Raw genomic sequence first — 57,342 nt, forward strand, 5'->3', positions numbered from 1 at the left:
GATACCTATTGATTTTTTTGTGTCAGGCCTCGACTCTCACCCCACCCGCAGAGGCCGGGCATGACGGGGGGGGCGGAAGATGAACGTGACGAGCGGCGATGAAACGGGGGTTGTGCGGATCGGCATCGCGGCATCGGCGGCATTGCGAAGCGGCGCCGACTCGCCGCTCTTCGGCTTCCTGCGCGACTTCGCGCCATTTCTCGCCGCCCCCCGGGTGCGGCTGCACGCGGTTGGCGCCACCTGCGATGCCATCCTTGCCTCCGGCCTGCTCGGCGGCAACCCGCCGGTTCGTCTGCGCCCCGCGCGTGAGGGTGGGGTGATCACTCTCACGTCGATGGTGGTGCCGGATGCCGCCGGCCATGCGGCGCTCGATTTCGTGATCTACCTGATCGATCCGGTCGACCCGATCGGCGTTTTCCCCGAGATGCAGGCGCTGAAGCGGCAATGCGTCGTGCATGGGCGAGCGTTCCTGACCAATCGTGGCGCCGCCTCGGAATGGTGCGCTCTGGTCTGGAATCGTCTGGCCGGAATCGACCGCACCGGGCTTGCGGCGCAACTCGTCCGCTGGGTGCGGCCCGAAGCGGTCGCGGCGGAAACGATCGGGCTGATCGCCCACGACACCCAGAAGCCGGTGATGCTGGATTTCGCCCGGCGGCACCACGCGCTGCTGTCGCGCTTCAGCCGGCGCCTTGCCACCGGAACCACCGGCGGGCTGCTGAACGGCGAGGTGCCGGCGCGGCTTGCGGCCGAGGCGGCGGCATTCCGTTCGCGGCTGCCGCCGCCCGTGCCGGGCTGGACCACCGCCTTCCAGTCCGGCCCGCGCGGCGGCGATGCGCAGATCGCCGAGGAGGTGCTGGAAGGGCGTTGCCGGCGGTTGATCTTTTTCGAGGACCCGCATGTGGCGCGCGAGCATGAGGCGGATATCCAGCTGCTCGAGCGCGCAACCCGCTTCGCCCCGGAAGGCTGTCTCTGCATCAACGATGTGGCGAATGCGGAACTCTGGGCGGCTGGATTCGCGGCGCTGATCTCCGGCTGACCGGCCGCCCGGCCCGTTCGCGGGAGCGATCCTGGATAAATTCGCCCGAGCGATCCCGGACAAAAAGGTGCCGCTCTCTCACGGCAGTCACCGAGTTGCCGACGACATTTTTCGGCGGCGGGCGCGGTCCCCGTGCGTTTTGCACGGCCTGCGGCGTGCGGTTGTTGCCAGCCGGCGCACGCTTTTTTGCGCTCGTGCAGGATTGTATCTAGACGTTAAAAATTAACGAACCGTTACGACAAGGCACAGACTTCCACATAATTTTGTGAACATTGGCCACGTCATTCCGACGCACCGGCTCGACGCGGCGCCGCGCGGTTGATAAGCCGGTCCGCCCGGCGCGCGGCGCCCCCCAGGCGGGGCGGCCGCCGCGCGCCATTCTATTGACGAAGCACGTAGTCTTGCCCGAACGCGATACAGCCCGGGCCGGGCCATGCACCAGGAGGCAGCGAATCGGACCATGACCGTGGCAATCGAGATGGGTGTGGCGGCCGGCAACGCGCCTGCCGTGCTCGACCTTGAGGAACTGCTGGCCACGAGATTGCTGGTCCAGGGCAATTCCGGCTCCGGCAAGTCCCACCTGCTCCGCCGCCTGCTGGAACAGAGTGCCGCCTGGGTGCAGCAGGCGATCATCGACCCCGAGGGCGATTTCGTCACCCTCGCCGAGCGGTTCGGCCATCTGGTGATCGATGCCGAGGCGCATTCCGAGCCGGCGCTGCAACTCGCCGGCGAGCGCGCGCGCGCGCACCGTGTGTCCGCCGTGCTGAATCTCGAGGGTCTCGACGCCGAGAACCAGATGCGCCGCGCCGCCGCCTTTCTCGGCGGGCTGTTCGAGGTCCCGCGCGACCACTGGTATCCGATGCTGGTGGTGGTGGACGAGGCGCAGCTCTTCGCCCCCGCCGCCGCCGGCGAGGTGTCGGACGAGGCGCGCAAGCTCTCGCTGGGCGCCATGACCAACCTGATGTGCCGCGGCCGCAAGCGCGGCCTCGCCGGCATCATCGCCACCCAGCGCCTCGCCAAGCTCGCCAAGAACGTCGCCGCCGAGGCCTCCAACTTCCTGATGGGGCGGACCTTCCTCGATATCGACATGGCCCGCGCCGCCGACCTGCTCGGCATGGAGCGCCGCCAGGCCGAGGCGTTCCGCGATCTCGAACGCGGGCATTTCATCGCCCTCGGCCCCGCCTTGTCGCGCCGGCCGCTGGCGCTGCGGATCGGCTCCACCGAGACCGAGGCGCGCCACGCCACCCCGCGCCTCACCCCGTTGCCCCAGGCCACGATCGAGGATGCGCAGACCGTCATCCTCGCCCCGCCGCCGCCCGAGGCCGCGCGCCCGCCGCGCCGCGCCCCATCCCCGCCGCCGCCCGACCTGCTGAGCCAGTTGATGGCGGCCCGGCCGGCGATGGAAAGCCTCGCCGCCGAGTCGCCGCCGCCGCAGAGCCCGGCCGAACGGGCCGCGCATCAGGCCCGGCTCGAGCGCATCCTCGCCGATCTCCTGGCCGATCCCGAGGCGGGGTTCCGTCCGGTCGGCGTGCTGTATCAGGATTTCCTGGTCCGCTGCCGGATCGAGGCGCTGGGCGCCGCCGCCCCCGACCTCGCCGCCTTCCGGCGGATGCTGACCCGCGCGCGCGCCGGGATCAGCGCGGCGATGGCGGAGGATGCGGTCTGGCAGGATGTGCTGTCCCGCGCCGCCATCCTGCCCGAGGACATGCAGGGGATTTTCCTGATGATCGCCCGCGCCGCGCGCGACGGCCAGCCCTGTCCCGGCGACCCCGCGATCGCGCGGGCCTATGGCACCCGCTCGCTCGGCCGCGCCCGCCGGCTGCTCGCCTACATGGAAGAGCAGGGGCTGATCGTCTGCCAGCTCGACGGGGCAGGGCGGCGCATCGTCACCCTGGTCGAACTCGCCTGGGCGACGGCGCCGGGGCTGCCCGACGCCGAGACACCGCCCTCGGCCCTCAGCCCAGCGCCAGCATCGTAAGCCACTGCGCCACCAGCGCCGGTTTCGGCTGCCCCTCGATCTCCATCGTCACGTCATGCGTCAGCAGGATGCGGCCTTCGCCCTTCTCGGCGAGATCGGCCAGCGCGAACCGGCCACGGATGCGCGACCCGGCGCGCACCGGGGCCAGAAACCGCAGGCTGTTCATCCCGTAATTCACCGACATCGCCACCCCCGCGAGCCTCGGCAGCGTGTCGTAGGCCATGCGGCTGAGCAGCGAGAGGGTGAGGAACCCATGCGCGATGGTCCCGCCGAACGGGCTCTCCCGCGCCCGCTCGGGATCGACATGGATGAACTGGTCATCCTCCGTCACCTCGGCGAAGGCGTCGATCCGCGCCTGGCCGACCTCGATCCAGCCCGAACAGCCGACCTCGGTGCCGACCAGCGTGCGATAGTCGGCGAGGGTGAGCGCCGGGGCGCTCACAGAACCTCGAACAGGCCGGCCGCGCCCATGCCGCCGCCGACGCACATCGTCACCACCACATGGCGCGCGCCGCGGCGCTTGCCCTCGATCAGCGCGTGGCCGACCATGCGCGCGCCGGACATGCCATAGGGATGCCCGATCGAGATCGAGCCGCCATCGACATTGAGCAGCTCGTCCGGCAGGCCGAGACGGTCGCGGCAATAGAGCACCTGCACGGCGAAGGCCTCGTTCAGCTCCCACAGGCCGATATCGCCGACGCCGAGCCCGAAGCGCGAGAGCAGCTTGGGCACCGCGAAGACCGGGCCGATGCCCATCTCGTCCGGCTCGGTGCCGGCGACGGCCATGCCGACATAGCGGCCGAGCGGCTGCAGGCCGCGCTGTTCGGCGAGCTTCGCCTCCATCACCACGCAGGCCGAGGCGCCGTCCGAGAGCTGGCTGGCGTTGCCCGCGGTGATGCAGCCGCCCTCGCGCACCGGCTTGAGCCCGGCGAGGCCCTCGGCGGTCGTCTCCGGCCGGTTGCCCTCATCGGCGGCGAGGGTGACGGTCTGCTGGCTGGTGGCGCCGGTGGCGCGGTCCGTCACCGTCTTGGTCGCGGTGACGGGGATGATCTCGGCGTCGAACCGGCCGGCCTGCTGGGCGCTGGCGGTGCGAAGCTGCGATTGCAGGGCGTAGGCGTCCTGCGCCTCGCGCGAGACGTTGTAGCGCTTCGCCACCACCTCGGCGGTGTCGATCATCGGCATGTAGGTGTCGGCGTGCAGGGCCAGCAGCTCGGGGTCGCGATCGACCCGCATCGCCTCGGTCTGCACCGTCGAGATCGACTCGACGCCGCCGGCCAGCACCACGTCCATCCGGTCGACGATGACCTGCTTCGCCGCGGTGGCGATGGTCATCAGGCCGGAGGAGCATTGCCGGTCCATCGTCATGCCCGGCACGGTGACGGGCAGGCCGGCGCGGAGCGCCGCGGTGCGGCCGATCGTGTGCTGGCCGCCCTGGGGCAGCGCGCTGCCGATCAGGCAGTCGTCGATCTCGGCGGGGTCGATCCCGGCGCGGCGCACTGCCTCGCGCAGCGCGTGGGCGGCGAGGGTGGGGGCCGGCGTTGCGTTGAAGGCGCCGCGATAGGCGCGGCCGATCGGGGTTCTGGCGGTCGAGACGATCACGGCGTCACGCATGGCTGTTCGCTCCTCTGGCGGAAAATGGGGTGGAGGGCCTCAGGGTTCGGCCGTCTCCACCGGGTTGGCGGCGACGAGGCCGCCATCGACGGTGAGCACCTGGCCGACGACATAATCGCCGGCGCGGCTGGCAAGATAGATCGCGGCCCCCGCCATGTCCTCGGCGCGGCCGATGCGGCGGGCGGGGATCGCGGCGGCGACCGTCTCGCCCCGGTCGCGGGCGGCGCGGTTCATCTCGGAGGGAAACGCGCCGGGGGCGATGGCGCTGGCGACGATGTTGTCGCGGATCAGCCGCGCCGCCATCCGCCGCATCAGGTGATGGATCGCCGCTTTCGATGCCTGATAGCTGTAGGTCTCCCAGGCGTTGACGCGCAGCCCGTCGATCGAGCCGACGCAGATCACCTTGGCCGGGCGGTCGGGCCGCGCCGCCGCCTTCAGCGCGCCGTGCAGCGCCTGGGTCAGGAAGAACGGCGCCTTCACATTGACGTCGAACACCTTGTCCCAGCCATGCTCGGGGAAGCTCTCGAACGGCGCGCCCCAGGCAGCACCGGCGTTGTTCACCAGAATGTCGAGCGCCGGCTCGCGTTCGCCGATGGCGGCGGCCAGCGCGCGGGCACCCTCGACGGTGGAGATGTCGGCCGGCAGGGCGATGCAATCGGGCCCGAGTTCGGCCGCGGCCTCGCGACACTGCGCTTCCTTGCGCGCCGAGATGTAGACCCGCGCGCCCTGGGCGAGGAACCCCTCGGCGATCATCCGGCCGATGCCGCGCGAGCCGCCGGTGACGAGGGCGACGCGCCCCTGCAACGAAAACAGCGATGCCGGATCGATCATGCCGGTCCTCCCTTATGGTTCCGGGCCGCGAAGCGGCGCTTCTCTCTGTTCAGCTAAGCCAGGCGGGCCCGGCTGGCAAGCCGGTTTTGGATGAACGTACGGTTTTTCCGGGCGGATCGCCCCGGCAATCGCGGCGGCGAAATCCTCCCGCGCCAGCGCGAGCAGCGCCGTATCCGCCCCGGTGGCGGCGGCGCGGATCAGCTTGCCGACGAAGACGGCCTGCACCGCGAGCGGCCCGGCGGGGTGCGGCGGCGCCGCGCCGATCGCCGCCAGCCGCCGGCGCCAGGCCTGGTGCTGGTCGCGCAGCGTGGCCGCGAGTGCGGCGCGCAGCGCCACGCTCTCGCCGGGCGCCTGGGCGGCGCGCAGAAACACGGCGTAATGGCCGAGCGCCTCGCGCGCATGCTCCAGCACCTCGCGAAACCAGATCGCCGTGGTGAGATCGACCAGCCGCGCCTCGTCGATCGCGGCGGGGTCGATCGCGCCGAAGCCCGCGCGGTAGCGCGCCTTCGCCCGCTCGAACAGCGCGACCTGCGCGGTGGCGAGCAGCGCGCCGATCGCCGGGAAATAATAGGCCGGCCCGCTGCGGGCGAGCCCGGCGCGCTGGGCGATGGCGGCCCAGCTCACCGCCCCGGCCCCGGACTCGACGAGAATGTCGATCGTCGCCTGCACGATCCGCGCGCGGGTCTCGCGCTGGCGCGCGGTGGCGGCGCCAGCCTCGCCCTCCGCCGCGGGATCGGCCGGGCCGAACCGCGCGAAGTCGAGCCTTCCCTCGATGAGATCGCGCGCCGCCTCCGGCTCCAGCCCGAGCGGATGGAGCAGGAAGGTCAGGCCGATCGCCCGGTCGATCGCCGCGCGGGCCGCGCCGCGGTCGAGCCCGAAGCCGAGATTCGCGCCGATGGCGTGCCAGATCTCGTCGAGCCGCGCGTACCAGCCCTGCGCCAGCCTCCGCCCCTCCGCGCCCCGCCCGCCATGCAGGATCAGCTCGCACCAGGCCAGCGAGCGCGTCCGCTCGCGGCCGAGCGCGTTGAGCACGACGCGGATCACAAGATCGTCGATCCGCCCGAGCCCGGTCGCCTCGCCGGCGCTGACGCGGCGTTCGAGCCGGGCGAACGCGTCGAGATAGCCGCTCATCAGATGGCGGGAGGCGCTGGCGATGAGTTCTGTTTTCGAATCGAAATGATAAGTCGTCGCGGCAAGGCTCACGCCCGCCGCTGCCGCCACCGCCCGATGGGTCAGCCCGGAAACCCCGCCCTTGGCAAGAACGCCGACGGCACCTTCATGAATCCGCTGCCGCGTGCGCAGGCTGCGATCCTGCACCATGCGCCGAAGCCCCCCGCTAGAGCGCGAACAGCGCGGCCGGCGCGTCGAGGCTGCTGGTCTCCAGCGTCGCGCACAGCGCGAGGCGTGCAACCGCCAGCGGCAGCTCATGCGCCATGAAATAACGACATGTCAGTATCTTGCCCTCAAGGAACAGGCGCTCATCGGCCGAGGCGTCGCCCCCGCGCGCAGCGGTGGCCGCCAGCGCCTGCCACAGCCACAGCCAGCCGATCACGACATGCCCGAACGCATCGAGAAACACAGTGGCATTGGCCAGCCGCCGGGGAATGTCGGCGCAGCCGAGCAGTGCTGCGGCCGTGCGCTCAAGCTGGTCGAGCGCGCCGCCAAGCCGCGCGGCCTCCGCCGCGAGGGTGGGCTGAAGCCCCGCCCGCGCCGCTGTCTCGCGCATCTGCGCGGCGAAGCGGCGCAGCGCCTCCCCATTGTCCCCGCCGAGCTTGCGGCCCACCAGGTCGATGCCCTGAATGCCGAACGTGCCTTCGTGAATATGGTTCAGCCGGTTGTCGCGATAGAGCCGCTCCAGCGGATAGTCCCGCGTGTAGCCATAGCCGCCGAGAATCTGCATCGCCCATTTGTTGGCTTCGAGACAGTGTTCCGAGGGCCAGGATTTCACCACCGGCGTCAGCAGCCCGAGCAGCGTGCCGAGCCATTCGGCCTCCGCCGCATCGGTCGCGATCTCCTGCCGGTCGACCAGTTGCGCGGCATAGAGGCAGAGCGCCTGCGCGCCCTCCACCGCCGCCTTCTGCGCCAGCAGCATGCGGCGGATATCGGCATGCTCGATGATCGGCACCGCCGCCGCCGGGTCCTTCTGCCCTGCCTTGCGCCCCTGGATGCGGGTGCGGGCATACTCCGCCGAATGACGATAGCCGGCGAGGGCGGACATCGCCGCGGCATGGCCAACGCCGATGCGCGCCTCGTTCATCATCTGGAACATGTATCCGAGGCCGCGATGCGCCTCGCCGATCAGATACCCGATCGTCTCGCCGCTCTCGCCGAAATTCAGCAGGCAGTTGGTGGTGCCGCGCTGGCCCATCTTGTGGTTCAACCCGGCGAGGGCGATGTTGTTGCTCGCGCCGACGGCGCCGCTCTCATCGACCCGGCGCTTGGGCACGAGGAACAGCGAAATGCCGCGCGTCCCCGCCGGCGCGCCGGCGATCCGCGCCAGCACCATGTGCACGATATTCTCCGAAACCTCCTGATCCCCGCCCGAAATCCACATCTTGCTGCCGCGCAGCGAAAACGTCCCGTCCGCGCGCGGCGTCGCCGTGGTGGTGATGTCGGCGAGCGACGATCCGGCCTGCGGTTCGGAAAGACACATCGTGCCGAACCAGCGCCCCTCCAGCATCGGCGGCAGGAAGTTCTGGCGCAGCGCCGCGCTGCCGAAGGCGGCGAGCAGATTGGCTGCGCCGACGGTGAGAAACGCGTAATTGGCGACGGCGGTGTTCGCACAGGTGAAAATGCCGCTGGCCGCCGTGTGCAGCACCCGCGGCGCCTGCAACCCGCCATGCTCCAGCGCGAAGGGCAGGGCGAAGAACCCCGCGGCGGCGCAGGCGCGCAGCGCGCGCCCGGTCCCCTCCGGCATCTCCACCCGCCCATCGACGAAGCGCGGCTCCTGCGCGTCCACCTCTGCGGCGATCGGCAGGAACAGCTCCTCGGCGATCGCCTGCGCGGTGTCGAGCATCTGGGTGCAGGCGTCGCGGTCGAACGCGGCGAAGCGCTCGTGGCGCAGCAACTCGTCCATCCCGAGCAGGTCGAACAGAATGAAGTCGAGGTCGCGTCTGTCGACGATCATGGACATGGCGTCGTCTCCCTGGTGCGTCGCGACACTACCGGCCAGTGCCGCCCGTGTCGATCCGGAATTGAACATCCGTACAGTTTTCTCGTCCCCCCGCGCGCCCACCCCGCCGCCCCCTCCCGCGCGGCGTCTTGCCCCCGTCACATTTCATGGCCGGTTTGTCCTCCGCAGCCCTTGCCGCGGCCGCGAACTCGGTCTAATAGGGCCCTCACGCACGGTGGGGCCATAGCTCAGTTGGGAGAGCGCCTGAATGGCATTCAGGAGGTCGTCGGTTCGATTCCGATTGGCTCCACCAGCGTTTTCCAGGACATGATCGACGTTTCGCGGATGCCTTGGCGGCATGGCCGATCGCGCGGTTGCGTGCGGCCCTGATCGGCCGGCATCCGTGCAAGTCGCACCGGGGCCCCGGCTGACCCGATCGGGTCAGCTGCTCAGTTCGCTTGGCACGGGAGCGAGGAAGGGTGGGCTGCGGCGGCTGAGGCGCACCGCCAGCCGGTCCACATGGCGCTCGAACAGGACCGCGACCGGCAGGGTGACCGCGAGGCCGGCGATGAGCGCGGCCAGGCAGCCCGGCACTGCGCCGGACCGTGGCGCGATCAGGTTGAACACGCTGCACCCGATGGTCGCCATGACCGGGAAATGCACCAGGTAAAGGCTGAACGAGATGCGGCCGAGGAAGGGTGGGCTGCGGCGTTCCAGCAGGTGCCGGGCGCGCGGCAGGTGCAGCACGCCGAGGAAGATCAGGATCGCGCCGACCTGGTTGGAGAAGTGAAACGGATCCGGCGGGTGCTGGTGGCGCAGCAGGCTGTGCAGCAGCAGGATCGGCGCCGGCGGGATCAGGCGGCAGAGCAGGATGCCGGTGGCCAGGGAGAGGATCGCGAGGCCCTGCCGCAAACGCCCGGGTGAAGGTCGGCTCAGGCCGGCAAGCGCGTAGCCGAGGGCGAAGAGGAACCACTGGCTCGCCCCGAGCCAGAGGGCGAGGGCGGCGATGATTTAGGGCAGCAGCGCGCGCCGGCGCCGCTCGACATAGCTGAGGCCGAGGCAGAGCACCGATCCGGACAGTTCGACATTGAGTGTCCAGGTCGGCGGATCGAAGGCGTGCAGGAGATCCGGCATGGGGATGAGATGGCGGAGGAACGGAAAGCCGTTCGCCCCGGCATAGCCGGTGAGGACGCTGTTCAGGACGGCGTCGCGAAGAACCGGGCCGGCGGCGGGCGGGGTCGCGAGCAGGATGCCCAGCCAGTGCGTCGAGCCCGAGAGGGCGGCGGCATGGAGATGCGCCTGGTCGTCCAGCGACAGCAATGCGCCGGCGAACAGCACGGCCGCGGAAGCGGGCAGGCCGAGGCGCACGAGGCGGCGCCAGAGACCGGAGGCGAAACCGTCGATCCGGGCGAAGGCGCGCCGCAGCACGTAACCGCTGAGCAGGAAGAAGATGTAAACGGCACTGTAGCCGTTGATCAGGAACACGGTGGGAGAGCGGGCGATGGCGGCCTGCCAGCCATGGGAGGCGAGGAGGTCGGCAGGGCCGATGCCGGCCATCGCGAGGACCGGCAGAAACGCGCTCACATAGTGCAGAAAGACGACCTGGAGGGCGGCAAGGCCGCGCAGACCGTCAAGAAAAGCTACCCGTTCGGATTTCAGTGTCCGCTCCATCGAATTTATCAATGAATCGGAGATTCCATTATTGAATTTTGTTGTCAATTTGAAAATAAATGCGTTGGCGAGAGTGCATAAATACCTCAAAACGTATTTATGACTTTAGAATAAAGGTATTTTTTTAAATTATTCTGTAATATTAGAACGGTGCACCGTTTGACCGCGTTGATGCCGGCAGGTGGCGGGAGTCGGATCTGCTCTTGATATCCGATCCGGTGCGGCAGGATGGAGCGCGATCGCCGGCCGCCGGCATGATCCGTCCCGCACGGCATCCCGTCGCGGCATTGAAACGATAATCAAACGGCATTGGATTCATCGAGGTGCTGCCGGCATTTTTCAGGAGCCGCACGCGGCGCCGCGAGAACGGCGGTTGCGGGAGACGGCGGGGACGATCCGCTTCGCGGATCCGACAAGGAGGACACCATGAAGACATTCATTCTGCTCGGCGCCCTTGCCCTGGCCGGGACGGGCACTGCATTCGCGCAACAGGGCAACGCGGGCACGCGCCTGACGCCGCAGCAGGCGACGACGATGAAGGCGGACCTGACCCAGGCGCAGGCGCTGGTCGCCAAGATCAACCGGAGCTACCACACCGACTTCGCCATCGCGCCGAAGATGGAGCATGAGGCGATGATGCACATGGCGCGCGCCGAGATGGAAATGGCGAAGGCGATCATGGACCTGCAGATCAACTTCAACCCGAGCCCGCTCGGCGGTTTTTCGGGCGGCAACTGATCGGAAGGCGCTTCGGCGGCAAGGCATGAAAATGGCCGGAGCGCGATGCGCTCCGGCCGTGTCGCAGGCGCAAAGGGGCTTATTTCTTCGGCAGCGCGAAGATCGCCACCGCGTCGCCATACGGATAGCTGAGCTGGAAGTTGCCGCCGGCGGCAACCGCGACGTATTCGCGGCCGTTCACCGAATAGGCGACCGGCGGGGCGTTCACGCCGGCGCCGAGGTTGAACCGCCACAGGCGCTTGCCGGTCTTCGCGTCCATCGCGTCGAACCAGCCATTGCCCTCGCCGGTGAACACCAGGTTGCCGGCCGTGGCCAGCACGCCGCCCATCATCGGCTGCGGCAGCGTGTCGTTCCAGCGGATCTTGCCGGTATCGACGTCGATCGCCGTCAGCGTGCCGTCCTGGATGCCGTGATCGACATTCTTGAACGTGCTGCCAAGGCGGATCTGGCCGGGGATGGCCGGGCTGCTCTTCTCGTTGGTGAAGGTCATGAGCTGGTTCATGCCCATCACGTAAACGTCGCGGGTGAGCGGCGAGAACGCCGGCGGCGACCACTCGGCGCCACCATTCGCACCCGGCAGCATCTGCACGCCCTTCGGCGTCGGCTGCGCGAACATGTTCTCCTGCTTGTCGAAGGGCTGCGACTTGCGGATCAGCTTGCCGGTCTCGCGGTTCACGATGTAATACCACGCGGTCTTGCCCGCCTCGCCAACGGCGGGAACCATCTTGCCGTGGTCCCGCACGTCGAACAGCATCGCGTTGCTGACGGCGTCATAGTCCCACACGTCGTGCTTCACTTCCTGGTAATACCAGACGAGCTTGCCGGTGTGGATGTTGAGCGCGACGATCGAGTCGGTATAGCGGTTGTCGCCCTTGCGTGCCGAGCCGTTGAGGTCGGGGTTCGGGTTGCCCGTCGCGAAGATCAGCAGGCCCCGCTTCGGATCGACGGTCGGCGTCGTCCACACGGTGCCGCCGCCGGTCTTCCACGAATCGCCTTCCCAGCCGGCCTTGCTGTCGGTGGTGTGGAAGCGCCAGATCTGCTTGCCGGTCGTCGCGTCATAGGCGGCGACGAACCCGCGGATCGGCCACTCGCCGCCGGCGCTGCCGATGATGACCATGTTCTTGTAGACGGTCGGCGCCATCGTCTCCGAATAGCCATAGCGCGGATCGGCAACCTTGGTCGACCATTCCTGCTCGCCGGTCTTGGCGTTCACCGCGACGAGATGATCGTCCAGCGTCAGCATGTAGACCTTGCCGTTCGAGGCGGCCGCGCCACGGTTCACCGGGCCGCAGCAGATCTGGATCTGGCCGTCGGTGTAGGTGTAGGTCCACAGCGTCTGGCCATTGGTCGCGTTCATCGCGATCAGCGCCTGCTTGGAGTTCACCATCGGCGTCGTCAGATACATCACGCCGTTGACCACCAGCGGCGTGGTCTCGAAGCTCGCGCTGTAGCCGGTCTGCGCGATGGCGACCGGAGCGAGATCCTTCACATTGGCCGACGTGATCTGCTTGAGCGGCGAGAAGCGCGAGTTGTCGAAATCGCGGCCATTGACCAGCCAGTTCGCATCCGCCTTCGGCGCCGCTTCCAGCATCGTGGTCGACACGTTGACGTCCGAGGTGATGGTCTTGCCGACCTTCGCGGTGAGCCCGCCGGTCTCCGACCCTTCGGCCTTCACCGCGCCGGCCTGCGCCGACTGCGCCAGCGCGAGGCCGAGCAGTGCTGCCGCCGGCAGCGCGGCAAGCCGCAGCCGGCGCGCGAGGCGGGATTGATTGTCCGTTGTTGTCATTTTGTGAGTTTCCCCTGTGGTTTTAGCCAGTCCCGGCCGCGCGCGCGGCCGGCGTTCCGTCCGGCGTCAGGACTTGCCGGGATAAGGCAGCATCTTGACGCAGGAGGCGGTCTTGGCGTCGAGCGCCGTGGCGCCGGACGAATAGCCGTTATGCTGCAGGACATACGCGAAGATCGCGTCATATTCCGCCGGCTTGAGGCTGCCCGGCGCCTGGTAGGGCATCTGCGACTTGATGAAAGCCAGCAGCTGCGCGCCGGTGATCTTGGTGAATTCGAGATACGACTTGAACTTCGCCCCGCCGATCGCCGGGCCCGACCCGCCCTCCATGTTGGTCATGTGGCAGGCGGCGCAGTTCGCATCGTAAAGGGTCTTGCCGGTCGCCGCCTGGGCGGCGGTGAAATCGCCGCTCGCGCAGCCCGCCGAGGCGATCCCCGGCAGCGCCAGCATCGCGGCGGCGGCGAGGCCAAGCATGGCCCTGTGTGCGTTGGTCATGAATGTTCCCCATGTTCAGTAGGCCCGCAACCGGGCGTTGTTCTCATATTCGTTAGGCGGCACCTAAATGAACCCCGCGGTCCTGTAAAGCGGCGACGATCGCGGCGGCGGCGAAATGTTCCGCTTCGCCACGCCGCCCCCGGCCGCGTCTGGCGGCAGGCGCGGGAATCGTCGTAGCCTGCCGCCAGTTCGGCGCACCGGAGTGGAGAATCGCATGGCAACGCATCCGTCCTGTCTCATCCTCGGCGCCTCGCGCGGCCTTGGCCTCGCGATGGCGGAGGAATATCTCGCCCGCGGCTGGCAGGTGACCGCGACGGTGCGCGGCGCCGCCCGCACCGGCCTGCACGAGCTTGCCGCGCGGGAAGGCGGCCGCCTCGCCATCGAACAGCTCGACATCAACGATCCCGCCCAGCTCGCCGCCCTGCGCGCCCGGCTGGAAGGGCGGGTGTTCGACCAGCTCTTCGTCAATGCCGGAATCGCCAACGACCCGGCGGCGCCGATCGGCGCGGTCAGCACCGAAACCTTCGTCGACCTGATGCTGACCAACGCGCTCAGCCCGATGCGCGCGGTCGAGACGCTGGCCGACCTCGTGGCACCGGATGGCGGAATCGGGCTGATGTCCTCCGGCCTCGGTAGTGTGGCCAACAACACGACCGGCATGTTCGAGGCCTACCGCGCCAGCAAGGCGGCGCTGAACACGCTGATGCGCAGCTACGCCGTCCGCCACAAGGGCTCGGCCCGCTCCCTCGCCCTCGTCGCCCCCGGCTGGGTGCGGACCGACATGGGCGGCCCGCAGGCGACGCTCTCCATCGGCGAGAGCATCCCCCGCGTGGTCGATCAGCTGATCGCCCGGCGCGGCACGCCCGGCCTCGCCTTCTTCGACTATACCGGCGCCGAACTGCCCTGGTGAGGCGCTCGCTGGCCGCAAGGGAGGAGACGGACATGAACTTATCGGGCAACGCCTCGCGCCTCACCCAGTCGGCGCGCGACCGCACCCGCTGGGTCAGCGGCGCCGGGCGCTATGTCGCGGACCTCCAGCCGGACGGCGCGCTGGCCGCCGCCTTTCTGCGCGCGCCCCACGCCCATGCGGCGATCGCCTCGCTCGATGCCGCGGCGGCGCGGGCCATGCCGGGCGTCGTCGCGGTGCTGACCGGCGAGGATTGCGCCGCCGCCGGCTTCGGCAATTTCCGCGCCCTGATGCGCTACGGCGCCGAGGGCGCGCGCCCGCTCGTCGCCCCGTTCCGCCCGGTGCTGGCGCAGGGGCGGGTGCGCTATGCCGGCGAGCCGGTCGCCTGCGTGGTCGCCGAAACCCTCGCCGCGGCGATGGACGCGGCGGAGGCGATCGCGGTGGAGTACGAGATGCTGCCGCCGGTGGTCGGGCTCGACGCCGCGCCGGACGCGCCGCCGATCCATCCCGAGGCGCCGGGCAATCTCGCCTTCCTGCACGAGGCGGGCGATGCCGCGTCGGTCGCCGCCGCCTTCGCCACGGCGGCGCATGTCGCCGCGGTGCGGTTCGACCTGCCGCGCCTCGCCCCCTCCACGATGGAGCCCGGCGGCATCGTCGCACGGTATGACGCGGCTTCGGGCGTCTATCACCTCGTCACCCCGCACCAGGGCATCAACGAGATCCGGCTCGATCTCGAGGCCGTGCTCGGCGTGCCGGCGTCGCGCATCATGATCGAACTGCCCGATGTCGGCGGCGGGTTCGGCCTGCGCAGCCCGGCCTATCCCGAGCACGCCGCCCTCCTGCTCGCCGCCCGCGCCACCGGCCGGACCGTGCGCTACGTGCCGACGCGCGGCGAAGCCTTCCTCAACGACAATCACGGCCGCGGCACCAGGCTCGCCGGCCGCCTCGCGCTCGATGCCGATCTCCGCTTCACCGCGATCGAGATCGACTACCAGACCGATCTCGGCGCCTATGTCACCACCGTCGGCGCCTTCGTCAACGTCCATAACGCGCTGCAATCGGGCACCGGCACCTACGCGATCCCGGCGGCGCATGCCCGTTTCGCGCAATATTTCACCAATGCCGGCCCGCTCGGCCCCTATCGCGGCGCCGGGCGGCCGGATATCGCGCTGCTGGTCGAGCGCCTGGTGGACGAGGCCGCCGCCGCAACCGGCGCCGACCCGCTCGATCTGCGGGCGCGCAACGCGATTCCTGCCGCCGCCTTTCCCTGGCGCACCGCCTTTGGCGCCAGCTATGACAGCGCCGACTATGCCGCCCTGATCGCCGCCGCCCGGGCGGAATCGGGATGGGACGACATCGCCGCCCGCCGCGCCGAAGCCACCGCGCGCGGCGCGCTCCGCGGCCGCGGCGCCGCGCTCTTCACCGAAATCGCCGGCGGCGGGGCGGCGGCGCAGGACGAGGCGCTGGTCACCCTCTCGCTCGAAGGCGGCCACGCCGTCGCCCGCATCGAAACCGTCACCGGCGGCAGCGGCCAGAGCCAGGCGGAAACCTACGCCTTCATCCTCGCCCGCGAAACCGGGCTCGACCCCGCTCATATCGAACTCGTTGCGAGCCCGCCCGGCAGCACGCTCGCCGGCGCCGGCTCGATCGGCTCGCGCTCGACGGTGAGCGCCGGCAGCGCGGTGGCCGATGCGGGCGTCAGGCTGCGCGAGCGGCTGCTCGCCCTGGCCGGGCTGCGCGCCAATGAAGCACCCGAGGATCTCGCCATCGCCGGCGGCGCCATCCTCCGGCGCGACCGCACCCCGGTCATGACCCTCGCCGAGGCGGTGGCGGCCGCGGGCGGCGAAATCGCCGTCACCGGGGTCAAACCCGTCGCCGCGACCTTCCCCTCCGGCTGCCACATCGCCGAGGTGGAGATCGACCGCGAGACCGGTCTGGTCCGGCTGGTGCGCTATGTCGCCGCCGATGATTCCGGCGTGCTGGTCAATCCCGTCGTCGCCGAGGGGCAGATCCATGGCGGCATCGTCCAGGGTGTGGGCGGCGTGCTGGGCGAGGGGATGCGCTACGACGAAGCCGGCCAGCCGCTCACCGGCAGCTTCATGGACTACACGATGCCGCGCGCGGCCGACGTCCCCGGCTTCGTCACGATCGACCTGCCGACGCCCTCGCCGAACAATCCGCTCGGCGCCAAGGGCCTGGGCGAGGCGGGGACGACCGGCGCGCTGCCGGCGGTCGCCAATGCGGTGGCGGACGCCCTGCGGTCGATCGGTGCGACGCTGCCGCCACTTCCCTGCACCCCGCTGCGCGTGTGGGAGGCGATCCGCGCGGCGGATTCCTGATCCCGCTCAGATCGCCGCCGCGTGCCGCCCGGCCTGGCCGAGCCAGGCATCGAAGGCGGCGGCGGCATGGCGCAGGAACGGCCGCCCGGCCTCGGTGATGGCGATGCGGCTGCCCTCGCGGTGCAGAAACCCGTCGGCCTCCAGCGGGGCGAGGGACTCGCATTCGGCGCCGAACCGGCCGGAATCGCCGCCGAACGCGGCGAGATCGACCGCGAGATCGCACATCAGCCGCTCGATGATCGCCCCGCGCAGCCGGTCCTCGTCATCCAGCGCCAGCCCCTTGGCGGTGGCGAGCCCGCCGGCTTCGATCGCCGCGAGATAAGGCTGGGTGCCGACCGCGTTCTGCGCGTAGCCCTGCGGCAGACGCGAGATCGCCGAGGCGCCAAGGCCGATCAGCAGGTCCGAGGGGTCGACCGTATAACCCTGGAAATTGCGCCGCAGCGCCCCGGTGCCGGCGGCGCGTGCCATCGCGTCCTCGGGCCTCGCGAAATGGTCGAGCCCGATCCGCCGGTAGCCGGCGGCGACCAGCAGTTCGGCGGCGCGCTGTTGCTGGGCGAAGCGCGCCGCGACATCCGGCAGGGCACGCTCGGCGATCACCTGCTGGCGCTTGCGCGTCCACGGCACATGGGCATAGCCGTAGAGCGCAATCCGATCGGGTCCGAGGGCGAGCACCTCGCCGATCGTCGCTTCCAGCGAATCGATGGTCTGGAACGGCAGGCCATAGACGAGGTCGAAATTCACCGAGGCGATGCCCGCCGCCCGCGCCGCCTCGGCGGCTTCCCTGGTCTGCGCCACGCTCTGGTGCCGCCCGATCGCCGCCTGCACCTCGGGCGCGAAATCCTGCACCCCGAGGCTGACGCGGGTGACGGCGAGATCGCGCAGCAGCCCCGTGGCGTCCCGCGGCAAAGTGCGCGGGTCGATCTCGATGGCGATTTCGGTCGCATCCTCCAGCACGAAATGCCGGGCGAGCGCCGCATGCACCCGGCGCAGCAGCGGTGCGGGCAGGGCGGTCGGTGTGCCGCCGCCCCAATGGATCTGCCCGGCCGGCAGACGATGCCCGATCGCGGCGGCGACGCGGCCGATCTCGGTCTCCAGCGCCGCCGCGTAGCGCTCCAGCGCGCCGACGCTGTGCACCGCGCTCGTGGTGCAGCCGCAGAACCAGCACATGCTGCGGCAGAACGGCACGTGCAGATAGAGCGAGGCGCGGGCATCGGGCGGAATGGCGGCGAGCCAGCCGGCATAATCCTTCGCCCCGGTCGCGGCGGAGAAATGCGGCGCGGTCGGATAGCTGGTGTAGCGGGGCAGCGGGCGGTCGTAGCGCGCGAGAAGGGCCTGTTCCATGCGCCCTGTCTGGCCCGCCCGCGCCGCCGCGTCCTTGATCGAAATCAAGCGGCGCGGCGGCGGCGGCTTCAGGCGGCGGCGAACCGCCGCTCCATCTCCCGGCGTGCGGCGATCGCCGTTTGCAGCGCCGATCCGGCGGCGGCGAAATCGACATCGTCCCACCCCACCACCTCGCCCTCGGCGATGCCGCGCCGCAGCCGCGCGTGATGCGCGAGCCCGATCGGCAGCGCGCCGGCGGCAAGACTCGCCCGCGCCGGCAGCAGCTTGCCCCACACCGTGTAGCCGCCCTCGCCATCGAGCACCTCGCCCGCCGCCAGATCCCGCTTGGCGATGGCGGCGACATCGCCGGCAAAGCCGCGCGGCCGCCCGGTCGGCTCGTTGCGCAGCGCGACCGACAGCACCGAGACGTTCAGCTCCAGCCCGATCAGGTGATAGGGCTTGTACATCGCGGCATAGCGGCCGGAGGCATCGGTCTTCAGCCCGTACTGCGCGAAGCACGCGGCGGCGTAGTCGTTCGGCGCCTCGAACACGGCATAGACGCCCCAGCGCAGGTCGCGGAACACCGGCCGCCCGTCGCGCTCCAGCGAGGAGACCACCTCGACCATGCCTGATCGCTCCAGCACCCCGCCGGCCGCGCGCGGGCGCAGCAGATGCGGCAAGTCGTCCACCCCGCAGGCGGGGAAATGCAGGCCGGACGAGGGCACGGCCAGCCCCGTCGCATTCGCGATCGCCGCCATCTCGATCGCGGATTTGGTGCCATCGAGAAAGGAGTTGAACATTTGCGGGTTCATCCCGCCCTCGCGCGCCTGCTCCGCCGTCAGCCCGTAATGCTGCCACACCGTGTCCGGGGTCACGCCATGATAGAGCGGCAGGTATTTCGTCCCCTTGCCGGCGGCGACCACGGAAAACCCGCAGGCCAGCGCCCAGTCCACCATCTCGGCGACGAGGGCGGGCTGGTCGCCATAGGCCAGCGAATAGGTCACCCCCGCCGCATCTGCCTCGGCGGCGAGCAGCGGGCCGGCCAGCGCATCGGCCTCGACATTGACCATCACCACCGGCTTGCCGGCGGCGAAGGCGGCGCGCGCATGGGCGATGCCGGCGGGCGGGTTGCCCGTCGCCTCGATCACCACGTCGATATCCGCGCGCCGCAATTCCGCGCCGGCATCGTCGGTGAAGCGCGTCGCGGCGACAAGCGCGTCGTCCCAGCCAACGGCGCGGCAGGCGGCGCGCGCGCCGTCCGGCCTGAGATCGGCGATGGCGGCGACCTCGATGCCCCTGGTGTGCGGCACCTGCGAGAGGAACATCGAGCCGAATTTCCCGGCGCCGATCAGCAGCACGCGGACCGGCCGCCCGGCATCGGCCCGGGCGGCAAGGAGGTGGGAGAGATTCATCGCCTCATTCCGCCGCCGCGCGGGGCGTGTGCGCCGCAAGCCGCGCCAGCGCATCGTCCGCCACCGGCACGATCGGCGCGAAATCCCGGTGCGCGATGAACTCCGGCCGCGTCGGCGTGCGGATGTGGTTGGAAACCGCGTTGAGCGTCAGATACACGATGCGGCGCGGATAGGGCGTGATGTTCCCGGCCGAGCCATGCACGAGATTGCCGTGGAACATCAGCACGCCGCCCGGCTTGCCGGTGGGCGCGACGATCCCGCCCTCGGCGACGAGCCGGCTCACCGTCGCCTCGTCCAGCGTCCAGAGCGGGTAGGACGTGGTCTCGACATCGTGGCGCGCCTCCAGGTCGCCCGCATTGTGGCTGCGCGGCACCAGCAGCAGCGGGCCGTTGATCGGCATCACCTCGTCGAGAAACACCGAAATGTTCATCGCCCGCGGCTCCGGCATGCCGTCATCGCGCTTCCAGGTGCCGTAATCCTGGTGCCACTGCCACACCTCGCCGGTAAAGGCCGCCTTCGCGTTGATCTTGTACTGGTGCATGTAGACCTGCTCGCCGAAGATCTGCTCGACCGGCCGGATCAGCCGCGGATGCGCGCCTAGCGTGCCGAACGCCTCGTTATAGGTATGCGCGGCGAAGGCGGTGCGCGGCGCGCCGGTCTTCTCGCGCCAGACTTCGGGCCGGTGCTCGCGATAGATCGCCTCGGACTCGCGCTTGAGCAGCGCCACCTCCGCGGGGCTGAACAGCTCGGGCAGGAACAGCCAGCCCTCGCGGTGGAAATCCTCGATCTGCTGTGCGGTGAGTTGCATGTCGTTTCCTCCTGTTCTGTCGTTTGTCGGTTGTGGCTCAGCCCGTCCGCGCGCGTTCGGCGAGGCGGCGCGCGGTGATCGCGCCGGCATCGCTCGCATGCTCGCGCGCCGCCGCCTCGGCCCCCGCCTCGTCGCCCGCGCGCACGCGGGCGAGGATTTCGGCGTGCTCGCGCCAGGCCCGGGCGCGGTAGTCTTCGGTCTCCAGCACCGCCGCCATGGCGCGGGCGAGGGCGGGAAAATGCGGGCCGGTCATCGTCTCGAAGACCGGGTTGCCCGAGGCGCGGTAGAGCGCGCGGTGAAAGGCGAGGTCGAGCCGCAGCAGGGCGGGAACGCCGCCGGCCGCGCCGGCGGCGGCGATGATGGCGTCGAGCGCGGCCAGGGCGCCGGCATCCCGCCGGGCGGCGGCGCGGCGCGCGGCAAGCCCGTCGAGGGCGGCGCGCACGTCATGGATCTGGACGATCCGTTCGGGGTCGACCGGCGCGATCTCGAAGCCCTTGCGCCCGCTCTCGCGCAGCAGGCCCTGGCGGTGCAGCAGATGCAGCGCGTGGCTCACCGGCTGGCGCGACACGCCGAGCCGCGCGGCCAGCTCGCCCTGGCGGATGCGCATGCCCGGCAGCAGGTCGCCATCGGCGATCGCCTCCACCACCCGTTCATAAACCTGGTCGATCAGCGTCTCCGCGGTCTCGATCCGCTCCATCCCCGTTCCCGCCGCATTCGGAATTCCAAAAATCCTGCGCCATGTCCGCCGCCGCGTCAAATGCCGTCTCCCGCGCGCCGTCCGCCGATCCGGTGCGGCGGCCGGCGACAAGGTTTGGTGACAAGGATTTATGGATTCCGCCGCAGTTCAGTCACAGAAATGACACGCCCCGCCGCTTCAATGCTGCCGCAACCGAAAGGAGAGCGCAGATGGAACGAACCACGATCGGGCTTCTCGGCGCGCTGGGCGGTCTCGCCGCCGCCGCGCCCGCGACGGCCCTGGCCGAGCCCGCGCCGCTGCCGCCGGCCGCGAGCTATGCCGAGCTGCTCGCCCCGGTGGACGCGCCCGCCGCCATCCTCCGCGCGCATGACGCGCTGCTCGCCCGCGCCCCGGCCGAGGCGCCGGCAAGGCTCGACCTGGTCGACCACCACCATCACCACCACCACGCCTATCGCCGCTATCGCTACTACCAGCACCACCACCACCATCATCACCACCATCACGGCTATTACGGGTATTATGGCTATTACGGCTGGTATCCGCGGCCGGACTGGCGTTGAACCGCCGCCGGGTGAGGGGAGGGCGATGACGACGAAGGTAAGGCTGCGCTATTTCGAGCCGGGGCTGGCGCCGCGGCGCACCCGGCTCGACGTGCCGGGCTGGGGCGGCGCGCCCGAGAAGCGGGGCGACGGCGCGCACGAGCAGCCCTGGCACTGCGCCCCCTTCGTCGAGGGCGCGCAATACGGGATCGAGGTGTTCTACCCCTATGAGAACGAACTCCGCGTCACCCGCCGGGATGGCCATGTGGCGCTGGAGAGCGACTGGGGCGCCGATCCGGGCACCGGCGTCAACTGGCCGCCCTTCCGCCCCTTCGGCCCCGGCTACTACACCTGTCAGCTCCTGCTCGACATCGCGGTTGACGAGCCGATGGCCGTCCGCGCCGAGCCCCACCCCCGCTACTTCACCGACGAGACCGGCGACGTGCCGCTGGCCGTCCCCGCGCTGCTGCGCACCGCCTGGTGGCCGATGATCTCCTTCGTCGTCTTCAAGGCGCCGCCTGCGGGCGTCACCCATGTCTTCCGCCGGGGCGAGCCCTTCATCCAGCTCGTCGTGGTGCCGGCCGATCCCGCGCTCGAACTCGCGCCGATGCCCCCCGAGGAAGCCGCCGCGCGCGAGCTGCGCGCCCGCCGCATCCACGCCAGCCGCGACACGCTCGGCCAGTCCTCCCGCTGGACCTCGGCCACCGGCACGATCTTCGACGGCACCTATCGCAACCTGCTGCGCGCCGCTCGCGGCAAGCCGGTCTGACCCCTCGATTCACACCGCCACATATTGCAATTAACTAAAATTTAATCATATCACGCGATAGTGTATCGCTTTACGCAAATGAAATCGCGCCCCAGAGATTGTCCTTGTTCGATCAGTCGTCGATCATCCTCACGGTGGAAGTCCTGCAAACCCTGCTGGATTCGCTGCCCAATCCGGTCTTCCTGATCGACCGCGATCACCGCCTCGTCCTGGTCAATCAGGCGATGGCGGATTTCGTCGGCTATCCGCGCGAGTCGCTCGTCGGCCGCAATGGCGAGGGGCGGGTGCCGCGCGCGCTGCTCGAAGGCTACTGGCGGGTGGACGACCGCGTCTTCGCCACCGGCGAAAGCGACGAGACCGAGGAAATCGTCACCGGCGCCGGCGGCCGGCAGCGCATCGTGATCACCCGCAAGCGCCTGATCCAGCTCGACACGCTGGCCGGTCCCACGCCGTTCATCATCGCCGCCCTGTCGGACGTGACCCGCTTTCGCGAGGCCGAGGCCCGCGCCCGCCACCTCGCCGCGCACGACAATCTCACCGGCCTGCCCAATCGCGGCCAGTTCACCCAGCGCCTCGCCGAGGCGCTCGCCGCGGCCCCGCGCAGCGGCGAACTGGTCGCCGTCCTGCTCGTCGATCTCGACGGATTCAAGCCGATCAACGACCAGTTCGGCCACATCGTCGGCGACAGCGTGCTGCGCATCATCGGCCGTCGGCTCAGCGGGGTGATCCGCGCCGGCGACACCGTGGCCCGCCTCGGCGGCGACGAGTTCTGCGTGATCCAGCGCGGCATCTCGCACGAGGATCACGCGCTCGCTCTGGCCGGCCGCATCGTCACGACGATCGGCCAGCCGCTGGCCACACGGCCCGCGCCGCTCACCGTCACCGCCTCGGTCGGTCTCGCGCTCTGCCCGTCCGACGGCGACGATCCCGAAACCCTGCTCGAACGCGCCGACCGCGCGCTCTACGCCGCCAAGCATGGCGGGCGCGGCGGGTTCCGCCGCTACCATGCCGGCCTGCAACGGCCACTGGCGCCGCCGGACATGGTGGCCCTGCTGCGCGACCTGCCGGCCGATCCGCCGCCCGCCCCGGCGGAGGCGCCGTGATGACCGCGCAGGACGCCGCGCAGCAGCCGACGCTCTGCCAGGTGCTCGCCGGCGCCCGCGGGTTCGCCGCCTGGGAGATCGATCCGCTCGCCGGGCGGGTCCGCCCGCTCGCCGGCGGCGCGCCCGGTCCGGACTCCAACCAGCCGGCCGCCGAGTCGCTCGCCGCCTTTCTCGCCGGCATCGATACGGACGACCGCGCCCGCGTTGCCGCTGCGCTCGACGCCGCGGCTGCGCCCGGCAGTATGGGGCTCGACATCGCCTTCCGCCGCGCCGGGGCCGCGCCCGGCGCCTTCTGGCAGCTCGCCCGCTTCCACGTCGTCGGGCGCGATGAGGCCGGGCGGCCCCTGCGTCTCGCCGGCATCATCGCGGATATCGGCGCCCTGCCGGATCTTGCCGCCGGCGCCCTCGGCAGCACCGAGAACGACCGTCTCGCCGCCCTCGCCGCCGAGCTTGCCCGCCGCACCGAGGAACTCGCCAGTGCCCATCGCCTCGCCCGGGTCGGCGCCTGGCGCTGGGATCTCGCCCGCCATCGCGTCTGGCTTTCAACCGAAACCCTCTGGCTGCTCGGCATCGAGGGCGCGGCCGCGGAGATGGATTACGACCAGCTTCGCCGCATCATCCACCCCGACGACTATCATTACGCCATGGCCTGTTTCCGCGAAGCGGTTCAAACCGCGACGCCGGTCACGCTGGAATACCGCACCGTCCTGCCCGATGGCGCCATCCACGCCGTGCTTACCCATGCCGAGCCGGTGATCGGGGCCGATGGCCGCGTCGCTCAGCTGCGCGGCACCACCCAGGATGTCACCCCGTTCCGGCGGGTCGAGGCGGCGCTGCGCGAAAGCGAGGACCATTACCGCCACATGGTGGAGCTGCACCCGCAAATCCCCTGGACGGCGGGGCCGGATGGCGGGATTCTCGAAGTCGGCCCGCAATGGCTCGCCATCACCGGCATGACCCGCGAGGAGACCATGCCCTTCGGCTGGACCTCCGCCGTCCACCCGGACGATCTCCCGCCCACCCTTGCCGCCTGGCAGCACAGCCTTGCCAGCGGCGATCCGGTCGATGTCGAGTTCCGCATCCGCGCCGCCGATGGCGCCTATGCCTGGGTGCGCGCCCGCGCCGCCGCCCGCCGCGATGAGGCCGGGCAGATCCTGCGCTGGTACGGCACGCTCGAAGACATTACCGACCGCTGGATGGCGGAAAACGCGCGCAAGGCGTCCGAGGCGCTGGCCCTGCGCGTGCTTGAGGCCAGCGGCGACGCGGTGATCGTCTTCGATGCCGCCGGCGCCGTCACCTTCGCCAATGCGCGCCTCGCCCCCCTGCTCGGGCTCGACGCGCCGCCGGAGGGCCTCGACGCCGACGGTCTCTTCGCCTCCGCCCATTGCCGCGAGCTTTGCGCCGCGCTGAAGCGGGCGATGGAAACCGGCGCCGGCGCCCATTTCGAGCTGTTCTGGCCGCCGACCGATCGCTGGCTGGAAGCCACCATCGTCGCCGAAGCCAGCGACATCTCGCTCTTCCTGCGCGACGTCTCGGAAAAGCGCCTCGCCCAGCAGCAGCTCCGCTACGCCGCCAGCGTCGACTACATGACCGGCGCCGCCAACCGCGCCTCCCTGTTCTCCCGCCTGGCCGAGCAGTTGCAGTGCCAGCAGCCCGGAAACCTCACCGCGCTGCTCTGCCTCGATCTCGACTATTTCAAGGAAATCAACGACCAGCACGGCCACCCGACCGGCGATGCCGTGCTGCGCCAGCTCGTCAGCCGGCTGCGCCTCTGCCTGCGCTCGCGCGATCTGCTGGCCCGTTGCGGCGGCGATGAATTCGTCATCATGCAGACCGGCGTCTCCGCCCCGCCCGACGCCCTGGCGCTGGCCGACCGCATTCTCGCCGCGCTGCGCCAGCCTTTCGAGGTCGATGGCATCTCGCTGCCCGCCGGCGCCTCGATCGGCGTCGCCGTCGCACTCCCCGGCCAGGCCGACGCCGACTCCCTCTACCGCCAGGCCGATCGCGCGCTCTACGTCGCCAAATCCCGCGCCCGCGGCACCTACCGCCTGTTCCACCCCGACATGCTGCAAGCCGACGAGGCCAGCCGCCGCCTGCGCGCCGAGTTGTCGGGCGCGCTCGGCCGCGGCGAATTCGCGCTCGATTTCCAGCCCATCGTCCATCTCGCAACCCGCCGCACCGTCGGCGTCGAGGCGCTGCTCCGCTGGCACCATCCCGCCCGCGGCCTCATTCCGCCCGCCGAGTTCATCCCGCTCGCCGAGGAAAGCGGGCAGATCGCCGCCCTCGGCGCCTGGGTGCTGCGCCGCGCCTGCGCCGCCGCCCGCGCCTGGCCGGACGACGTCAAGATTTCCGTCAATGTCTCACCCCGCCAGTTCGAGATCGGCGACATCCGCGCTACCGTCACCGAAGCCCTCGCCGCCGGCGGCCTGCCCGCGAGCCGTCTCAAGCTCGAAATCACCGAATCCGTGCTGCTCTCGCAGAACGCCGCCAGCGCCCGCCTCCTGCAAGACCTGCGCGAACTTGGCGCGATGCTGGTGCTCGACGATTTCGGCACCGGCTTTTCCTCGCTCTCCTATCTCGACACGTTCAAGGTCGATGTCGTCAAGATCGACAAATCCTTCCTCTCCCGCATCCGCGCGCCTGGCGACCGCCAGCCCATCTTCGAGGCGATCATGGGCATGACCGCGGCACTCAACCTGCCCGTCACCGCCGAAGGCGTGGAAACCGCCGTCCAGCTCGACTACGTGACCAGCCTCGGCTGCGACTGGGCGCAGGGCTATTTCTTCTCCCCCCCGGTTTCCGAGGCCGAATTGCGGCGCCAGCTCCGCACCCCGGCCGCCGCCGCCCGCAACGGCTGACGCACTCCACATCTGGGTCCGCCCACTCCGCTACGTCCTTGAGGCACATGGAGCATCACCCGATCGGATGGAGTCATCTGATCGGAAAGTGCTCTATCCTCGGCGGAATCCGCAAATATTTTATCCTGAAAATGATAATATAAAATATTTAAAATATTCGATATTTATAGAAAAACTATTCCTATTGGTTGCGTCTTGTTCTGACAAAATTTACAATCACAGCATTGAACATAATATATACAATTAATTGCACATTAAAACATGCCAAACGCAAAATACCGGGCTATGCACAAAGCGTATGATTCGAGGTTTGGTGATGTTCAGAAGAAAGCTGAGGCACTGCACGCGGCTTTTCATTGTCCTGGCTGCGATGACGGCAGGAGCGCGGGCAAACGGGTATGGAACGGATTCGCCTTATCAACTCCCGACGCCAGCCGATCTTGCCAATCTCGGTGCCGTGGAAAGCATAATTCTCCAAAAACAGGCAGGAATGTATCATTCTCCTGTATATAATTCCTACAGTACAACAAATATCGCGAAGCAGACGAACTGCAACGTTGCGCCGACAACGTACGGAAATTCGGGAACGACCGCAGCGACGGCCGGTTCGCCAAGCACGATCGGTGCGACGCCAAGCGCAACCGGCAATTCAAGTTCAACGCAGTCTTCGCTGTCGGCATCGACCGCAGGCACGCCCCTGACCACGACGGGGCAGACAAACAGCGGCGCGGTCGGAACCGTCCTGAATGGTTCGACAAGCACGTCGATCGCCGGAACCTATTCCCAGGCGCTTAACAGTAACCAGACCAATGGGGGGACGCAGAGCGCGTCAGTAAGCAACAGTACTGCATGTTCTGTTGGTTCCGGATCGCTGAACTAGCCATGACCCAGACAACTGAAAATCGTCTTCTTCCCCTGCCACGCAACCTGGTGGCGCTGGCGACATCCCCGCGCTGCTTGATTCGGCGTGTTTCACGAGCGCGCATGCTGCGCGGCACCGCGGTGCTGCTCTTGAGCAGTCAGGCGCTGGTAGGCTGCGCGTCCATCGGCATGCAGCGGGTTGAGCCCGGAGAGGCGCCTATCGTGCTGGGTCCCAAGGTCAGATACAATCTGACGCCGGTCGATCCGGCCTTCGCCTGCCTCGCCGACGAGATCGTCCGCGACGACAAGCCGCGCCTGACCTTCGCGGTCGGCGACATCAAGGACTACACGGGCCGCTACAACATCAACGAGGGCAACGCCATCACGCAGGGCGGCGCGCTGATGGTCGAGACGGCTCTGGGGCATCTCGGCAACGCGATAACGCAGGTTGAGCGCGTCGATCCTCATATCACCCAGATGGAGCTGGGTTACACCGACCAGCGAGAGCTGGGCGATGGCCGTCCGCACCAGTTGAAGCCGGGCGCAGGCCCGGTGCCGTGGATGCCCTATTATGGCGGCACGATCCTGCGTTCACAATATTACATCATCGGCGGCATTACCGAGCTGAATTACAATATTCAAAGTGGTGGCGTGCAGGTCATGCAGAATCTGTCCGGCCCCTCGGCAACCACCTTCACCGAAAACATCGCGATCGACCTCGAGCTTGTGGATACCCAGACGACACAGATTGTCAAAACCGTCAGTCTCGAAAAGCAGATCGTCGGCTATCAGGTGAGCGCCGGCATTTTCCGGTTCTTCGGCAGCGACCTGTGGGATGTGAACATCGGGGCCAAGAACGAGGAGCCGCTGGAGCTTGGCGTGCGCACCACGCTGGAACAGGGGACGCTGGATCTGGTGGCGGCAGCCGAGCATCTGAGTCCTCTGCCCTGTATGAAAAAGGTCCGGGATCGCATCTCCGAAAAGACGGCCGATCAGCTGCGCAAGACGCCAAACCACGTAAAGATCATCCAGCCGCCAATGCCTCCCGGCGCTGAGCAGCCGCTTGCCAGGCCGCTTGCCAGGCCGCTTGCGGGCGCCAGCGGGGGCGCCATGATCAAGCTGGCCTTCGATTTCGGTTCATCGGAGATCCCGCCAGGAGATGGCGGTCTCCTCACAAAGATCGCGCAGATGGCAGCAAAAGCCCCGATAACGGTCGAGCTGCTGGCGCCCGCCCTCGAGGATTGGTCTCCCATGAACCGTTACGGGTTCGTCCAGGCCCGCATAGCCGCGCTGAAGTCGGGTCTTGCAACCCATGGCATGGCGGCGCCGGTGGTCACCACCCAGTGGGCCCCGTCCGATACCGACAGCAAAATCTATCATGAGGGCTCAAGTTATCAGAAGGTGGCAATCGTTACGATTAATAAATAATATAAATAAAAGAAAATACAAATGACGACATCGTAAAGATACCAAAATCTTACGAATCAGATAGACCATAAATGCATCCAAAACAGGATGGTTAATTTTCAAAATGGGAGAGAGCTTTGAAAGACGCAAAGCTACGAACTAATCTGCTGGGATCTACAGCGGCAAGTTTGCTATTCTTCGGCGCCATGTATGGCGGCCAGGGATTTGCGCAGACTGCGAAAACAACTGTCGGCGCAACGGTCACGACGTCCGGCGTGGCGGCCGGCCCCGGCGCGGCGACTGGGTATACATCTAACTATTTCAATGCCCAGAATACCCCGTCCAGCACGGCAACCGCCAATCTGGCGATCTCGGCCACCGCGTCCAACCAGACCTCTGGCGCGACGTTCACCGGCACCGGTGGTACCGGCACTGTTGCCAATTCGTCAACGACAACCGCGAACACCATCGCTGCGCAGGCCACGGGCAACACCCTGACCAACACGGTCGATCTGGCGACGATCGGCGGCACGACGGCGGGAACAACCGGCAACGGCCTTGCGGTCCTGGCCCAGGAAGCCAATAACGCAACGACGAATGGCGCAAATACCTACGTCGTTGCCGTCAACGCGATCACCACCGCCAACACGCTCCGGAACGTCACGACGGACGCCGTCAGCGGTTCCAGCCTCGCCCAGAGCGCCAACGCCATTTCGTCGTCGGCGACCGGAAATGCGAGCAACACCACCATCAGCGGTGCTGTTCCGGTAACCTACGTGGGTCAGGGTGCGCCGGGCAGTGCCGTTCTCTCGTCTCAGGCGACAACGGGCAACGCCCTCGACGCCTCCGCCAATATTGCCCTGAGCAACGCGCAGGCCAATAATTCCATCGCCGGAACAAGCGCTGCTTCCACCACGAACAACACGGTCAATCTCGCGGTAAATTCCTCGACCGGGACAACCGCGCAGACGCAGTCGCTGACTGCGGCGCAGACGGGCAACACCGTGTCGGCCTCCTACACCGGCAATACCGCGACCAGCACGCTTTCGGTTGCCTCCGGCTCGGCGCCCAGCCTCGATGGCAGCGCGCTGGTCAGCAACCTGCAAAGCAACACCCAGACGACCGCGCCGACAGGTGCGACGACGAGCTCTGTGACTGGAAACAGCATCACCGCGTCCGTCGCGTCGGGTGCTTCGACCAACAACCCGATCACGCTCTCGAACGGCAGCCTGACCCAGTCGGGCAACGCGATCAGCGGCTCCTCCACGGGCAATACCGCGACCAATCTCGCCGAACTCGCCGGCACGATGAACCTCGCCGGTGCGACCACGACGCAGGCGAACACGTCGGCTTCGGGCACGCCCACGAATACCCTCCAGGCTGATTTCGGGATCGCCAGCCAGCAATCCCAGGTCAATTCCATCGCCGCTCAGTCGTCGGTCTCCGGTAACAGCATCACCTCCCTCGCGCAGAACGTGAGCGGCTCGACGGTGAGCGGAACCGGCAACACCATCAACGCGTCGGCCACCAACAATAGCGTGTCGAACGCCGTCACCATCCCGACTTCGGGCGCCAATGCCGCCACGCTCGATGGGCTGATCGGCATCAACAGCCTGCAGACCGCGACCGGCTCGGCCGTCACCGCCAACAACTCCGGCAACACCGTCTCGCTGACCGCCGGAACCGATGGAACCACGACCCCCCTCGCCACCGCCACGGTCAGCAACTCCACCCTGGCTTTGACGGGTAACGGCACCAGCGCGTCGGCGGTTGGCAACAACGCGGTGAGCGCAACCGGCGGCGCCGGCAACGCGCTGACGGTGAGCGGCACCAACGTGAACGCATACCCGAATGCGGGTACCGCGTCGCTGGCGGGCCTGACCTATGATGGAACCACACTGACGGCCGCCGCCGGCCTGTCCGTTGGCAACAACCAGAGTTCCAGCACCTCGCCGGTCGCCGCCACCAACAGCGGCAACGCGATCAAACTGACAGCCAATGGAACCACTCTTACCGGTGATACCCTGAGCCTGTCCGGCGCGGCCGGAACCTACGCGGCCCAGGCTATCGCGCAGAGCAACAACGCGTCGAATGCGCTCAGCGTCAATGCTGACCAGTTGGCCGGCTCCGCGGGTCTCGCCAGCGTGCAGACCGACGCAAGCGGCGCCTCCGCCACGCTGCTGAACCCGAATATCGAGATCGCGGCGAATACGACGGGCAACAACCCGATCTCGAACTCCTCGATCACCCTCGGCGGCGCCAACGGCAACATCCTGCGGTCTCTGGCGTATGGCAATGCGAATGCCAACACGCTGAACTCGACCTCGACCGGCCTTAACGTCTACACGGCGACGGCCCCAGCCACCGCTGTGTCTCTGGCGTCGACCAGCAATAGCGCGGATGCGGCGCTGGCATTGTTCAACAGCCAGTCCGAAACCGCGAGTGTGACCGCGGGGGCGACAACCACGAATCCGCTTCTGGTGTCTCTCGGTGCGGGTAATGTGAGCGGCTCGACCGTCAGCAACACCAATAACCAGTTTGTTGCGGCGGGCTACGGCAACCAGACCAGCAACGCTGCCAACGTCTCGATCACCGACCTTGCGCAGCCGACTGCCGGAGCAACGCCGCCGCCAGCCTTCCTGCCCGTGGCGGCGGTTGCCAACACCTCGACGTTGAGCGGTCAAGTTGCCAGCACGGTGACCGGCGCCTCGACGAATACGGGTCTGTTCGATCTGACGACGGCAACCGGAACGGGTACCGTCAGCGGCTCGACGCTGAGCCTCAGCGGCAATAATGCGCTGGCCCAGGCCAACGGCAACCTCGCTTCCGCCAACAACCTGACCGTCACCGGCACCAGCCTGATCGATGCAAGCGGGACGGCCATTACCGCGCCTGTGTCCTATAATGGAACCACGGCGTCGGTGAACGCGGGCTTCAGCGTGGCCAACACCCAGTCCGCCTCCAATACTGTCTCGGCAACCCAGACCAATACTGGCGCGCTTCTCAGCCTCGGCGGCACCGGTGCGGTCTCGAATTCGACCCTGCAGGCGCAGAACAACAACTTTAACGCGTCGGCGACCACCAACAGCGCGTCGAATAACCTCGTGATCGGCACCTCCACCACGCCGGTTGCGGTGCTGACAAGCTCCGCCGGCGGGCTCAATGTCCAGACGGTGACGAGCGCTGGCGGCACTTCGGCGTCTGTCGGTAATGCCGGCTCCCCGGCCGTGACGTCAACCACCGGCGTCAACGGTAATTACACCGGGTCTTCGATTGCAAGCACCAATAACACGATTACACTGACTTCGGGCCAGACCCTTACGTTCAGCACGACAGGGACGGGCCTCACGCCGGCTCAGTTGGCCTCTGTCATTTCGGCTACGGGTGGTGGCACTGTCTCGGTTAGTGGGACCAATGTGGTGTTGACGCCGGGAACGTCGTCGTCGACATTTACATTCCCGACGGGAACGACCTTTACGATCAATACGGGGGCGAAGACTGTCGCAACCGCAGGAACAATTACCGTTCCTGCCCTGAACACCACGCCGTTCGGTCAGGTTGCCACGTCTGGTAATCTGACCAACAGCACCTTGTCGGTGACGGGTAACAACTATGGCGCGGTCGCGCAGGGCAACGTTGGCACCACCAACGTCTCGGTGACGGCGGATACTGTCAACGGCGGCGCCCTTGCGGGAACCCAGAGCAGCGCAACCGTTGCGTCGACCACCTCGCAAACGGCCACGGCCGATCTGTCGGCGGTCAACGCGCAAACCAACGCCTCGATCACCAGCGCCACGGCCTATGGTGGAGCCGAGATCACCAGCTCGGCAACCTCGCCGGCGATTTCGGGATCGACCCTCAGCGTGTCGAATAACTCGCTGAACGCGACGGCCCAGGCCAACGTCGCGACGACTGCCCTCACGGTCAACGGCACGATTTCGCAGAACAATACGACAGCGGGGACCTACGCGACGTCCGGCGCCCTGGTGTCGAGCCAGAATGCGACCAATAACGTGACGGCTACCGCGGGTACCGTGGCCACCTCGGCCACGACCACATCGACGGTCGGCCAGACCGTGACCTCCCCGGGCGCGATCGGCTCCAGCTCCAGCCTGGCGCTGAACGGCAACACCACAACGGCCACGGCGAATGCCAACAGCGCGACCAACACGCTGACGGCAAACGCGACGACGCTGGACAACCCCACAACCAGCGCGGCGTCGATCACGACGAATCTGCAAACGGTCAATGCGGCATACGCATTGAACAACACGCAGTCCTCGTCCGGTGCCACCACCGGCGTGACCGCCCAGGCCAACAGCTCGGTCAGCAACAGCGATACGGCTGGCAGCACCGGCCTGCAGAGCAGCTCGGTTGTTCTCAACGGTAACACGACGACGGCGAACGCCATCGCCAACACCGCGGCGAACACGCTCAACGTCGCGGGCTCGACCGTGAACGCGCCGGCAGCATTGCTGAATAACCAGAACAACGCCGACTCGGTTTCCGCGGCAGGCACCTCGAACGTTCAGTTCAGCCTGACCGGCGGCACCGCGACCACTCCGGCGGCCTCCGGCTCGACGATTGCACTGACGAACAATGCTCTGAATGTGCAGGCGGCGGGCAACTCCAGCGTGAACGCACTCAACGCCCTGCCGACCGCGAGCTTCGGCACCCAGGCGGCCGGTGCTTCGGCTGGCGGAACGACGGCCACCACGGCGCAGTTCGTGGCTCTGAACGCCCAGACCAACAGCGGGTCGGTCAGCGCGACGAGTTCTGAATTCGGTGCAACCGCGCCCACCAGCCAGTTCAGCGTGGCTCTGAACGGTGCAACCGGCGGTACGGCACAGGTTCAGAACACCAGCGTGAGCGTCATGGGCAATGCCGTCAACGTGAACGCCTTCGGCAACTCGGCCCAGAACACGGTGACCCTTGCTGGCCTGAATAGTGGCAACGCAACCAGCGCGTTGCAGAACACCCAGGCCAACACTGGCAACGTGACCGCCACTGCCGGCTACAACGCCTTCGGCGTCACGACCGGTGCTCCTGGCGCAACTGGCAGCACTGTCAATGTCGCGAATAACAGCATTGTTGCTCGGGCGACCGGCAACAGCGCCATCAACACGGTTGTTGCTCACTAACTGGAGCAAGAACACCTTGGAGGGGAAGCATTCGCTTCCCCTCTTTTTTGCTTAACCGCTTGGACATGGAGTTCATTGATGGGTTGTCGTACGTCTCGTCTCGTCAAGGTCGCAACTGTCGCTCTCGCGTGCGGCTGGTTCGCTTCGCACGCAGCCCGGGCAGCCGATGCCAGGGGTAATTTTGCCGTCAATGGCATTGGCGCGACATCCTGCGCGGATACGGTCAACGCCATCAACCATGGCCAGGTCGCCGTGCGTGCGGAGTTGTCGAGCTGGCTGATGGGATATATCAGCGCCCTCAATCGTGTTGATCCCAATACGTTCGATATCGTGCCTGTTCAGTCCGCGAACGCGATGACAAACCTCGTTGTCAACATCTGCGCCAAGAACGGCAAGGCGATGGTCGCCGGAGTTGCGAACTCGATTATCGACACGCTGAAACTCGGCGCGATACACACCTCGTCGCCGCTGGTGACGGCGTCGTTCGGCGGCAAGTCCGTCGCGATCCGCGAGACGACCCTGAAGCGTCTTCAGACCTACCTGAAGAAGCATAAATATCTTTCAGGCCCGGTGGACGGCCAATTCGGCCCCAGCACTCAAGCCGCGATCAAGGCGTTTCAGGTCAAGCAAAAGCTGGTTGTCAACTCTCTTCCCGACGCCGAAACGGTGATCCAGGCCGTCGTCGTTCCCGCGATGAAAAAATAAAGTGGATAGAACATCATTCAACCGGATAGGGATGCTCTATTTCTCAACATGGTAGAGCATCATCCGCCGGGATAAGGATGCTCTATTTTTCAATATGATAGAGCATCATCCGACCGGATAACGATGCTCTATTTCACAGTGCCATGGATCATCCCGGAACCCGGCCCCGCTCAGCGCCCCTGTCTGCGCGGGCAAGGTTCCGAAACACGAACCGCCGGCGCGGTCCCCCGCGCCGGCGGTTCAATCCATTCCGCGCGGTGCCGATCAGTGCTCGCCGAGTGCCGCGACGCCGGGGAGGGTCTTGCCCTCCATCCATTCGAGAAAGGCGCCGCCGGCCGAGGAGACATAGGTCAGCCGGTCGGTCACGCCGGCCAGGCGCAGCGCCGCCACCGTGTCGCCACCGCCGGCGACCGAGATCAGCCCGCCCGCCGTCGCCTCCGCCACCGCGGCGGCGAGTCGCATGGTCGAGGCGTCGAAAGGCGGGGTCTCGAAGGCGCCGAGCGGGCCGTTCCAGATCAGCGTCTTCAGCTCCCTCACCGCGGCGATGATCGCCGCGGCGGTGGCGGGGCCGACATCGAGCGCCATCGCGTTCGCCGGCACCGCGTTCGCCGGCACGGTTTCGGTGGGCGGGTTCGGCGCGAAGGTTTCGCTGACCACGAAATCCGACGGCAGCAGGATGCGGCAGCCATGCGCCGCCGCCGATTCGACGATGGCGCGGGCGGTGTCGTGCAGCGCGGGCTCCTGCAACGATGTGCCGAGTTCGGCGCCCTGGGCGGCGAGGAAGGTGTTCGCCATCGCCCCGCCGATCACCAGCAGGTCGACTTTGGTGATCAGGTTGGTCAGCAGGTCGAGCTTGGTGGAGACTTTCGAGCCGCCGACGATGGCGCCGACCGGCCGCTTCGGGTGGCTGAGCGCCGCTTCCAGGGCGGCGAGTTCCGCCTGCATCAGCCGCCCGGCATAGGCCGGCAGGAGATGGGCGAGACCCTCGGTGGTGGCATGGGCGCGGTGCGCGGCGGAAAAGGCGTCGTTGACGAAGATGTCGCCATTGGCGGCGATCGCCTTCGCCAGCGCGGGGTCGTTGCTCTCCTCGCCGGGATGGAAGCGGGTGTTTTCCAGCACGATGATGTCGCCCTCCGCCAGCGCGCCGACGGCGGCTTCGGCCGTGGGGCCGACGCAGTCACCGGCGAAGGCGGTGGGCCGACGCAGCACCGCGCCGAGCGCCTCGGCAACCGGACGGAGCGACATCTCGGGCACGACCTTGCCCTTCGGCCGGTCGAAATGCGACAGCACGATCACCTTCGCACCCTTGCCGGCGAGTTCGACGATGGTGGGCGAGAGGCGCTCGATGCGGGTGAGGTCGGTGATCCGCCCGTCGCGCAGCGGCACGTTGAGGTCGGCGCGCACGAGCACGCGCTTTCCCCTGACATCGACCCCGTCGAGCGGGCGCCAGTCCGCCATCAGAGCGACCCGAACAGGGCGGCGGTGTCGCTCATCCGGTTCGAGAAGCCCCATTCATTGTCGTACCAGCCCATGACGCGGGTGAGCGCGTTGTCGATCACCGCGGTCTGCGGCGCATCGAAGCTACATGAATAGGCGACATGGTTGAAATCGGCGCTGACCAGGGCCTCGGTCGAATAGTCGAGAATGCCCTTGAGCTTGCCCTCGGAAGCCGCCTTCATCGCCGCGTTGATCTCGTCCTTGCTGGCCTGCGTCTTCAGGTTCACGTCGAGCGAGACGAGCGAGACATTCGGGGTCGGCACGCGGATCGCGGTGCCGTCGAGCTTGCCCTTCAGCTCGGGCAGGACGAGGCCGACGGCGCGGGCCGCGCCCGTGGTGGTCGGGATCATCGAGAGCGCGGCGGCGCGGGCGCGGTGACGGTCCTTGTGCAGGGTGTCCACCGTTTTCTGGTCGCCGGTATAGGAGTGGATCGTCACCATGTAGCCACGCTCGATCCCGAAGGTCTCGTGCAGCACCATCGCCATCGGCGCGAGGCAGTTGGTGGTGCAGGAGGCGTTGGAGATGATCGTCATGTCCTTGGTCAGCGTGTGGTGGTTCACGCCGTAGACGATGGTGGCGTCCACCCCGTCCGCCGGGGCGGAGACCAGGACCTTGCGGGCGCCGGCCTCGATCAGCTTCGCCGCGGCGTCGCGCTTGGTGAACAGGCCGGTGCATTCCATCGCCACGTCGACACCCTGCATCGGCACCTTCGCCGGGTCGCGCTCGGCGGAAACCCGGATCGGCGCATAGGTGCGGCCGGCATTGGTGATGACGATGCTGTCGCCCTTCACCTCGACGGTGCCGGGGAAGCGGCCATGCACCGAGTCGTAGCGCAGCAGGTGGGCGTTGTCCTCGACGCTTCCGAGGTCGTTGATCAGGACGCATTCGACGTCGGAACGTCCGCTCTCGATCATCGCGCGCAGCACGAGGCGCCCGATGCGGCCGAATCCGTTGATCGCGACTTTGATGGTCATATGATGAAGTCTCCCTCGAAAACGTTCAGGTAAGCTCTGGGCTGTGACAGGGGGGAATTACAGCTTCGCTTTCACTGCCGCAACGACCGCCTCGGCGGTGATGCCGAAATGCTGGAACAGTTTCTGGTAGGGCGCGCTGGCGCCGAAGCCGTGCATGCCGATGAAGGCGCCATCCGCCCCGAGCAGACGCTCCCAGCCGAAGCCGACCGCGGCCTCCACGCCGATGCGCGGGCCTTCGCCCAGCACCTCGGTGCGGTAGCCGGGGTCCTGGCGTTCGAGCAGTTCGAAGCTCGGCACCGAGGCGACGGCGACGGCGATTCCCTCGGCCGCCAGCATCTCGCGCGCCTTCAGCGCGAGGGCGACTTCCGAGCCGGTGGCGAGGATGGTGGCGCGCCGCTGCCCCTCGGCCGGAGCGACGACATAGCCGCCGCGGGCGGAGAGGTTTTCAGCGCCATGATCGCGCGGCAGGGTCGGCATCGCCTGGCGGCTGAGCACGAGCAGCACCGGCCCGTCCTTGTGCCGCAGCGCGATGTCCCAGCATTCGGCGGTCTCCATCGCGTCGCCGGGGCGCAGCACCAGCACGTTCGGCATGGCGCGGAACGAGGCGAGATGCTCGACCGGCTGGTGGGTCGGCCCGTCCTCGCCAAGGCCGATCGAATCGTGGGTGAGCACGAAGATCGAGCGCACGCGCATCAGCGCGGCAAGGCGGATGGCCGGGCGGCAATAATCGGAAAAGATGAAGAACGTGCCGCCATAGGGGATCAGCCCGCCATGTAGGGCAATGCCGTTCAGCGTGGTCGCCATGCCATGCTCGCGCACGCCGAAATGCAGATAGCGCCCGGCATGGTCCTTCGCCGTGAACACGCCCATCGACGTGACGAAGGTGTTGTTCGAGGGGGTGAGGTCGGCCGAGCCGCCGACCAGTTCCGGCACCACCGGCACCACCGCGTCGAGCGCCATCTGGCTGGCCTGGCGGGTGGCGATATTCGGCTTCCCGGCGGCGATCGTCTCGCGCAGGGCTTCCATCGCGGTCGTGTATTCGGCCGGCAGGTCGCCGGCGAGGGCGGCGTCGAAGGCGGCGCGCCGGTCGCTGGCGGCGTGGCGCTTCGCCCAGGCGCCGCGCGCGCCGGCGCCGCGCGCCCCGGCCGCGCGCCAGGGGGCGAGGATCTCGTCCGGCACGGTGAAGGGCGGCGCGGTCCAGCCGAGCAGCGCCTTGGCGGCGGCCGCCTCGTCGGCGCCGAGGGGCGAGCCGTGGGTGGCCGGGGTGCCGGCCTTTTTCGGCGCGCCGAAGCCGATGATGGTGCGGCAGGCGATCAGCGTCGGCTTGCGGCTGCGCAGGGCGAAGCGGATGGCGGCCTCGATCTGCTCGGGGTCGTGCCCGTCGATCCGGCGGGTGGCCCAGCCATAGCCGGCGAAGCGCTTCAGCACGTCGTCGGTCATCGCGATGTCGGTGCCGCCGTCGATCGAGATCTCGTTGTCGTCGTAAAAGACGGTGAGCTTGTCGAGGCCGAGATGGCCGGCGATGGCGCAGGCCTCGTGGGACACGCCCTCCATCATGTCGCCATCCGAGGCGATGACCCAGGTGCGATGATCGACCAGCCCCTTGCCGAAGCGGGCGGCGAGCATGCGCTCGGCGAGGGCGAAGCCGGTCGCCGTCGAGATGCCCTGGCCGAGCGGGCCGGTGGTCATTTCGATGGCGGGATGCTCGATCCGCTCGGGATGCCCGGCGGCGCGCGCGCCGAGCTGGCGGAACTGGCGCAGATCCTCGATCGACATGCCCTCGTAGCCGGTGAGGTGCAGCAGCGCGTAGAGCAGCATCGAGCCGTGGCCGGCCGAGAGAATGAAGCGGTCGCGGTCCGGCCAGTGCGGGTCGGCCGCATCGAACTTCATGAACTTCGTCCACAGCACCGTGGCGACATCGGCCATGCCCATCGGCATGCCGGGATGGCCGGACTTCGCGGCCTCGACGCCGTCGATCGCCAGCGCGCGCACGGCGTTGGCAAGCTGTCGGGTCTCGGTCATCGGCCGGGCGAGGACCGCCTTCTGGCGCTCCAGCGCAATCTCGTTGCCGGCGGTGTCGCTACTGGCCATGTCATCCCTCCTGTTCGGGTCCCGGTCTTAAGACCCGCGCCCGGCATCGGCAAGTCAGCTTTGATTCATGCCCGTTAAGCATAATTAAGCCCGATGGGACGCGCGCCATGACCCCGCAGGTTTGCAGCCGGGGCGCGATGTTCAACCGCCGCGCCGGCGGCCGGGCTCACGATGGCGCGAGAGCGCCGCGCCGGAGTGTGCCGGAAGGCAAATGATATCGCGGCGCCGGCTGGTCTTGCGGCATCCGCGCCTATATGGGGGCGGGAACACCTGTGGATGCGGAGACAGAGATGGACGACGAGCTCGCCCGGACCGGATTTTTCCACCGCCTGCTCTATGTCGCGAAGCCGTTTTTCCGTTCGGAAGAACGGGCGATGGCGTGGGGGCTGCTGATCCTCAACGTCGTCATGGTGCTGGTGATCGTGGCGATGAACTATGCCCTGACGGTCTGGAACGGATCGTTCTTCGATGCGATGCAGCGCTACGACGTGGCCAAGATCTGGCGCCTGTTCTGGATCTTTCTCGGGCTGGCCGCGATGGTCGTGGTGATCAACACCGCGAGCCAGTATCTCGTGCAGATCTTCCAGATCCGCTGGCGGCGCTGGTTGACCGGGCACATGGTCGATGGCTGGATGGCCCGCCAGGCGCATTACCGGATGCAGCTCGACGACCGCGATGTCGACAACCCCGACCAGCGCATTTCCGACGATATCGACTTCTTCACCGGCCAGACCGTGAACCTGCCGCTCAACGCCCTGCAGTCCGTCGTCACGATCGTCTCGTTCTCGGTGATGCTCTGGATGCTCAGCCGCAATCTCCGGCTGTTCGGCGTCTATGTCCCCGGCCTGCTGCTCTGGATGAACCTGATCTATGCGATCGGCGGCACATGGCTGATCCTGATCATCGGCAAGCCGCTGTTCTGGCTCAACAATATCCAGCAGCGCATGCAGGGCAATTTCCGCTTCGAGCTGGTCCGCGTGCGGGATAATTCCGAGGCCATCGCAACCGCGCAGAGCGGCGAGGCGGAGGCGAAGCGGCTCAAGCGGAACTTCGCGCCGGTGGTCGAGATTTTCTATCGCCGGGTCTACCGCACCGTGTTCGTCAACACGTTCAACTTTTCCTTCAACACGCTCGGCGGGCTGCTCGCCTTCGGCCTGGTCATCCCCTCCTACCTCGCCAAGCGGATCCTGATCGGCACGGTCTCGCAGACCAACAACGCCTTCGGCCAGACCCAGCAGGCCTTCGCCTTCATTCTCAACAATTTCAGCTCGATCGGCCAGGGCTACCTGTCGATCACCGAGTGGCGCGCGGTGGTCGACCGCCTCTACGCGCTGGAGGTGAGCCTGCGGCATCATCACGCCGCCGCCGCCGCGCCGCGCATCGTCCATGCGCGCGGCGACGATGCGGAACTCTCGGTCGAGCGCCTGTCGCTCACCCTGCCGGATGGGCGCAAGCTGCTCGATGCGCTCGATCTCCGGGTCGCGCCCGGCGAGCGGCTTCTGGTCAGCGGGCCGACGGGTTCGGGGAAAAGCACGCTGGTCCGCGCCATCGCCGGTATCTGGCCGTTCGGCGAGGGGCGAGTGACGACGCCCGCCGGGCGGATGCTGTTCGTGCCGCAGCGGCCATATCTTGCGAATGGCAGGCTGATCGAAAGCATCGGCTTTCCGTATACCGACACCCTGGCCCCGGCGGACGTGGCGGCGGCGCTGCGCCGCGTGGGGCTCGGCCATCTTGTCGACCGGCTGGAGTCCGAGCAGCCCTGGGACCGCGAGCTCTCGCTCGGCGAACAGCAGCGCATCGGCTTCGCCCGCTGCGTCTTGCTTCGCCCGGATGTGGTCATCCTCGACGAGGCGACCTCCTCGCTGGACGAGGCCTACGAGGCGTCGATGTATCGCATTCTGCTCGAAGACCTGCCGGCGGCGACCATCATCAGCGTCGGTCACCGCTCTACCATCATCCGCTATCACGCGCGGCGGCTGCTGCTGACCGGCGATGGCGGCTGGCGCATCGAGACGCTGGCGGTCGCAGACCCTGTCAAATAGGCGTTCCGCCGGTTCAGCCGAAGACGAACCAGAGCCGGAACAACAGGTTTTCGAGGGCGGTCTGCCGCGACAGGCCGGGGCAGCGCACGGCGCTGAGGCGTGGCGCCAACCCGCCCTCGAGCCCGGCGGAGATGCGGGCGAGATCGTCGCGCGCCGTCGCGGCGAGCAGGTCGCCATGCGCCTCGAGCTGGCGGACATGGCGCCGCATCATGGACATGAAGATATCCGGGCCGCGCTTGATCGCGCCGACGGCGCGCGCCACGGTCGTCCGCGGCGATCCGATCAGGTTGCCCTCGTGCTGCCGGTACAGCACGACGGGCCTGGGATCGACGGTGATGGAACCGCCGCACGCGCTGACGACGATATAGCTCCACCAGTCATGCACCGTGCCGGCCGGGCCGGGGATACGCCGGATCAGGTCGGCGGCGGCTCGGTTCATCGCCGCGGTGTTGCCATGCACGACGTTCTGCGTAAGGCAGGCGGGAAAGCCCGGCTTGCGGCCGGGCAGGCTGGAAAGCCGGCGGTTCTGGAGCCTGGCATCGACCAGATACTGGCGCGCGGTGTAGAGGTGCGCCCCGGTCTTCTGCCCGCTCAGCGCGAGGCGGGCGCGCGCGAGCTTCTCGGGCAGCCAGACATCGTCCTGATCGGCAAAGGCGATGATCCGGGCGTCCTGGGCTTCGGCGAGAAGGGAGAGGAAACTCTGCCCCGCGCCCAGATGGATTCGGGAGTTGGCCGCCTCGCGGCACCGTTCGGCACCGATCCGGCGGGTGAAATCCTCCATCATCTCACGCGTCGCATCCGACGAGCCATCATCGCGCCAGAGCAGACGCCAGCCCCGATCCGTCTGGGCTTCGAAGCTCGCGAGCTGCTCGGGCAGAAACCGCGCCCCGTTATAGGTGGAGAGAAGGATGGTGATCACGGCGCGTCGCCCTGCGCGATGAGGGCGGGGACGATGCGTGAGGTGGCGTCCCGCCAGTGGGGCAGCGCGAGGCCGAAGGTTTGTCTGAGTTTCGTGCAATCGAGTCGGGAATCGGCGGGGCGGCGGGCGGGTGTGGGCCAGTCCGCGGTGGCGATGGGGACGATGTCGGGGCGGGGCGTGCCGTGGCGGGCGGCGATGGCGAGGATTTCGGTGGCGAAACCGTGCCAGGACGTGTCGCCGGCGCTGGTGGCGTGGAAGATGCCGGCGAAGCCGGGCTGCCAGCCCGCGGCGAGGATGCGGGAGGCGATGGCGAGGATGGCCTCGGCAAGGTCTTCGGCGGCGGTGGGGGCGCCGCGCTGATCGGCGACGACGCGCAGCGCCGGCAGGCGGCGTGCGGCGGCGATCATGGTGCGGGCGAAATTCCTGCCGGTGGCGGAGAAGACCCAGGCGGTGCGCAGGATGAGCGCGTCGACGCCGGAGGCGAGCACGGCCGCCTCGCCGGCGGCCTTGCTTTCGCCATAGACGCCGAGCGGGGCGATCGGGTCGGTTTCGGTGTAGGGCGCGCCCTTGCTGCCGTCGAACACATAGTCGGTCGAGACATGGATGAGCGGAATGCCGTGCGCGCGGCAGAGGGCGGCGAGGGCGGCGGGTCCGTCGCGATTGGCGCGGAAGGCGGCGTCGGCGCTGGTCTCGGCGGCGTCGACGGCGGTCCATGCGGCGGCGTTGACGACGAGGGCGGGGTCGGCGGCGCCGAAGGTGGCGGCGATCGTCTCCGGCGCGTCGAAATCGAATCCGGGGCGGCCGACGGCGCGGGCCGGGATACCGGTTCTGGCCGCATGGGCGGCAAGGGCGTGGCCGAGCTGGCCGCTCGCGCCGGTGATCAGGATCGGGCGGGTCGGCATGTCAGAACCCGAACCACGGTTCGGCCGCGGCGAGGCGGGGCAGCAGCGTGTCCTTGTCCGAGAGCAGGGCGGCGCCGGCGGGAACCGGCCAGGGCAGGGCGAGATCGGGGTCGTTCCAGATCACGCCGCGTTCGGAGGCTTTGTCGTAGGGGGCGGTGACCTTGTAGACGACTTCGGTCTCGGGCTCGGTGGTGCAGAACCCGTGCAGGAAGCCGGGCGGAATCCAGAGCTGGGCGCCATTGGCGGCGGAGAGTTCGGCGGCGGCGAAGCGGCCGAAACTGGGCGAGCCGTGGCGGATATCGACCGCGACATCCCAGATCGCGCCGCGCACGCAGCGGACGAGCTTGCCCTGGGCGAAGGGGGCGATCTGGCAGTGCAGGCCGCGGATGGTGAAGGGCCGGGTAGAGCAGGAGTGGTTGTCCTGCACGAAGGTTTCGCTGAAGCCGAGGGCGGCGAGCTTCGCCTGGTTCCAGGTTTCGCTGAACCAGCCGCGGGAATCGGCGAAGCGCGGCGGGGTGATGAGTTTCACCTCGGGCAGGTCGAGCGGCTGGATCATGCGGCCTCGGCGTCGGCGAGTTCGCGCAGCGCGCGGCCGAGATCTGTCTTGCCGAGCCGCTTGGCGTGGTGGCGCAGCGTGTCGGCGTCGATGAAGCCCATGCGGAAGGCGACCTCCTCGGGGCAGCCGACGAGCTGGCCCTGGCGGGCCTGGATGGTCTGCACGAAGGTGGCGGCCTGCAGCAGCGAGTCCGGGGTGCCGGCATCGAGCCAGGCGGTGCCGCGGCCGAGCCGCTCGACGGTGAGGGAGCCGTCGTCGAGATAGAGCCGGTTGAGATCGGTGATCTCAAGCTCGCCGCGCGCCGAGGGGCGGATGCGGTGGGCGAATTCCGTCACCCGGCGATCGTAGAAATAGAGGCCGGTCACCGCCCAGTGCGAGGTGGGGGTGGCGGGTTTCTCGACGATGCCGGTGGCGCGGCCGGCCTCGTCGAAGGAGACGACGCCGTAGCGTTCGGGGTCGCGCACCTGATAGGCGAAGACGGTGGCGCCGTCCTTGCGGCTGGCGGCCTGGCGCAGCGCGATGGAGAGATGGTCGGCGTGGATGAGGTTGTCGCCGAGGGCGAGGGCGCAGGCCTCGCCGGCGAGCCAGTCCTCGCCAATCAGGAAGGCCTGGGCAAGGCCGTCCGGCGCGGGTTGGGCGGCATAGTCGATGCGGATGCCGTATTGCGCGCCGTCGCCGAGCAGGCGGCGGAACTGCGGCAGGTCCTGCGGGGTGGAGATCAGCAGCAGGTCGCGGATGCCGGCGAGCAGCAGGGTCGACAGCGGATAGTAGATCATCGGCTTGTCATAGACCGGCAGGAGCTGCTTCGAGGCGGCGAGGGTGGAGGGGTGCAGGCGGGTGCCGGAACCGCCGGCGAGGATGATTCCCTTGCGAATCATGCCGCGTGCCCGAGGCGCTGGCCGGCATAGAGGCGGGCGCGGATGGCGCGCCACCAGGGCTCGTTGGCCAGATACCAGTCGATGGTGCGGGCGAGGCCGGCCTCGAAATCGTGCGCGGCGCGCCAGCCGAGCGCGGCCTCGCTGCGCGCGGGGTCGATCTCGTAGCGGAAATCGTGTCCCGGCCGGTCGGTCACGAAGCTGATCAGCCGCTCGCGCGGGCCGGCGGGATCCGGCCGGCGGTCATCGAGCAGGCGGCAGATGGTGCGAACGACGTCAAGATTGGTGCGGGGCTGGCGGGCGCCGATGGCGTAGGTCTCGCCCGGCGTGCCGGTGAGGGCGACGGCGAGGAGCGCCTCGGCGTGATCCTCGACGAAGAGCCAGTCGCGCATGTTCGAGCCATCGCCATAGACGGGCAAAGGCTGGCCTTCGAGCGCGTTGATCAGCACCAGCGGGATGAGCTTCTCGGGGAACTGCCACGGGCCGTAATTGTTGGTGGTGTTGGAGACGATGGTGGGCAGGCCGTAGGTGTGCTGCCAGGCGCGGACGAGATGGTCCGAGGCGGCCTTGCTCGCGGCATAGGGGCTGCGGGGGTTGTAGGGGGTGGTTTCGGTGAAGGGGGGATCGTCGGGTTCAAGCGCGCCGAACACCTCGTCGGTCGAGATGTGGTGGAAGCGGAAGCGCCCGCGGCCGGCTTCGTCCAGCGTGGCGAACCAGGCGCGGGCGGCCTCCAGCAGGACGAAGGTGCCGGTGATATTGGTGTCGATGAAATCGCGCGGCCCGTCGATCGAACGATCGACATGGGATTCGGCGGCGAGATGCATCACGATATCGGGCCGGTGCGCCTCGAAGACGGCGCGCATCGCCGCGGCATCCGCGATGTCGGCATGAACCAGGTGATGGCGCGGATGCCCCAGCGCCTCGCCCAGCGCCTCATGCGACGCCGCATAGGTCATCTTGTCGACCGTCACCACCTCATGAGCCGTATGGCCAATGACGCGCCGGACAACAGCAGACCCAATGAAACCACAACCGCCAGTAATGAGAAATTTCATTTCAGATCAGGTATATCTTCAAAAATAAACGAGGCCGGTAATCCGGCTCGCTCAAATGTTAAAAATTATAGACAATTCGAAAACATTCTAACCGCGGAAGAAGATTGAATCGCCTCACCTTCCACGTTTCAAACTAGCATCTCCATTCGTACAAGAAAACGGGCCAATCTAAGAAAGATTGAAATAATATTTTATATAATTCCAAAAAGATACTACAACGTTAAGACAATACAAAAACATAGCGTAGGTTTTATTTTTTATACAATCAATGTTGCCTTCGAACACTTTCCGATCCCGAAGGCGCGAAAACCGCTCCGCAATTCAGCGTCGGCGCCGATCTGGTGAACCGCCGGCGGCTTTCCGCCTTCCGCCCGGGCTGGGGCCGGAAGTCTCGCCGCCGAGGCCGGCTTTGCGGGCGAAGTCGTCGCGCCAGCGCCTCTGGGCGAGGCGGATATCGCCGTCGAGGTCCAGCAACCCGTCGGCGATGTCATGGATCCGCGCGATTTCCGCCAGATGCGAAGCGGCGTCGAGCGTGCCGGTGGCGCCGGTCGCGTGCCGGCGGTGGATGTTCAGCGGCTCGGCGATCCACACGACATCGCCGGACGCGTGGGCCAGCAGGTCGAGATAAAGCCGCCAGTCTCCGGCGAGGCGGAAGGTCGGGAGTTCGTCGCCGAGGCGCGCGAGGCTGGCCAGCAGGCAGTCGCGCCGGAAGAGCACGCCGCTCACATTCAGCACGAGATTGCGCACCGCGAGAAAGCGGCTGGCAAAATCCCGCGCCGCCATCGTCATGGAGGCGGCGAGTTCCGGCGCGCCGGCCTCAAGGTAATATCGCCGGTAATCCCGCATCAACGGGTTGTCATCGGCATCGATGGCCCGCGACTCGGCGATTGCCATCACCGCGTCCGGCGCGCCGGCAAGCGCGTCGACGAGAGCCGCGAGAAAGCCGGGCGCGGCATCGTCATCCGCCTCGGCGATCCAGACGAACGTGCCCCGCGCCGCCTCCGCCGCCTCGCGCCATCGGCCGAAAGGCGAGCCGGTGTTCCTCGCGTTGGCGCGGATCACAAGGCTGCGCCGCCACGCCGCCGCGGTCTCGCGCGCGATCTCGACCGACCGATCGGTCGAGGCATCGTCGAGCAGGGTAATCTCCTCGACCGGATGGGTCTGGCCGAAAATGCCGGCGAGCCGCCGCGGCAGATGTTGGCCGTAATTGTAATTGGTGACGAAACAGGAAATGCGCGCAAGCTCGGGCCTGGCGAGCGCCAGCAGGCGGCGGGCATACGCATTGAAATCGAAACGCCGCGCGGCCTCGGCGGCGATGCCCGGCCGCGCCGCCGCGAGGGCCGCATGGTCGAGCCGGGCCGCGATCGCGGCGGCGAAGCCGGCAACGTCGCCGGCGGGCACGCTGTCGCCCGCGCCGGTCTCGCGCAGCAGGTCGGGAATGCCCCCGGCGCCGGCGAAGGCGATGGCCGGAAGGCCGGCGCCCAAGGCCTCGATCACCGTGGTCGGCAGCGGGTCCTCGCGCGAGGTCAGCGCGTAGAGATCGGCGCCGCAATAGGCGGGCGCCACGTCGCTGGTGAAGGGAAGCAGATGGAAGCGGCCGCTCTCGCGCGCCGCCTCGATCTCGGCGCCAAGATAGTCGCGGATCCAGAGATGGGTCTCGCCGAGCCAGACGAAGTGGACATCCCGCCGCCCGGCGCCGAGCAGGCGGAAAACCTGCATGAACAGGTCGAAGCCCTTGCGCAGGTCGCCGAACCCGACGCCGAGCACGACGAAGGCGCGCGCCGGAATGCCGAGACCGGCACGGAAGCGTTTGCGCGCCGCCGGGTCGTAGCCGACATTCTGATAATTGCCTTGGGGGATGACATGCGCCGCGGGGGCGATGTCCAGCGCCGCGCATAACGTGTCGCGCACGTGATCCGACGAGAACACCGTCGCGGCCGCCGCCCGCATCCCCTGGCGCGCGACGCCGCGCAGCGATCTCTCCTCCACCAGCCGCGGCATCTCGTGAACCAGCAGCAGGCTGCGGATTCCCTGCTCTGCCAGCTTCACGCAGACCCGCGCGGAGGCGAGGCTGTTGACGATCGCGGCGTCGATCCCCTGGGCGCGGTAGGCGGCGACATGACGCAGCAGCGCCGCCTCGTTGGGAGCGAGATCGACAATGCCCTCGGCCTCGTAGTCCGGCACCAGCTCGCCGCCGCTCAGCAGCAGGATGCGCGGCACGATGCCATGCTCCCGGCGCAGCGCGCGGGCGAGGTGCAGAAGCAGCATCTGCGCGCCATGGGGCAGGGCGTCATGCCCGACCAGCAGCAGATTGTGCGCGGCGCCGGCGGCCGCCCGGCCGGTGATCGCGCGGGCGGTGGCATTGAGAAAGGCGGCGCCGTAATGCAGGTCGGGTTCGAGATAGGCGCCCTCGGCCCATTCGTTCCATGCGTTGATGCAGACGATCGGCTCGCCCCAGACCGGGTTGCGGCGGGCCCGCCCGATCAGCGCGGCCAGCCAGGCCTGATATGTCGCGGGCGTCGCGTCGTGCAGCACAACGCCCGCGCCCTCTCGGCGCGGGTCGTTGTCCCAGCCGGTCACGGCGGTGCGGATCAGCGGATAAGCGGGATCTGGATCGGCGAGCGAGGCGGCGATGATGTCGTTGTAATGATAGACATCGGCCGAAAACTCGGGGTCGAAAAGGTCGAGCGAGGCGTTGAGTTTCGGCGCATCCACCACAAGCTTGTGCGGCGGGAACTCGACGGCGCCGTCCAGCCCGTGCCGCCGCGGATCGTGGTCGTGGAAGCTCTGGGCCATGAAGAGCAGGGGATTTTCGCCGTGGCGTTCCATGAACAGCCGGCGCCAGCGCGCGATGGTCGGCTCCGGGTCGGGAATGAGCGCGGCCCGATAGATCATCAGCAGCGGCCGGCCTTCGAGCCGGATATAGCGCGGATCGGCGAAGTGCCGGGCGAAATCGTCGATCAGCGCCGTATCGTCCTGCGGAAGGTAATCCTGCGCCAGCAGGATTTCGCGCTCGAGCCCATCCCACCGGCGGGTCCAGTTCTCGTTCGCCCACATCAGGCAGAAACTCATGTCGAGCGCCGGATCGGCGAGAAACCGCTCGACCGGCTTTTCCAGCAGCCGCCGGCGGTTGAACCAGTAGTAATAGAACACGAAACCGCCGAGGCCCGCCTCCTTTGCCATGGCGATCTGGCGCGGCATGACCGAGGGATCGTCGAGCGAATAAAACCCGAGATCGCGCGGCGCGCGGGGCTGGTAATGCCCGGCGAAGCGCGGCGTGGCGCGGGCCAGGTTGGTCCATTCGGTAAAGCCGGTTCCCCACCAGGCGTCGTTTTCCGCGATCGCGTGAAACTGCGGCAGGTAATAGGCCAGAACGGTGGCAAGGCGCGGCGCGCCCGGCGGCAGCGGCTGGCGCGGCTCGAAACTGTCGGCCGGCCGTGTCGCAGCCCGCACCGCGCCGGCGATCAGCCGTTCGGCGGCGGGCCGAACCGGCTGGAACCCGCCGTCGCGATGCGCGAGATAATGCAGGAACGGATTGCCGCCGCCGATCTCGGCGGCATAGCGGGCGGCGTAGAAGGCGATGTCGAAACCGGGGCAGGGGTCGCGCCGCTCGGCGGCGCCGAAGGCGCAGAAATGCTCGAAAGGATCGTTGCCGGAGGCCGCGACGTCGGGGTTGTGATCCAGATACCATTGCGGGTCGAACAGCGGCACCGGGCTGACCTTGCCGGTTCGCCGGCGGGCGAGGTAATCGGCCAGGGCGTTCCGGTTTTCCGGGATGCCGTAGGCCTCGCGATACCAGGCGGCGTGGAACAGCGGCGATGGATCGCGCCCCTCGCGGTCGCCGAACTGGATGTAATGCAGCAGAGGATTGACGTTCGAGGCGGCGATGTCCGGGTTGCGGGCGAGGTAATACGCGGGATCGAAGTATGCGTTGGGCCGCAGGCCGGCGCGCCAGCCGCGGTTGCAGAAATCATCGAGCGGATCGTCCCCTTTCGCCAGGTCGCGCGCCTGCAGCGTATAGTGGCCCGGATCGAACAGGGCGCTCGCGCTGATGATGTCGCGTTCGTGCGCAAGGCTGGAAGCGGGCGTCGTGGGGCTGGCGTGTCTCATCCGGTCGGATGTTCCTTTCATGCCGCGGCGCTAGGTCGGCTGCGGGCGGAGATCGAGCGCGCAGCGCTCCGCGAGCGCCAGGCCCGCGGCGAGCAGCTTCGCCTCGTCGAACAGTTCCCCCCACAGGCAGAGCGCCGCCGGCACGCGCCGCGGCGGCGCCTGTTCGGGTGGCGCGAGCCCGGCCGAGGGGCGCGGCGGCGCGCTGGTGAAGCCCACGGGCGTGCACAGGCAGGGATGGCCGGTAAAGGCCGCCAGCGTGTGCAGCGGACCGGCCGCGAACGGGGCGGCCAGCAGATCGACCGCGGCGAAGCCGTCGCGCATCGCCTGCATCCCGCGCCGGCGCAGCCGGTCGAGCTGCACATGATCGACCGCCGAGAGAAACCGGGCGAGGCGGAACTGGTTCGGCCAGGCCGCCTCGTCCTGGCGGGCGAGAAGGTCATCGCGGCCCGAAAGCGTGAGCGGCTCGAAGCTGGCGGCGGCCTCGGCCATCAGCAGCGACACGAGCGTTTCCCACGGCAGCGGCGGCAGCGTCACCCGGACGAGGGTGGCGCCGAGCGCGCGGAGCCGCTCCAGCGCCCGCCGCGCTTCGCCCGCTCCGGCGCCGGCGAAATCGCCGTCGAGAATGCCGATCCGCAGCCCCTCGGCGCCGCCCGCGACATCGCCGCCGAAAGGGATGTCGCGGCTTGACGGATCGCCCGGATCGGCGCCGTTGAGGGCAGCGAGAACAAGCGCCGCGTCGGCGATGTCGCGGCAGAGCGGCCCGACGCGGTCGAGGCTCGGGCACAGCTTCATGACGCCGCTGCGGCCGATCCGCCCGAAGCTCGGCCGCAGGCCGATGGCGCCGCAGCGCGCGGCGGGGGCGACGATCGAGCCGAGGGTTTCGGTGCCGAGCGCGAACCCGCAAAGCCCGGCGGCGACGGCGGCGGCGGAGCCGGATGACGAGCCCGACGCCCCCTCGTCGGGATTCCAGGGATTGCGGGTGCGTCCGCCATACCAGACATCGCCATAGCCGAGCGCGCCCACCACCGTCTTGCCGAGCAGCACGGCGCCGGCCGCGCGCAGCCGCCGCACGACGGCCGCATCCTCCGGCGGAACCCGGCCGCGAAACGGCTCCGCGCCCCAGTCGGTGACGATGCCGGCGGTGTCGATCAGGTCCTTGCAGGCCCAGGGCACGCCATGCAGCGGCCCGGCCCAGTCGCCCCGCGCGGCGCGGTCGTCGAGGGCGGCCGCCTCGGCCAGTGCCGCCGGGTTGAGCCGGGCGAAGGCGCCGATCGCGGGATCGAGCCGGGCGATCCGGTCGAGATAGATGCCGGTCAGCCGCGCCGCGGTCAGTTGCCCGTTCCTGATCCACGCCGCCTGGGCGCGGGCCGGGGCAAAGGCGATCGCCGCGTCGTCGGCCCCGGGAAAGGGGCATGCCGCGCCGGGCAGGGTCAGCGGTCCGCGCCCAGGCGTCTCGAAGCCGGGCAGGCGCGGGTCGAACACGCAGGCCGGCGCCAGATCATCGTCCAGCTCCACCGCGCGGCGGGCGCGGGCAAGATCGATCTGCGCGGCGATGGCGGCGGCGATCAGCGCCCGCTCCGGCGCGGTCTGCTCGATGCCGAGGATGCGTTCGGCGGCGGCGATATCGGCGCGCGTCGCGTCGTGCCGGTTCTGTTTGTCCACTCAAACCTCCCGTCAGTCTGTTTCGCCGATCCCGAAGTCATTGCCAAGAGCCGTGGCGGCGCCATCTGCCAGGGCATGATCCCCGAACCGATCCCCACCCGTGAAGCCGGGCTCCGGCATCTCGCCGATTTCCTGCCCCGCGCCGGCGCGCGCTACGCCGCCGGCCGCAATACCGATCCGGGGCCCGAGACCAAAGGTGCCGTTTCACGCCTGTCGCCCTGGCTGCGCCACCGGCTGCTGACCGAGGCCGAGGTGGCCCGGGCCGCCTTCGCCGCCCATGGCGAGGTTGCGGCGAAATTCATCGACGAGGTCGGCTGGCGAACCTACTGGAAAGGCTGGCTCGAACAGCGCCCCGGCGTGTACGACCTCTATCGCGCCGGCTTGCGGCGGGCCGAAAACCGGCTGGCGACCGAAGCGGGGCTGCGGCGCGCGTTTCACGATGCCTGCGCCGGCAATACCGGGATCGACTGTTTCGATTCCTGGACGCGCGAGATCGTGGCGCGGAACTACCTGCACAACCACGCGCGGATGTGGTTCGCCTCGATCTGGATCTTCACGCTGCGGCTGCCCTGGGAACTCGGGGCGGATTTCTTCCTCCGCCACCTGCTGGATGGCGACATCGCCTCCAACACGCTGTCATGGCGCTGGGTGGCGGGGCTGCACACGCCGGGCAAGCACTATCTCGCGCGGGCGGAAAACATCGCGCGCCACACCGGCGGGCGGTTCGATCCGCGCGGGCTGCTCGACGAGGCGGCGGAACCGCTCACCGAAACGCTGACGCCGGCGCCGGCGCTGAAGCCGCGCTTCGATCCGCCGCCTGCGGGCGAGGTCGCGCTGCTGCTGCACGAGGAGGATTGCGCGGCCGAGACGCTCGATCTCGCCGGCTGCGAGGTGCGGGCGGTGGCGGCGGTGGCGATGCCGCAGGCACGGGCGCGCGGCGGCGTCGCGCCCGCGGTGGAAGCCTTCGCCCGGGGCGCGGTGATGGACGCGATGGCGCGCGCGGCCGCGCGGTTCGGCGTTGAGCCCGCATTGCTGGAAGCGGACGATCTCGCCGGCTGGGCGGCGGCGCACCGGCTGAAGGTGGTCACCGCGCATCCGCCGGTCGGGCCGGTCGCAGAGGCGCTGGCGGCGGCGGATGTGCCGGCGCTGCGCGTCGCCCGCGCCTGGGACCGCGCCTTGTGGCCGCATGCCGGGCGCGGGTTCTTCGGCTTCCGCCCCCGGATCGGCGACGCCGTGGCCGCCGCGTCCGGGGACTGACCGCGGCTCAGATCACGCCGGAGCCGCCATCGACCGCGAGGATCTGGCCGGTGATGTGACCCGAGGCGGCGGTGCAGAACAGCAGGGCGGCGCCCTTCAGGTCGGCGTCGTTGCCGAGCTTGTTCATCGGCGTCTTCGCCAGGATCTTCTCTTCGAACTGGCCGAGAATGCCGCGCGTCATCTTCGAGGGGAAGAAACCCGGCGCCAGCGCGTTCACCGTGATGTTGTGCGGCCCCCATTCGGCGGCGAGCGCGCGGGTCATGTTCACCACGGCACCTTTCGAGGTGTTGTAGGGAATGGTGCCGGTGATGTCAGGGTGATGGCCGCGCAGCCCGGCGATCGAGGCGATGTTGAGCACCTTGCCGAACTTGCGGGGGATCATCGAGCGCGCGGCGATCGCCTGGGTGAGGAAGAACATGTTGTTGACGTTGAGGTTCATCACCCGCGCCCAGGCCTCCGGTGTCACGTCGACCGCCGCGGCCCCCCAGGTGGCGCCGGCATTGTTGACCAGGATATCGACCGGGCCGGCCGCCAGCACCGCATCCGCCAGCGCCTTCGGACCGTCTTCCTTGCCGAGATCGCCGAGGTGGGCGGTGGCGGCGATGCCGAGGCCGGCAAGATGCTTCACCGCCTCGTCCAGCTCGTCCTGCTTGCGCGCCGAAATCGCGATGGTGGCGCCAAACTCGCCGAGCGCCTCGGCGATCTGCAGGCCGAGCCCGCGCGAGCCGCCGGTGATCAGGGCGCGCTTGCCGGTCAGGTCGAACAGGGTTTTCAGAGCGGTCATTCGGGTTTCCTCATCGTTGCTGGCCCGGTCCGGGCGGGATTGACGGGCGCGATACGCTCCTATCCTATGGTGCGCAAGCCCTCCTGCCAATCGGGGGCGAACCGGAGGATACGACCCATGAACGAGGTGCACGAACCGTTCCGCTACCGGCTGCTGATCGGCCAGCTGCTGAAAATGCCGATCGCGCAGGCAAGCCGGCGGGAGATCGTCTATCGCGGCGACACCCGCCTCACCTACACCCAATTCGTTGCCCGCGTGCACCGGTTCGGCGGCCTGCTGGGCGCGCTCGGGGCCGGCATGGGCACGCGCGTCGCCTTCATGGACTGGGACAGCCACCGCTATCTCGAGGCCTATTTCGCCGTGCCGATGTCCGGCGCCGTGCTGATGATGGTGAACATCCGCCTCAGCCCCGAGCAGATCGCCTACACGATCGATCATTCGGATGCCGAAATCCTGTTCGTCCACGCCGATTTCCTGCCGGTGCTGGCGGCGATCCGCGAGCGGTTGCCCAAGCTGCGCCAGGTCGTGCTCATCCGCGACGACGACAGCGCCGTGCCGGAGGGGCTCGCCGGCGAGTATGAAACGATGCTGGACGCCGCGCCACCGCTCGCCGCGTTCCCCGAATTCGACGAGGACACGCTGGCAACCACCTTCTACACGACGGGGACGACCGGCCTGCCCAAGGGGTGATGTTCACCCACCGCCAGCTCGTGCTGCACACGCTGATGGTGCTGACCGGAATCAACGTCTCGGGGCTGAATGGCGGCTTGTCGCGCGAGGATGTCTACATGCCGCTGACGCCGATGTTCCATGTCCACGCCTGGGGTTTCCCCTATGCGGCGACGATGCTCGGCATGCAGCAGGTCTATGTCGGCCGCTTCCAGCCCGACACCGTGCTGCGCCTTCTGGCCGAGGAAAAGGTCACGGTTTCGCATTGCGTGCCGACGATCATGCACATGCTGCTCAACGCGCCGGCCGCGAAGGGCGCGGATTTCAGCCGCTGGCGCGTCGTCATCGGCGGCTCGGCGCTGCCGCGCCCGCTCTGCGAGGCGGCGCTCGCGCGCGGCATCGACATCTATGCCGGATATGGCATGTCCGAAACCTGCCCGGTGATGACGCTGGCGCAGTTGCGCGGCGATATTCTCGACACCCTGCCGGACCGGGAGGAGGCCGAGATCGGCTACCGGATGGCCGCCGGCCTGCCGGGGCCGCTGGTCGAGGTCCGCATCGTCGACGACGAGATGAACGACGTGCCGCATGATGGCCGCTCGGTCGGCGAGGTGGTGACGCGCACGCCGGCGCTGACCGCCGGCTATGCCGGAAACCCGGAAGCCTCCGCCGCCTTGTGGCGCGGCGGCTGGCTGCATACCGGCGATATCGGCACGATCGACGCGGATGGCTATCTGCGGATCGTCGACCGGGTGAAGGACGTGATCAAGACCGGCGGGGAATGGATTTCCTCGATCGGGCTGGAGGAGATCCTGCTCACCCATCCGGCGGTCTCCGAGGCCGCCGTGGTCGGCATCCCCGACGAGCGCTGGGGCGAGCGCCCGGTGGCCTTCATCGTGCCGCGCGCGGGACTGGACGCCGACGAGGCGGCGCTGCGCGCCCACGTCCAGGCCCGCGCCGATGCCGGCGCGATCTCGCGCTACGCCGTGCCGGACCGGGTATTTCTGGTCGAGTCCCTCGACAAGACCTCCGTCGGCAAGCTCGACAAGAAGACGATGCGCGCGCGCGCTGCCGGGGCGGGTGGCTGAATTCGCAAAATTCGCAATCCGGTCGCGAGGCTTTGATCCAACTTGCTGCAATTCGCTTGTCATCTGCGAACCGCCGGGTCTATTGCGACTGATCATCCCCTGCAACCAAGAGCGGAACCGCCATGAAACTTCACGAAGTCCGTGTTCACCCCTCGAAATCGCTGCTCAAGCGCGACAATCAGCTGGCCTGGAAGATCGCCGGCGTGGCGGCGGACAAGGTGACCGTCGACAAGGACGTGACGGCGATGATCATCAACCGGATCATCGACAACGCGGCGGTTGCGGTGGCCTCGGTCAATCGCGGCCCGGTGGTCTCGGCGCGGGCGATGGCGCTCGGCCATGCCAAACGCGGCGGGGCGACGGTGTTCGGCCTGCCGGCGCGCAAGACGGTGAGCCCGGAATGGGCCGCCTGGGCGAACGGCACGGCGGTGCGCGAGCTTGACTACCACGACACCTTCCTCGCCGCCGACTATTCGCACCCGGGCGACAACATTCCGCCGATCCTCGCGGTCGGCCAGGTGATGGAGCGCTCCGGGCGCGACCTGATCCGCGGCATCGCGACCGGATATGAAATCCAGATCAACCTCGTCCGGGCGATCTGCCTGCACGAGTGGAAGAAGGATCACATCGCCCATCTCGCCCCCGCGCAGGCGGCGGGCATCGGCGCGCTGCTCGGGCTGAAGCAGGAGACGATCTTCCAGGCGGTGCAGCAGGCGGTGCATGTCAGCTTCACCACGCGCCAGAGCCGCAAGGGCGAGATCAGCTCGTGGAAGGCCTTCGCCCCCGCCCATGCCGGCAAGCTCGCGATCGAGGCGGTCGACCGGGCGATGCGCGGCGAGGGCGCGCCCAGCCCGATCTATGAAGGCGAGGACAGCGTGATCGCCTGGATGCTCGGCGGCAAGGATGCCGTCTACCACGTCCCGCTGCCCGGCAAGGGCGAGGCCAAGCGCGCGATCATGGACAGCTACACCAAGGAACACTCGGCCGAATACCAGAGCCAGGCGCTGATCGACCTCGCCTTCCGGATGCGCGAGCAGATCGAGAATTTCGATGCGATCGAGAAAATCATCATCCACACCTCGCATCACACCCATTACGTGATCGGAACGGGGGCGAACGATCCGCAGAAGATGGACCCGAAGGCGAGCCGCGAAACGCTCGACCACTCCATCATGTACATCTTCGCCGTCGCCCTGCAGGATGGCGCCTGGCACCATGTCGACAGCTACGCGCCGAAGCGGGCGCGGCGGGCGGACACGGTGGCGCTGTGGCACAAGATCGAAACCGCCGAGGACCCGGAATGGACGCGCCGCTACCACGCCGCCGATCCGGACGAGAAGGCGTTCGGCGGCCGCGTCGAGATCCGCTTCAAGGATGGCGCCACGCTGGTCGACGAGCTGGCGGTGGCCAACGCCCATTCGCTGGGCGCCCGCCCCTTCGAGCGCGCCGACTACATCCGCAAGTTCGAGACGCTGACCGATGGCATCATCTCCCCGCGCGAGGCGGCCCGCTTCCTCGAGGCGGTGCAGGAGCTGCCGCGCCTGCCGGCCGGCGAGCTGGACCGGCTGAACGTCGCCCTGCCCGCGGGCGCGCTGCTCGAAGGCAAGCCGGGCATCTTCTGAGACGCAAGGAACAGACAGCATGAGCGAGACCACGACGGCGCCGAAGCCGAAAAAGTCGGTCGCCCTTTCGGGGGTTGCCGCGGGAAACACCGCGCTGTGCAGCGTCGGCCGCAGCGGCAACGACCTGCACTATCGCGGCTACGACATTCTCGACATCGCCGAGACGTGCAGCTTCGAGGAGATCGCCCATCTGCTCATCCATGGCACGCTGCCCACCGCGGCGGAGCTTTCGGCCTATCTCGCCAAGCTGCAGGCGCTGCGCGGGCTGCCGGAGGCGGTGCGCCGGGTGATCGAGGCGCTGCCGGCGGCGGCGCACCCGATGGATGTGATGCGCAGCGGCGTCTCCGCCCTGGGTTGCGTGCTGCCGGAGGCGCACGACCACAACCCGGCCGGCGCGCGCGACGTGGCGGACCGGCTGATCGCCTCGCTCGGTTCGATGCTGCTCTATTGGTATCATTTCAGCACCAATGGCCGTCGCATCGATGTCGAGACCGACGATGCGTCGATCGGCGCGCATTTCCTGCACCTGCTGCACGGTCGCCGCCCGGTCGATGCCTGGGTGCGGGCGATGCACACCTCGCTCATCCTGTATGCTGAACACGAGTTCAACGCTTCCACCTTCGCCGCCCGCGTCGTCGCCGGCACCGGTTCGGACATCCATTCGGCGATCACCGCCGGCATCGGCGCGCTGCGCGGGCCGAAACATGGCGGCGCCAACGAATTCGCCTTCGAGGTGCAGAAGCGCTACGCCGACCCCGACGAGGCGGAGGCCGATATCCGCCGCCGGATCGAGGCGCGCGAGGTGATCATCGGCTTCGGCCATCCGGTCTACACCATCGCCGATCCGCGCAACGTGGTCATCAAGCGCGTCGCGCAGTCGCTCTCCGAGCAGGCGGGATCGATGAAGATGTTCAACATCGCCGCGCGCATCGAGAGCGTGATGCACGACGCAAAGCGGATGTTCCCCAATCTCGACTGGTTCTCGGCCGTGTCCTACCACATGATGGGCGTGCCCACCGCGATGTTCACGCCGCTCTTCGTGATCGCGCGGACCGCCGGCTGGAGCGCGCATGTGATGGAACAGCGCGCCGACAACAAGATCATCCGCCCCTCGGCCA

The 57,342-nt window shown here is 68.3% G+C and carries 43 protein-coding genes, 1 tRNA gene and 1 pseudogene (1 of these 45 only partly in view); 20 read left to right on the forward strand and 25 right to left on the reverse strand.

Annotated features, from left to right (window positions below; all coding sequences use genetic code 11):
* Nucleotides 1-79 precede the first annotated feature (79 nt).
* Together ACIDOCELLA78_RS80645 and ACIDOCELLA78_RS80650 are read left to right on the forward strand one after the other, a co-directional pair.
* The gene (locus tag ACIDOCELLA78_RS80645; protein ID WP_201727401.1) at nucleotides 80-1,036 is read left to right on the forward strand and encodes a methylglyoxal synthase; all 957 of its coding nucleotides are present in this window, start codon (nucleotides 80-82) and stop codon (nucleotides 1,034-1,036) included.
* Nucleotides 1,037-1,496: 460 nt separating this feature from the next.
* Nucleotides 1,497-3,014 carry an ATP-binding protein gene (locus tag ACIDOCELLA78_RS80650; RefSeq protein WP_201727402.1) on the forward strand — a complete coding sequence of 506 codons (1,518 nt, stop codon included), beginning with the start codon at nucleotides 1,497-1,499 and terminating at the stop codon, nucleotides 3,012-3,014.
* Here ACIDOCELLA78_RS80650 and ACIDOCELLA78_RS80655 read toward each other — a convergent pair.
* The 5 genes from ACIDOCELLA78_RS80655 to ACIDOCELLA78_RS80675 are packed head-to-tail and all read right to left on the reverse strand — an operon-like array spanning nucleotide 2,992 to nucleotide 8,583.
* Nucleotides 2,992-3,456 carry a MaoC family dehydratase gene (locus ACIDOCELLA78_RS80655; protein WP_201727403.1) on the reverse strand — a complete coding sequence of 155 codons (465 nt, stop codon included), beginning with the start codon at nucleotides 3,454-3,456 and terminating at the stop codon, nucleotides 2,992-2,994. The genes ACIDOCELLA78_RS80650 and ACIDOCELLA78_RS80655 overlap by 23 nt on opposite strands.
* Complete coding sequence (locus ACIDOCELLA78_RS80660; protein WP_201727404.1) at nucleotides 3,453-4,625, reverse strand: acetyl-CoA C-acyltransferase; 1,173 nt, start codon at nucleotides 4,623-4,625, stop codon at nucleotides 3,453-3,455. Before ACIDOCELLA78_RS80660 ends, ACIDOCELLA78_RS80655 begins: the two co-directional genes overlap by 4 nt.
* 39 nt (nucleotides 4,626-4,664) lie before the next feature.
* The gene (locus tag ACIDOCELLA78_RS80665; protein ID WP_201727405.1) at nucleotides 4,665-5,456 is read right to left on the reverse strand and encodes an SDR family oxidoreductase; all 792 of its coding nucleotides are present in this window, start codon (nucleotides 5,454-5,456) and stop codon (nucleotides 4,665-4,667) included.
* A gap of 12 nt (nucleotides 5,457-5,468) precedes the next feature.
* Nucleotides 5,469-6,776: a TetR/AcrR family transcriptional regulator gene (locus ACIDOCELLA78_RS80670; protein WP_201727406.1), complete on the reverse strand. Its 1,308-nt coding sequence runs from the start codon at nucleotides 6,774-6,776 to the stop codon at nucleotides 5,469-5,471.
* A 16-nt stretch (nucleotides 6,777-6,792) separates the two neighbouring features.
* Complete coding sequence (locus tag ACIDOCELLA78_RS80675; RefSeq protein WP_249674829.1) at nucleotides 6,793-8,583, reverse strand: acyl-CoA dehydrogenase; 1,791 nt, start codon at nucleotides 8,581-8,583, stop codon at nucleotides 6,793-6,795.
* Between the two features lie 222 nt (nucleotides 8,584-8,805).
* Here ACIDOCELLA78_RS80675 and ACIDOCELLA78_RS80680 point away from each other — a divergent pair.
* Nucleotides 8,806-8,881, forward strand: a tRNA-Ala gene (locus ACIDOCELLA78_RS80680).
* 128 nt (nucleotides 8,882-9,009) lie between these two features.
* Here the strand turns inward: ACIDOCELLA78_RS80680 and ACIDOCELLA78_RS80685 are convergent.
* A complete protein-coding gene (locus tag ACIDOCELLA78_RS80685; protein WP_249674833.1) occupies nucleotides 9,010-9,480 on the reverse strand; it encodes an acyltransferase in 471 nt (156 codons plus the stop codon).
* A gap of 99 nt (nucleotides 9,481-9,579) precedes the next feature.
* A complete protein-coding gene (locus ACIDOCELLA78_RS80690) occupies nucleotides 9,580-10,239 on the reverse strand; it encodes an acyltransferase family protein (RefSeq protein ID WP_249674835.1) in 660 nt (219 codons plus the stop codon).
* A 426-nt stretch (nucleotides 10,240-10,665) separates the two neighbouring features.
* Here ACIDOCELLA78_RS80690 and ACIDOCELLA78_RS80695 point away from each other — a divergent pair, with 426 nt between their 5' ends.
* Nucleotides 10,666-10,977, forward strand: a complete 312-nt coding sequence (locus tag ACIDOCELLA78_RS80695; protein ID WP_201727408.1) for a hypothetical protein — start codon at nucleotides 10,666-10,668, stop codon at nucleotides 10,975-10,977.
* 79 nt (nucleotides 10,978-11,056) lie between these two features.
* Here ACIDOCELLA78_RS80695 and ACIDOCELLA78_RS80700 read toward each other — a convergent pair whose 3' ends face one another.
* On the reverse strand, nucleotides 11,057-12,763 hold the full coding sequence (locus tag ACIDOCELLA78_RS80700; RefSeq protein WP_201727409.1) for a PQQ-binding-like beta-propeller repeat protein: 1,707 nt from the start codon (nucleotides 12,761-12,763) through the stop codon (nucleotides 11,057-11,059).
* Nucleotides 12,764-12,829: 66 nt separating this feature from the next.
* The gene (locus tag ACIDOCELLA78_RS80705) at nucleotides 12,830-13,255 is read right to left on the reverse strand and encodes a c-type cytochrome (protein ID WP_201727410.1); all 426 of its coding nucleotides are present in this window, start codon (nucleotides 13,253-13,255) and stop codon (nucleotides 12,830-12,832) included.
* A 214-nt stretch (nucleotides 13,256-13,469) separates the two neighbouring features.
* Between ACIDOCELLA78_RS80705 and ACIDOCELLA78_RS80710 the strand changes: the two genes are divergently transcribed.
* Both ACIDOCELLA78_RS80710 and ACIDOCELLA78_RS80715 read left to right on the forward strand, forming a co-directional pair.
* A complete protein-coding gene (locus ACIDOCELLA78_RS80710) occupies nucleotides 13,470-14,165 on the forward strand; it encodes an SDR family NAD(P)-dependent oxidoreductase (protein ID WP_201727411.1) in 696 nt (231 codons plus the stop codon).
* 32 nt (nucleotides 14,166-14,197) lie between these two features.
* Complete coding sequence (locus tag ACIDOCELLA78_RS80715; protein ID WP_201727412.1) at nucleotides 14,198-16,501, forward strand: xanthine dehydrogenase family protein molybdopterin-binding subunit; 2,304 nt, start codon at nucleotides 14,198-14,200, stop codon at nucleotides 16,499-16,501.
* 6 nt (nucleotides 16,502-16,507) lie between these two features.
* Here the strand turns inward: ACIDOCELLA78_RS80715 and hemN are convergent, their stop codons facing one another.
* From hemN to ACIDOCELLA78_RS80735, 4 genes are all read right to left on the reverse strand, one after another.
* A complete protein-coding gene (gene hemN / locus ACIDOCELLA78_RS80720) occupies nucleotides 16,508-17,842 on the reverse strand; it encodes an oxygen-independent coproporphyrinogen III oxidase (protein ID WP_201727413.1) in 1,335 nt (444 codons plus the stop codon).
* A gap of 68 nt (nucleotides 17,843-17,910) precedes the next feature.
* Nucleotides 17,911-19,233, reverse strand: a complete 1,323-nt coding sequence (locus tag ACIDOCELLA78_RS80725; RefSeq protein ID WP_201727414.1) for an NAD(P)H-dependent oxidoreductase — start codon at nucleotides 19,231-19,233, stop codon at nucleotides 17,911-17,913.
* Nucleotides 19,234-19,237: 4 nt separating this feature from the next.
* Nucleotides 19,238-20,041: a phytanoyl-CoA dioxygenase family protein gene (locus ACIDOCELLA78_RS80730; protein ID WP_201727415.1), complete on the reverse strand. Its 804-nt coding sequence runs from the start codon at nucleotides 20,039-20,041 to the stop codon at nucleotides 19,238-19,240.
* A gap of 37 nt (nucleotides 20,042-20,078) precedes the next feature.
* Nucleotides 20,079-20,738: a GntR family transcriptional regulator gene (locus ACIDOCELLA78_RS80735; protein ID WP_201727416.1), complete on the reverse strand. Its 660-nt coding sequence runs from the start codon at nucleotides 20,736-20,738 to the stop codon at nucleotides 20,079-20,081.
* 209 nt (nucleotides 20,739-20,947) lie between these two features.
* Here ACIDOCELLA78_RS80735 and ACIDOCELLA78_RS80740 point away from each other — a divergent pair, with 209 nt between their 5' ends.
* The 4 genes from ACIDOCELLA78_RS80740 (at nucleotide 20,948) to ACIDOCELLA78_RS80755 (ending at nucleotide 26,007) form a co-directional block, all read left to right on the forward strand.
* Entirely contained in the window at nucleotides 20,948-21,298 is a 351-nt protein-coding gene (locus ACIDOCELLA78_RS80740; RefSeq protein ID WP_201727417.1) for a hypothetical protein, read from the forward strand.
* A gap of 25 nt (nucleotides 21,299-21,323) precedes the next feature.
* A complete protein-coding gene (locus tag ACIDOCELLA78_RS80745; protein ID WP_201727418.1) occupies nucleotides 21,324-22,046 on the forward strand; it encodes a hypothetical protein in 723 nt (240 codons plus the stop codon).
* Between the two features lie 104 nt (nucleotides 22,047-22,150).
* On the forward strand, nucleotides 22,151-23,149 hold the full coding sequence (locus ACIDOCELLA78_RS80750) for a sensor domain-containing diguanylate cyclase (protein WP_201727419.1): 999 nt from the start codon (nucleotides 22,151-22,153) through the stop codon (nucleotides 23,147-23,149).
* Nucleotides 23,149-26,007, forward strand: coding sequence for an EAL domain-containing protein (locus ACIDOCELLA78_RS80755; RefSeq protein WP_201727420.1), 2,859 nt, complete (start codon nucleotides 23,149-23,151; stop codon nucleotides 26,005-26,007). The genes ACIDOCELLA78_RS80750 and ACIDOCELLA78_RS80755 overlap by 1 nt, the downstream gene beginning before the upstream one ends.
* A gap of 516 nt (nucleotides 26,008-26,523) precedes the next feature.
* Here ACIDOCELLA78_RS80755 and ACIDOCELLA78_RS80760 read toward each other — a convergent pair.
* Nucleotides 26,524-26,769, reverse strand: a complete 246-nt coding sequence (locus tag ACIDOCELLA78_RS80760) for a hypothetical protein (protein WP_201727421.1) — start codon at nucleotides 26,767-26,769, stop codon at nucleotides 26,524-26,526.
* A gap of 120 nt (nucleotides 26,770-26,889) precedes the next feature.
* On the opposite strand from ACIDOCELLA78_RS80760, the gene ACIDOCELLA78_RS80765 reads away from it, so the two are divergent.
* The 3 genes from ACIDOCELLA78_RS80765 to ACIDOCELLA78_RS80775 all read left to right on the forward strand — a co-directional run bounded on the left by ACIDOCELLA78_RS80765 (nucleotide 26,890) and on the right by ACIDOCELLA78_RS80775 (nucleotide 34,121).
* Complete coding sequence (locus tag ACIDOCELLA78_RS80765; protein WP_201727422.1) at nucleotides 26,890-28,296, forward strand: CsgG/HfaB family protein; 1,407 nt, start codon at nucleotides 26,890-26,892, stop codon at nucleotides 28,294-28,296.
* A 185-nt stretch (nucleotides 28,297-28,481) separates the two neighbouring features.
* Entirely contained in the window at nucleotides 28,482-33,416 is a 4,935-nt protein-coding gene (locus ACIDOCELLA78_RS80770) for an S-layer family protein (RefSeq protein WP_214006260.1), read from the forward strand.
* A 78-nt stretch (nucleotides 33,417-33,494) separates the two neighbouring features.
* On the forward strand, nucleotides 33,495-34,121 hold the full coding sequence (locus tag ACIDOCELLA78_RS80775) for a peptidoglycan-binding protein (protein WP_201727424.1): 627 nt from the start codon (nucleotides 33,495-33,497) through the stop codon (nucleotides 34,119-34,121).
* A 264-nt stretch (nucleotides 34,122-34,385) separates the two neighbouring features.
* Here ACIDOCELLA78_RS80775 and ACIDOCELLA78_RS80780 read toward each other — a convergent pair whose 3' ends face one another.
* From ACIDOCELLA78_RS80780 to tkt, 3 genes are read right to left on the reverse strand one after another with little or no spacing between them, the layout of a single operon-like run.
* Nucleotides 34,386-35,579 (reverse strand): phosphoglycerate kinase, encoded by a 1,194-nt coding sequence (locus ACIDOCELLA78_RS80780; RefSeq protein WP_201727425.1) that lies wholly within the window; start codon nucleotides 35,577-35,579, stop codon nucleotides 34,386-34,388.
* On the reverse strand, nucleotides 35,579-36,592 hold the full coding sequence (gene gap / locus ACIDOCELLA78_RS80785; protein ID WP_201727426.1) for a type I glyceraldehyde-3-phosphate dehydrogenase: 1,014 nt from the start codon (nucleotides 36,590-36,592) through the stop codon (nucleotides 35,579-35,581). Before gap ends, ACIDOCELLA78_RS80780 begins: the two co-directional genes overlap by 1 nt.
* A gap of 57 nt (nucleotides 36,593-36,649) precedes the next feature.
* Entirely contained in the window at nucleotides 36,650-38,683 is a 2,034-nt protein-coding gene (tkt, locus tag ACIDOCELLA78_RS80790; RefSeq protein WP_201727427.1) for a transketolase, read from the reverse strand.
* Between the two features lie 290 nt (nucleotides 38,684-38,973).
* Here tkt and ACIDOCELLA78_RS80795 point away from each other — a divergent pair, with 290 nt between their 5' ends.
* The gene (locus ACIDOCELLA78_RS80795; protein WP_201727428.1) at nucleotides 38,974-40,725 is read left to right on the forward strand and encodes an ABC transporter ATP-binding protein/permease; all 1,752 of its coding nucleotides are present in this window, start codon (nucleotides 38,974-38,976) and stop codon (nucleotides 40,723-40,725) included.
* Between the two features lie 13 nt (nucleotides 40,726-40,738).
* Here the strand turns inward: ACIDOCELLA78_RS80795 and ACIDOCELLA78_RS80800 are convergent, their stop codons facing one another.
* From ACIDOCELLA78_RS80800 to rfbB, 5 genes are read right to left on the reverse strand one after another with little or no spacing between them, the layout of a single operon-like run.
* Complete coding sequence (locus tag ACIDOCELLA78_RS80800; RefSeq protein ID WP_201727429.1) at nucleotides 40,739-41,644, reverse strand: glycosyltransferase; 906 nt, start codon at nucleotides 41,642-41,644, stop codon at nucleotides 40,739-40,741.
* Nucleotides 41,641-42,546, reverse strand: coding sequence for a dTDP-4-dehydrorhamnose reductase (gene rfbD / locus ACIDOCELLA78_RS80805; RefSeq protein WP_201727430.1), 906 nt, complete (start codon nucleotides 42,544-42,546; stop codon nucleotides 41,641-41,643). Before rfbD ends, ACIDOCELLA78_RS80800 begins: the two co-directional genes overlap by 4 nt.
* A gap of 1 nt (nucleotide 42,547) precedes the next feature.
* The gene (gene rfbC, locus ACIDOCELLA78_RS80810) at nucleotides 42,548-43,102 is read right to left on the reverse strand and encodes a dTDP-4-dehydrorhamnose 3,5-epimerase (RefSeq protein WP_201727431.1); all 555 of its coding nucleotides are present in this window, start codon (nucleotides 43,100-43,102) and stop codon (nucleotides 42,548-42,550) included.
* Nucleotides 43,099-43,980 (reverse strand): glucose-1-phosphate thymidylyltransferase RfbA, encoded by an 882-nt coding sequence (rfbA, locus tag ACIDOCELLA78_RS80815; RefSeq protein WP_201727432.1) that lies wholly within the window; start codon nucleotides 43,978-43,980, stop codon nucleotides 43,099-43,101. The genes rfbC and rfbA overlap by 4 nt, the downstream gene beginning before the upstream one ends.
* On the reverse strand, nucleotides 43,977-45,032 hold the full coding sequence (gene rfbB / locus ACIDOCELLA78_RS80820; RefSeq protein ID WP_201727433.1) for a dTDP-glucose 4,6-dehydratase: 1,056 nt from the start codon (nucleotides 45,030-45,032) through the stop codon (nucleotides 43,977-43,979). Before rfbB ends, rfbA begins: the two co-directional genes overlap by 4 nt.
* On the opposite strand from rfbB, the gene ACIDOCELLA78_RS80825 reads away from it, so the two are divergent.
* Nucleotides 44,955-45,140 (forward strand): hypothetical protein, encoded by a 186-nt coding sequence (locus ACIDOCELLA78_RS80825; protein ID WP_214006268.1) that lies wholly within the window; start codon nucleotides 44,955-44,957, stop codon nucleotides 45,138-45,140. The two genes, rfbB and ACIDOCELLA78_RS80825, sit on opposite strands and share 78 nt — an antisense overlap.
* A gap of 213 nt (nucleotides 45,141-45,353) precedes the next feature.
* Here ACIDOCELLA78_RS80825 and ACIDOCELLA78_RS80830 read toward each other — a convergent pair whose 3' ends face one another.
* Nucleotides 45,354-49,163 carry a glycoside hydrolase family 99-like domain-containing protein gene (locus tag ACIDOCELLA78_RS80830; RefSeq protein WP_249674845.1) on the reverse strand — a complete coding sequence of 1,270 codons (3,810 nt, stop codon included), beginning with the start codon at nucleotides 49,161-49,163 and terminating at the stop codon, nucleotides 45,354-45,356.
* A gap of 9 nt (nucleotides 49,164-49,172) precedes the next feature.
* Nucleotides 49,173-50,804, reverse strand: a complete 1,632-nt coding sequence (locus ACIDOCELLA78_RS80835) for an amidase (RefSeq protein ID WP_201727435.1) — start codon at nucleotides 50,802-50,804, stop codon at nucleotides 49,173-49,175.
* On the opposite strand from ACIDOCELLA78_RS80835, the gene ACIDOCELLA78_RS80840 reads away from it, so the two are divergent.
* A complete protein-coding gene (locus ACIDOCELLA78_RS80840; protein WP_249674847.1) occupies nucleotides 50,784-52,061 on the forward strand; it encodes an FAD-binding domain-containing protein in 1,278 nt (425 codons plus the stop codon). The two genes, ACIDOCELLA78_RS80835 and ACIDOCELLA78_RS80840, sit on opposite strands and share 21 nt — an antisense overlap.
* Nucleotides 52,062-52,068: 7 nt before the next feature.
* On the opposite strand, the gene ACIDOCELLA78_RS80845 is transcribed toward ACIDOCELLA78_RS80840, so the two are convergent.
* Entirely contained in the window at nucleotides 52,069-52,845 is a 777-nt protein-coding gene (locus ACIDOCELLA78_RS80845) for an SDR family oxidoreductase (RefSeq protein WP_201727437.1), read from the reverse strand.
* Nucleotides 52,846-53,019: 174 nt separating this feature from the next.
* Between ACIDOCELLA78_RS80845 and ACIDOCELLA78_RS80850 the strand changes: the two are divergent.
* From ACIDOCELLA78_RS80850 to prpC, 4 genes and pseudogenes are all read left to right on the forward strand, one after another.
* Nucleotides 53,020-54,101 (forward strand): annotated as a pseudogene (locus ACIDOCELLA78_RS80850) (AMP-binding protein); the annotation flags it as partial.
* A complete protein-coding gene (locus ACIDOCELLA78_RS80855) occupies nucleotides 54,087-54,602 on the forward strand; it encodes an AMP-binding enzyme (protein ID WP_374223212.1) in 516 nt (171 codons plus the stop codon). The pseudogene ACIDOCELLA78_RS80850 and the gene ACIDOCELLA78_RS80855, both read left to right, overlap by 15 nt.
* A gap of 122 nt (nucleotides 54,603-54,724) precedes the next feature.
* Nucleotides 54,725-56,224 (forward strand): MmgE/PrpD family protein, encoded by a 1,500-nt coding sequence (locus ACIDOCELLA78_RS80860; protein WP_201727438.1) that lies wholly within the window; start codon nucleotides 54,725-54,727, stop codon nucleotides 56,222-56,224.
* Nucleotides 56,225-56,243: 19 nt separating this feature from the next.
* Nucleotides 56,244-57,342, forward strand: the 5' portion of a protein-coding gene (prpC, locus tag ACIDOCELLA78_RS80865) for a 2-methylcitrate synthase (protein WP_201727439.1). Its footprint extends 53 nt past the window's final position; only the first 1,099 of its 1,152 coding nucleotides appear in the window; the start codon lies at nucleotides 56,244-56,246; its stop codon lies beyond the right edge, outside the window.

It is taken from the genome of Acidocella sp. C78 (assembly GCF_907164655.1).

Excerpts from the sequence above, each read along its gene's own strand:
- ACIDOCELLA78_RS80845 (WP_201727437.1), bottom strand. The coding sequence starts at position 52,845 with ATGACCGCTCTGAAAACCCTGTTCGACCTGACCGGCAAGCGCGCCCTG.
- ACIDOCELLA78_RS80700 (WP_201727409.1), bottom strand. The coding sequence starts at position 12,763 with ATGACAACAACGGACAATCAATCCCGCCTCGCGCGCCGGCTGCGGCTT.
- ACIDOCELLA78_RS80775 (WP_201727424.1), top strand. The coding sequence starts at position 33,495 with ATGGGTTGTCGTACGTCTCGTCTCGTCAAGGTCGCAACTGTCGCTCTC.
- ACIDOCELLA78_RS80705 (WP_201727410.1), bottom strand. The coding sequence starts at position 13,255 with ATGACCAACGCACACAGGGCCATGCTTGGCCTCGCCGCCGCCGCGATG.
- rfbB (WP_201727433.1), bottom strand. The coding sequence starts at position 45,032 with ATGAAATTTCTCATTACTGGCGGTTGTGGTTTCATTGGGTCTGCTGTT.
- ACIDOCELLA78_RS80825 (WP_214006268.1), top strand. The coding sequence starts at position 44,955 with ATGAGCCGTATGGCCAATGACGCGCCGGACAACAGCAGACCCAATGAA.
- rfbA (WP_201727432.1), bottom strand. The coding sequence starts at position 43,980 with ATGATTCGCAAGGGAATCATCCTCGCCGGCGGTTCCGGCACCCGCCTG.
- ACIDOCELLA78_RS80675 (WP_249674829.1), bottom strand. The coding sequence starts at position 8,583 with ATGATCGTCGACAGACGCGACCTCGACTTCATTCTGTTCGACCTGCTC.
- ACIDOCELLA78_RS80710 (WP_201727411.1), top strand. The coding sequence starts at position 13,470 with ATGGCAACGCATCCGTCCTGTCTCATCCTCGGCGCCTCGCGCGGCCTT.
- ACIDOCELLA78_RS80755 (WP_201727420.1), top strand. The coding sequence starts at position 23,149 with ATGACCGCGCAGGACGCCGCGCAGCAGCCGACGCTCTGCCAGGTGCTC.
- ACIDOCELLA78_RS80735 (WP_201727416.1), bottom strand. The coding sequence starts at position 20,738 with ATGGAGCGGATCGAGACCGCGGAGACGCTGATCGACCAGGTTTATGAA.
- rfbD (WP_201727430.1), bottom strand. The coding sequence starts at position 42,546 with ATGCCGACCCGCCCGATCCTGATCACCGGCGCGAGCGGCCAGCTCGGC.
- ACIDOCELLA78_RS80780 (WP_201727425.1), bottom strand. The coding sequence starts at position 35,579 with ATGGCGGACTGGCGCCCGCTCGACGGGGTCGATGTCAGGGGAAAGCGC.
- ACIDOCELLA78_RS80770 (WP_214006260.1), top strand. The coding sequence starts at position 28,482 with ATGTATGGCGGCCAGGGATTTGCGCAGACTGCGAAAACAACTGTCGGC.
- ACIDOCELLA78_RS80690 (WP_249674835.1), bottom strand. The coding sequence starts at position 10,239 with ATGGAGCGGACACTGAAATCCGAACGGGTAGCTTTTCTTGACGGTCTG.
- ACIDOCELLA78_RS80670 (WP_201727406.1), bottom strand. The coding sequence starts at position 6,776 with ATGGTGCAGGATCGCAGCCTGCGCACGCGGCAGCGGATTCATGAAGGT.
- ACIDOCELLA78_RS80715 (WP_201727412.1), top strand. The coding sequence starts at position 14,198 with ATGAACTTATCGGGCAACGCCTCGCGCCTCACCCAGTCGGCGCGCGAC.
- ACIDOCELLA78_RS80730 (WP_201727415.1), bottom strand. The coding sequence starts at position 20,041 with ATGCAACTCACCGCACAGCAGATCGAGGATTTCCACCGCGAGGGCTGG.
- ACIDOCELLA78_RS80765 (WP_201727422.1), top strand. The coding sequence starts at position 26,890 with ATGACCCAGACAACTGAAAATCGTCTTCTTCCCCTGCCACGCAACCTG.
- ACIDOCELLA78_RS80725 (WP_201727414.1), bottom strand. The coding sequence starts at position 19,233 with ATGAATCTCTCCCACCTCCTTGCCGCCCGGGCCGATGCCGGGCGGCCG.
- ACIDOCELLA78_RS80645 (WP_201727401.1), top strand. The coding sequence starts at position 80 with ATGAACGTGACGAGCGGCGATGAAACGGGGGTTGTGCGGATCGGCATC.
- ACIDOCELLA78_RS80855 (WP_374223212.1), top strand. The coding sequence starts at position 54,087 with ATGAACGACGTGCCGCATGATGGCCGCTCGGTCGGCGAGGTGGTGACG.
- ACIDOCELLA78_RS80745 (WP_201727418.1), top strand. The coding sequence starts at position 21,324 with ATGACGACGAAGGTAAGGCTGCGCTATTTCGAGCCGGGGCTGGCGCCG.
- hemN (WP_201727413.1), bottom strand. The coding sequence starts at position 17,842 with ATGGAACAGGCCCTTCTCGCGCGCTACGACCGCCCGCTGCCCCGCTAC.
- ACIDOCELLA78_RS80830 (WP_249674845.1), bottom strand. The coding sequence starts at position 49,163 with ATGAAAGGAACATCCGACCGGATGAGACACGCCAGCCCCACGACGCCC.
- ACIDOCELLA78_RS80740 (WP_201727417.1), top strand. The coding sequence starts at position 20,948 with ATGGAACGAACCACGATCGGGCTTCTCGGCGCGCTGGGCGGTCTCGCC.
- rfbC (WP_201727431.1), bottom strand. The coding sequence starts at position 43,102 with ATGATCCAGCCGCTCGACCTGCCCGAGGTGAAACTCATCACCCCGCCG.
- ACIDOCELLA78_RS80665 (WP_201727405.1), bottom strand. The coding sequence starts at position 5,456 with ATGATCGATCCGGCATCGCTGTTTTCGTTGCAGGGGCGCGTCGCCCTC.
- gap (WP_201727426.1), bottom strand. The coding sequence starts at position 36,592 with ATGACCATCAAAGTCGCGATCAACGGATTCGGCCGCATCGGGCGCCTC.
- tkt (WP_201727427.1), bottom strand. The coding sequence starts at position 38,683 with ATGGCCAGTAGCGACACCGCCGGCAACGAGATTGCGCTGGAGCGCCAG.
- ACIDOCELLA78_RS80795 (WP_201727428.1), top strand. The coding sequence starts at position 38,974 with ATGGACGACGAGCTCGCCCGGACCGGATTTTTCCACCGCCTGCTCTAT.
- ACIDOCELLA78_RS80860 (WP_201727438.1), top strand. The coding sequence starts at position 54,725 with ATGAAACTTCACGAAGTCCGTGTTCACCCCTCGAAATCGCTGCTCAAG.
- ACIDOCELLA78_RS80695 (WP_201727408.1), top strand. The coding sequence starts at position 10,666 with ATGAAGACATTCATTCTGCTCGGCGCCCTTGCCCTGGCCGGGACGGGC.
- ACIDOCELLA78_RS80650 (WP_201727402.1), top strand. The coding sequence starts at position 1,497 with ATGACCGTGGCAATCGAGATGGGTGTGGCGGCCGGCAACGCGCCTGCC.
- ACIDOCELLA78_RS80660 (WP_201727404.1), bottom strand. The coding sequence starts at position 4,625 with ATGCGTGACGCCGTGATCGTCTCGACCGCCAGAACCCCGATCGGCCGC.